The sequence below is a fragment of the Mesorhizobium sp. M0771 genome, from assembly GCF_040320155.1.
Taxonomy (GTDB): domain Bacteria; phylum Pseudomonadota; class Alphaproteobacteria; order Rhizobiales; family Rhizobiaceae; genus Mesorhizobium.
Genome location: NZ_JAMYPC010000010.1, coordinates 168604 through 226274, shown reverse-complemented (window position 1 = coordinate 226274; position 57671 = coordinate 168604). Strand labels below are relative to the sequence as shown.

General features: G+C 64.0%; 48 protein-coding genes and 1 pseudogene (2 of these 49 only partly in view). 27 read left to right on the top strand and 22 right to left on the bottom strand.

What is annotated here, in order from left to right; genetic code table 11:
* From NKI05_RS17715 to ppa, 3 genes are all read left to right on the top strand, one after another.
* Positions 1 to 437, top strand: the 3' portion of a protein-coding gene (locus NKI05_RS17715) for a TPM domain-containing protein (protein WP_023668621.1). Its footprint begins 202 nt before the window's first position; 437 of the gene's 639 nt are visible here — the last part of the coding sequence; its start codon lies off the left edge, out of view; the stop codon is at positions 435 to 437.
* Positions 438 to 605: 168 nt separating this feature from the next.
* Positions 606 to 1112 (top strand): GNAT family N-acetyltransferase, encoded by a 507-nt coding sequence (locus NKI05_RS17710; protein ID WP_023668622.1) that lies wholly within the window; start codon positions 606 to 608, stop codon positions 1110 to 1112.
* Between the two features lie 123 nt (positions 1113 to 1235).
* Positions 1236 to 1769, top strand: coding sequence for an inorganic diphosphatase (gene ppa, locus NKI05_RS17705; protein ID WP_023668623.1), 534 nt, complete (start codon positions 1236 to 1238; stop codon positions 1767 to 1769).
* A gap of 227 nt (positions 1770 to 1996) precedes the next feature.
* On the opposite strand, the gene NKI05_RS17700 is transcribed toward ppa, so the two are convergent.
* Positions 1997 to 2593 carry a hypothetical protein gene (locus NKI05_RS17700; protein WP_023815293.1) on the bottom strand — a complete coding sequence of 199 codons (597 nt, stop codon included), beginning with the start codon at positions 2591 to 2593 and terminating at the stop codon, positions 1997 to 1999.
* Between the two features lie 254 nt (positions 2594 to 2847).
* Positions 2848 to 3465 (bottom strand): TetR/AcrR family transcriptional regulator, encoded by a 618-nt coding sequence (locus NKI05_RS17695; RefSeq protein ID WP_023698744.1) that lies wholly within the window; start codon positions 3463 to 3465, stop codon positions 2848 to 2850.
* 72 nt (positions 3466 to 3537) lie between these two features.
* Between NKI05_RS17695 and NKI05_RS17690 the strand changes: the two genes are divergently transcribed.
* The gene (locus NKI05_RS17690) at positions 3538 to 4821 is read left to right on the top strand and encodes an MFS transporter (RefSeq protein ID WP_023835196.1); all 1284 of its coding nucleotides are present in this window, start codon (positions 3538 to 3540) and stop codon (positions 4819 to 4821) included.
* 100 nt (positions 4822 to 4921) lie between these two features.
* On the opposite strand, the gene NKI05_RS17685 is transcribed toward NKI05_RS17690, so the two are convergent.
* The gene (locus tag NKI05_RS17685; protein WP_023753187.1) at positions 4922 to 5200 is read right to left on the bottom strand and encodes a hypothetical protein; all 279 of its coding nucleotides are present in this window, start codon (positions 5198 to 5200) and stop codon (positions 4922 to 4924) included.
* 197 nt (positions 5201 to 5397) lie between these two features.
* Between NKI05_RS17685 and typA the strand changes: the two genes are divergently transcribed.
* The 3 genes from typA (at position 5398) to NKI05_RS17670 (ending at position 8476) form a co-directional block, all read left to right on the top strand.
* On the top strand, positions 5398 to 7227 hold the full coding sequence (typA, locus tag NKI05_RS17680) for a translational GTPase TypA (protein WP_023681424.1): 1830 nt from the start codon (positions 5398 to 5400) through the stop codon (positions 7225 to 7227).
* Positions 7228 to 7470: 243 nt separating this feature from the next.
* Positions 7471 to 8217: a M48 family metalloprotease gene (locus NKI05_RS17675; RefSeq protein ID WP_155929590.1), complete on the top strand. Its 747-nt coding sequence runs from the start codon at positions 7471 to 7473 to the stop codon at positions 8215 to 8217.
* Positions 8218 to 8269: 52 nt separating this feature from the next.
* Positions 8270 to 8476: a hypothetical protein gene (locus tag NKI05_RS17670; protein ID WP_023688850.1), complete on the top strand. Its 207-nt coding sequence runs from the start codon at positions 8270 to 8272 to the stop codon at positions 8474 to 8476.
* Between the two features lie 204 nt (positions 8477 to 8680).
* On the opposite strand, the pseudogene NKI05_RS17665 reads toward NKI05_RS17670, so the two are convergent.
* Together NKI05_RS17665 and NKI05_RS17660 are read right to left on the bottom strand one after the other, a co-directional pair.
* Positions 8681 to 9037: pseudogene (locus NKI05_RS17665) on the bottom strand (DUF1062 domain-containing protein); the annotation flags it as partial.
* A gap of 425 nt (positions 9038 to 9462) precedes the next feature.
* Positions 9463 to 10497 carry an L-idonate 5-dehydrogenase gene (locus NKI05_RS17660; RefSeq protein WP_023815290.1) on the bottom strand — a complete coding sequence of 345 codons (1035 nt, stop codon included), beginning with the start codon at positions 10495 to 10497 and terminating at the stop codon, positions 9463 to 9465.
* A 141-nt stretch (positions 10498 to 10638) separates the two neighbouring features.
* Here NKI05_RS17660 and NKI05_RS17655 point away from each other — a divergent pair, with 141 nt between their 5' ends.
* Entirely contained in the window at positions 10639 to 11253 is a 615-nt protein-coding gene (locus tag NKI05_RS17655) for a LysE family translocator (RefSeq protein WP_023815289.1), read from the top strand.
* 25 nt (positions 11254 to 11278) lie between these two features.
* On the opposite strand, the gene NKI05_RS17650 is transcribed toward NKI05_RS17655, so the two are convergent.
* A complete protein-coding gene (locus NKI05_RS17650; protein WP_023736823.1) occupies positions 11279 to 11719 on the bottom strand; it encodes a hypothetical protein in 441 nt (146 codons plus the stop codon).
* Between the two features lie 3 nt (positions 11720 to 11722).
* Positions 11723 to 12286 (bottom strand): peroxidase-related enzyme, encoded by a 564-nt coding sequence (locus NKI05_RS17645; RefSeq protein ID WP_023712042.1) that lies wholly within the window; start codon positions 12284 to 12286, stop codon positions 11723 to 11725.
* A gap of 130 nt (positions 12287 to 12416) precedes the next feature.
* Between NKI05_RS17645 and NKI05_RS17640 the strand changes: the two genes are divergently transcribed.
* Positions 12417 to 17207, top strand: coding sequence for an NAD-glutamate dehydrogenase (locus NKI05_RS17640; RefSeq protein WP_023806395.1), 4791 nt, complete (start codon positions 12417 to 12419; stop codon positions 17205 to 17207).
* 262 nt (positions 17208 to 17469) lie between these two features.
* Complete coding sequence (locus NKI05_RS17635; protein WP_023726112.1) at positions 17470 to 18849, top strand: MFS transporter; 1380 nt, start codon at positions 17470 to 17472, stop codon at positions 18847 to 18849.
* Positions 18850 to 18893: 44 nt separating this feature from the next.
* Here the strand turns inward: NKI05_RS17635 and purH are convergent, their stop codons facing one another.
* The 3 genes from purH to NKI05_RS17620 form a co-directional block, all read right to left on the bottom strand.
* Positions 18894 to 20510 carry a bifunctional phosphoribosylaminoimidazolecarboxamide formyltransferase/IMP cyclohydrolase gene (purH, locus tag NKI05_RS17630; protein WP_023815288.1) on the bottom strand — a complete coding sequence of 539 codons (1617 nt, stop codon included), beginning with the start codon at positions 20508 to 20510 and terminating at the stop codon, positions 18894 to 18896.
* Between the two features lie 101 nt (positions 20511 to 20611).
* Complete coding sequence (locus NKI05_RS17625) at positions 20612 to 22336, bottom strand: heparinase II/III family protein (RefSeq protein WP_023742197.1); 1725 nt, start codon at positions 22334 to 22336, stop codon at positions 20612 to 20614.
* A 217-nt stretch (positions 22337 to 22553) separates the two neighbouring features.
* Positions 22554 to 23411: a helix-turn-helix transcriptional regulator gene (locus NKI05_RS17620; protein ID WP_502898762.1), complete on the bottom strand. Its 858-nt coding sequence runs from the start codon at positions 23409 to 23411 to the stop codon at positions 22554 to 22556.
* A gap of 99 nt (positions 23412 to 23510) precedes the next feature.
* On the opposite strand from NKI05_RS17620, the gene NKI05_RS17615 reads away from it, so the two are divergent.
* Complete coding sequence (locus NKI05_RS17615; protein ID WP_245261834.1) at positions 23511 to 24425, top strand: phytanoyl-CoA dioxygenase family protein; 915 nt, start codon at positions 23511 to 23513, stop codon at positions 24423 to 24425.
* Positions 24426 to 24444: 19 nt separating this feature from the next.
* Here NKI05_RS17615 and NKI05_RS17610 read toward each other — a convergent pair whose 3' ends face one another.
* Together NKI05_RS17610 and htpX are read right to left on the bottom strand one after the other, a co-directional pair.
* Positions 24445 to 25830 (bottom strand): RsmB/NOP family class I SAM-dependent RNA methyltransferase, encoded by a 1386-nt coding sequence (locus tag NKI05_RS17610; RefSeq protein ID WP_023815285.1) that lies wholly within the window; start codon positions 25828 to 25830, stop codon positions 24445 to 24447.
* Positions 25821 to 26846, bottom strand: coding sequence for a zinc metalloprotease HtpX (gene htpX, locus NKI05_RS17605; RefSeq protein WP_023726115.1), 1026 nt, complete (start codon positions 26844 to 26846; stop codon positions 25821 to 25823). Before htpX ends, NKI05_RS17610 begins: the two co-directional genes overlap by 10 nt.
* 105 nt (positions 26847 to 26951) lie before the next feature.
* Between htpX and NKI05_RS17600 the strand changes: the two genes are divergently transcribed.
* The gene (locus NKI05_RS17600; protein ID WP_023688862.1) at positions 26952 to 27158 is read left to right on the top strand and encodes a DUF1674 domain-containing protein; all 207 of its coding nucleotides are present in this window, start codon (positions 26952 to 26954) and stop codon (positions 27156 to 27158) included.
* A 157-nt stretch (positions 27159 to 27315) separates the two neighbouring features.
* Here NKI05_RS17600 and NKI05_RS17595 read toward each other — a convergent pair whose 3' ends face one another.
* Positions 27316 to 27981, bottom strand: coding sequence for an HAD-IA family hydrolase (locus tag NKI05_RS17595; protein ID WP_023684076.1), 666 nt, complete (start codon positions 27979 to 27981; stop codon positions 27316 to 27318).
* A gap of 180 nt (positions 27982 to 28161) precedes the next feature.
* Between NKI05_RS17595 and NKI05_RS17590 the strand changes: the two genes are divergently transcribed.
* Entirely contained in the window at positions 28162 to 29031 is an 870-nt protein-coding gene (locus tag NKI05_RS17590) for a transglutaminase-like domain-containing protein (RefSeq protein WP_023815283.1), read from the top strand.
* Positions 29032 to 29419: 388 nt separating this feature from the next.
* Complete coding sequence (locus NKI05_RS17585; RefSeq protein ID WP_023815282.1) at positions 29420 to 30688, top strand: class I SAM-dependent methyltransferase; 1269 nt, start codon at positions 29420 to 29422, stop codon at positions 30686 to 30688.
* Positions 30689 to 30754: 66 nt separating this feature from the next.
* Here NKI05_RS17585 and NKI05_RS17580 read toward each other — a convergent pair whose 3' ends face one another.
* Both NKI05_RS17580 and acs read right to left on the bottom strand, forming a co-directional pair.
* Positions 30755 to 31492, bottom strand: coding sequence for an MOSC domain-containing protein (locus tag NKI05_RS17580; RefSeq protein WP_352792752.1), 738 nt, complete (start codon positions 31490 to 31492; stop codon positions 30755 to 30757).
* Positions 31493 to 31501: 9 nt separating this feature from the next.
* The gene (acs, locus tag NKI05_RS17575; RefSeq protein ID WP_023693191.1) at positions 31502 to 33457 is read right to left on the bottom strand and encodes an acetate--CoA ligase; all 1956 of its coding nucleotides are present in this window, start codon (positions 33455 to 33457) and stop codon (positions 31502 to 31504) included.
* A 305-nt stretch (positions 33458 to 33762) separates the two neighbouring features.
* On the opposite strand from acs, the gene NKI05_RS17570 reads away from it, so the two are divergent.
* On the top strand, positions 33763 to 34035 hold the full coding sequence (locus tag NKI05_RS17570) for an usg protein (protein ID WP_023668649.1): 273 nt from the start codon (positions 33763 to 33765) through the stop codon (positions 34033 to 34035).
* Between the two features lie 60 nt (positions 34036 to 34095).
* On the opposite strand, the gene NKI05_RS17565 is transcribed toward NKI05_RS17570, so the two are convergent.
* Entirely contained in the window at positions 34096 to 35130 is a 1035-nt protein-coding gene (locus NKI05_RS17565; RefSeq protein ID WP_352792750.1) for an aldo/keto reductase, read from the bottom strand.
* A 43-nt stretch (positions 35131 to 35173) separates the two neighbouring features.
* Positions 35174 to 36355 (bottom strand): MFS transporter, encoded by a 1182-nt coding sequence (locus NKI05_RS17560; RefSeq protein ID WP_286458483.1) that lies wholly within the window; start codon positions 36353 to 36355, stop codon positions 35174 to 35176.
* Between the two features lie 123 nt (positions 36356 to 36478).
* Between NKI05_RS17560 and NKI05_RS17555 the strand changes: the two genes are divergently transcribed.
* A complete protein-coding gene (locus NKI05_RS17555; protein ID WP_023700207.1) occupies positions 36479 to 37387 on the top strand; it encodes a LysR family transcriptional regulator in 909 nt (302 codons plus the stop codon).
* 51 nt (positions 37388 to 37438) lie between these two features.
* Here NKI05_RS17555 and NKI05_RS17550 read toward each other — a convergent pair whose 3' ends face one another.
* The 3 genes from NKI05_RS17550 to NKI05_RS17540 all read right to left on the bottom strand — a co-directional run bounded on the left by NKI05_RS17550 (position 37439) and on the right by NKI05_RS17540 (position 39635).
* Positions 37439 to 38488 (bottom strand): aldo/keto reductase, encoded by a 1050-nt coding sequence (locus NKI05_RS17550; protein WP_023668653.1) that lies wholly within the window; start codon positions 38486 to 38488, stop codon positions 37439 to 37441.
* A 141-nt stretch (positions 38489 to 38629) separates the two neighbouring features.
* Positions 38630 to 38884 carry a type II toxin-antitoxin system Phd/YefM family antitoxin gene (locus NKI05_RS17545; protein ID WP_023668654.1) on the bottom strand — a complete coding sequence of 85 codons (255 nt, stop codon included), beginning with the start codon at positions 38882 to 38884 and terminating at the stop codon, positions 38630 to 38632.
* Positions 38885 to 38972: 88 nt separating this feature from the next.
* Positions 38973 to 39635 carry a YggS family pyridoxal phosphate-dependent enzyme gene (locus NKI05_RS17540; RefSeq protein WP_023815279.1) on the bottom strand — a complete coding sequence of 221 codons (663 nt, stop codon included), beginning with the start codon at positions 39633 to 39635 and terminating at the stop codon, positions 38973 to 38975.
* Positions 39636 to 39783: 148 nt separating this feature from the next.
* Here NKI05_RS17540 and leuS point away from each other — a divergent pair, with 148 nt between their 5' ends.
* Positions 39784 to 42411: a leucine--tRNA ligase gene (gene leuS / locus NKI05_RS17535; protein ID WP_023815278.1), complete on the top strand. Its 2628-nt coding sequence runs from the start codon at positions 39784 to 39786 to the stop codon at positions 42409 to 42411.
* Positions 42398 to 42994, top strand: a complete 597-nt coding sequence (locus tag NKI05_RS17530; RefSeq protein ID WP_023815277.1) for an LPS assembly lipoprotein LptE — start codon at positions 42398 to 42400, stop codon at positions 42992 to 42994. Before leuS ends, NKI05_RS17530 begins: the two co-directional genes overlap by 14 nt.
* An 83-nt stretch (positions 42995 to 43077) precedes the next feature.
* Here the strand turns inward: NKI05_RS17530 and fsa are convergent, their stop codons facing one another.
* Positions 43078 to 43734 (bottom strand): fructose-6-phosphate aldolase, encoded by a 657-nt coding sequence (gene fsa / locus NKI05_RS17525; RefSeq protein ID WP_023688874.1) that lies wholly within the window; start codon positions 43732 to 43734, stop codon positions 43078 to 43080.
* 90 nt (positions 43735 to 43824) lie between these two features.
* Here fsa and NKI05_RS17520 point away from each other — a divergent pair, with 90 nt between their 5' ends.
* The 4 genes from NKI05_RS17520 to NKI05_RS17505 all read left to right on the top strand — a co-directional run bounded on the left by NKI05_RS17520 (position 43825) and on the right by NKI05_RS17505 (position 50166).
* The gene (locus NKI05_RS17520) at positions 43825 to 46008 is read left to right on the top strand and encodes a primosomal protein N' (protein ID WP_023815276.1); all 2184 of its coding nucleotides are present in this window, start codon (positions 43825 to 43827) and stop codon (positions 46006 to 46008) included.
* A gap of 280 nt (positions 46009 to 46288) precedes the next feature.
* Positions 46289 to 48493 carry a TonB-dependent receptor gene (locus NKI05_RS17515; protein WP_023815275.1) on the top strand — a complete coding sequence of 735 codons (2205 nt, stop codon included), beginning with the start codon at positions 46289 to 46291 and terminating at the stop codon, positions 48491 to 48493.
* A 9-nt stretch (positions 48494 to 48502) separates the two neighbouring features.
* A complete protein-coding gene (locus tag NKI05_RS17510; RefSeq protein WP_023815274.1) occupies positions 48503 to 48883 on the top strand; it encodes a hypothetical protein in 381 nt (126 codons plus the stop codon).
* Positions 48880 to 50166, top strand: a complete 1287-nt coding sequence (locus NKI05_RS17505; protein ID WP_023815273.1) for a RhtX/FptX family siderophore transporter — start codon at positions 48880 to 48882, stop codon at positions 50164 to 50166. The genes NKI05_RS17510 and NKI05_RS17505 overlap by 4 nt, the downstream gene beginning before the upstream one ends.
* A 24-nt stretch (positions 50167 to 50190) precedes the next feature.
* On the opposite strand, the gene NKI05_RS17500 is transcribed toward NKI05_RS17505, so the two are convergent.
* Positions 50191 to 51348, bottom strand: a complete 1158-nt coding sequence (locus NKI05_RS17500) for an MFS transporter (protein ID WP_352792745.1) — start codon at positions 51346 to 51348, stop codon at positions 50191 to 50193.
* Positions 51349 to 51468: 120 nt separating this feature from the next.
* Between NKI05_RS17500 and NKI05_RS17495 the strand changes: the two genes are divergently transcribed.
* From NKI05_RS17495 to NKI05_RS17475, 5 genes are all read left to right on the top strand, one after another.
* A complete protein-coding gene (locus NKI05_RS17495; protein WP_023815271.1) occupies positions 51469 to 53241 on the top strand; it encodes an IucA/IucC family protein in 1773 nt (590 codons plus the stop codon).
* On the top strand, positions 53238 to 54302 hold the full coding sequence (locus tag NKI05_RS17490) for a GNAT family N-acetyltransferase (RefSeq protein WP_031205317.1): 1065 nt from the start codon (positions 53238 to 53240) through the stop codon (positions 54300 to 54302). Before NKI05_RS17495 ends, NKI05_RS17490 begins: the two co-directional genes overlap by 4 nt.
* A complete protein-coding gene (locus tag NKI05_RS17485; protein WP_050594078.1) occupies positions 54299 to 56113 on the top strand; it encodes an IucA/IucC family protein in 1815 nt (604 codons plus the stop codon). Before NKI05_RS17490 ends, NKI05_RS17485 begins: the two co-directional genes overlap by 4 nt.
* Complete coding sequence (locus NKI05_RS17480) at positions 56110 to 57444, top strand: lysine N(6)-hydroxylase/L-ornithine N(5)-oxygenase family protein (RefSeq protein ID WP_023815268.1); 1335 nt, start codon at positions 56110 to 56112, stop codon at positions 57442 to 57444. Before NKI05_RS17485 ends, NKI05_RS17480 begins: the two co-directional genes overlap by 4 nt.
* Before the next feature lie 110 nt (positions 57445 to 57554).
* Positions 57555 to 57671: the 5' portion of an aspartate/glutamate racemase family protein gene (locus tag NKI05_RS17475; RefSeq protein ID WP_023815267.1), read on the top strand. Its footprint extends 579 nt past the window's final position; 117 of the gene's 696 nt are visible here — the first part of the coding sequence; its start codon is at positions 57555 to 57557; its stop codon lies off the right edge, out of view.

Genomic DNA, 57671 nt, shown 5'->3' with positions numbered 1-57671 from the left:
TGTCGATCCGGCTGCCGCATTTCGTCATTGTCCAACTGCTGGCACTGGCCTCGGTGTTGGTGCTTTTGTGGGCGCTGCCGGGCTTGCGCATCCATCTGGTGCCGCGCCGGCAGCGTTATCAGGCGGCACATCACAATGCGCTCAGGCAGTTCCTCGCCCGCAATGTCCACCGCACCACGGCGCGCACCGGCGTGTTGGTCTTCGTGTCGATCGCCGAGCGTTATGCCGAAGTGGTCGCCGATTCGGGCATCGACAGCAAAGTCGGCCAGCATGTCTGGGACGGCGTGGTGCGCGATCTCCTGCAGCATGCCGGTGACGACCGGCTCGCCGACGGCTTCGTCAAGGCGATCGGGCAGGTCGGCGCGGTGCTGGCCGAGCATTTCCCGGTGACGTCGGGCGACGCCAATGAACTGGACGATCATCTCGTCGAGATCTGAAAAGCCAGCACGCGCTACCCGGACGGACGCCTGACCGCGCCGGCTGGGTGCGTTTTCCAAGCAGGCTTTGCCCATTGTCAGCAGCGTCGCGATCGGCTGTGAGAAAGCGGTCGGCGGGCTGACCTCGACTCTTGCAAATGGCCGATGCGGGTTTATGGTTAACAAATCATGAATACGCTGAGCATCGACATCAGGAAAGCCGAACCGCGCGACGCTGGCGCCATTGCGGACGTGCACCAGCAGGCTTGGGAGGGCGCCTATTCCGGCATCATCCCGCATCGCTCGCTGACCTCGATGATCAACCGCCGCGGCGCCGACTGGTGGGCCAACGCCATCCGCCGCGCCGCCACCGTTCTGGTGGTCGAGATCGGCGGCACCATCGCCGGCTATGCCACGATCGGCAAGAACCGCGCCCGCGAGCTGAAGCAACAGGGCGAAATCTACGAACTTTACCTGCGTCCGGAATATCAAGGCATCGGGCTCGGCAGCCGGCTGTTCAAGGCGGCGCGGGCGCGGCTTGCCGACCACGGGCTGAAGGGAATGGTGGTGTGGGCGCTGGAAGACAACCAGAACGCACTTTCCTTCTATGCCGGCGCGGGTGGTCGTGACGTCGCCGAAGGCGTCGAGATTTTCGAGCAGAGGGCGCTCAAGAAGGTCGCCTTCGTCTGGGAATGACCGGCTTCGGTTACAAATCATCATAAACCGTGCGCTTCCGTTAGCGCTTCGCACCAATCGCCGCATTGCACCATGCTGCGCCGCCCGCTATCGATCTTGGACATCGAGAGAGGGATTTAAGCCATGCGAATCGAAGCCATTGCCATCGGAAAGAACCCGCCCGAGGACATCAACGTCATCATCGAGGTGCCGATCGGCGGCGAGCCGATCAAGTACGAGATGGACAAGGAGGCCGGCACGCTGTTCGTCGACCGTTTCCTGCACACCTCGATGCGCTACCCCGGCAATTACGGTTTCGTGCCGCACACGCTGTCGGGCGACGGCGACCCGATCGACGTGCTGGTCTGCAACACGCGCGCGCTGGTGCCGGGCTGCGTCATCAATGTGCGACCGATCGGCGTGCTGGTGATGGAAGACAATGCCGGCCAGGACGAGAAGGTCATTGCCGTGCCGTCGCCGAAGCTGACGCTGCGCTACGAAAACGTCACCGAATACACGCAGCTGCCCGAGATCACCCGCGACCAGGTCCAGCACTTCTTCGAGCACTACAAGGATCTCGAGCCCGGCAAATGGGTCAAGATCGAAGGCTGGCACGATTCGAAATACGCCAAGAAGATGATCGTCGACGCGATCGCACGGGCGAAGGCGGCGAAGTAGCGCCGAGAGAGGCCTGCGTCTCGTTCAAGTAAGCGGCAAACGCCAGCGCGAGGCACCCCCCTCTGGCCTGCCGGCCATCTCCCCCTCAAGGGGGGAGATCGGATGTCGCAACGGCTTTCGTCAATTTTCAGCGCCGAAAGAAAAGCGCCGCCAGCGAAGCTGCCAATCTCCCCCCTTGAGGGGGAGATGCCCGGCAGGGCAGAGGGGGGTGCCTTGCACCCACGTGGCTAGTTATCCACCCGACCAAACGCCGGCACGTTGCCGATGACGGTGTGCTTGTCCTTGCCACAGGCGAAACTCTTCGCCTTTTCGTCCGCCAGCTTGCGCGCCTGGTCGTTGGCCTGAGGGTTGCCGGTGGCCAGCACGAGGCCGATGGTGCAGCCGTCGCGGGCTTCCATCTGGGCGACCTTGGCGACCAGCAGCACTTCGGTCGGCTTGTTCTCATCCTCGGGATTGCTGATCGAGCGGCGGTGGATCACCGCGAAGGGAACGGCAACGTCGCCCTTGGTCTCGATGCGCCATTCGACCTTGGCGCCGGACGAGTTGAAGCCGGAAAAGCTCTCCCAGACCGAGGCCATCTCGCCGCCGGGCGGAAACCCGTAGAATAGCGATTCACGCGCATCGTCGTAGGCGATCAGCACGGGATAGCCGCGATAGCCGGAGCAGGCGAGTTCGGCCCAGTCGCCGTCACCTTCCTGCGCCTGCGCATAGGTGACGCAGTCCTTTTGCGAGTCGAGGTCGGTGTAGACGCTTGATATGCCGTCGGCATGGGCGGTTTGGGATAGGGCGGCGAGGGCGAATGGAACAAGCAGCAGGGTTCGCATGCGGACGTCTCCCGTGAAGTTCGCCCCAGCCTATCGCCAAATCTGCGGCCGGCCTAGCGTGCCAATCTCAACGTTGGCGCCGCCCACATCGCCCTGCCGGGCAATTCTCCCCTGAACGGGAGAAAGTGGCCGGCTGCGCCGCTGGCGACAACCTTGCAACGCTGGCAATTGGCGAAATCGTGATGAGAGCGTTCCTCGCCCCATTTCCGGGAAAGGATGCCGGCAGGTGAGGGGCGGCGCCAACGTTCGAAATGTTATTTCTTCAAGCTCGCCTCGATCAGCAGGTCGGCGTTGCGGGCGACCGCTGCCGCCGGGCCGCCGAGGCCGAAGAGCTGGCCGCTGATATAGGCGCCTTCGATCAACAGCAGCAGGCCGTCGCCGAGCGTGTCAGGGTCTTTAGCGCCCATCGCTGCGGCCATGGCGCGCAGGCGGTGGCGCAGCTCCTGCTTGTTGGCCTCGCTGACGACACGCGCCGGATGGCCATGTTCGGGATATTCCACCGCCGCGTTGGTCATGCCGCAGCCGCGATAGTCCGGCCTTTGCGTGCGCTTGCCGACGCGAGTCAGAAAAGCCCTGAGCTGTGCCCGCGGGTCGCCGGGATGGGCAGCCACGGCTTCGTCGAAACGCTCCCAATACTCACGGTCATATTGCCTGAGATAGGAAGCGGCGAGCTCGTCCTTGGAGGGAAAGCTGCGGTAGAGGCTGGGCTTGGTGACGCCGGCGCGCTTGACGATCTCGTCGACGCCGATCGCCCGGATGCCGCGGCGGTAGAACAGGTCGTAGGCCACGTCGAGGATTTTCTTGGCAGCCTTGGGCGGTGCGGCTGCATGACCGTCCTTGATGGTCAGTTCAATATTTTTGTCCGTTGGCATGGTATGACTCGATTGACGTGTTACCGATCGGTACGTATACATGCCTCACCCTGCAACGTACCGGTCAGTAACATGATAGCTCAATCCCGTCCCTTTGGCCAGCGCTACGCTTTCGTCGTGGTTGGCGTCATCTTCCTCTGCTTGTTGATCGCGGCCGGGCTTCGTTCCGCACCCTCGGTGATGATGCTGCCGTTGGATAAAAGCTTCGGCTGGGGGCGCGATACGGTTTCGATTGCCGCCGCGATCGGCATCTTCCTTTACGGCCTGACCGGGCCGTTTGCCGCCGCATTGATGGAGCGTATCGGCTTGCGCCGCACGCTGCTTGCCTCGCTTGTGATCATGTCGGGCTCGACCGCGCTCAGCCTACTGATGACCGAGCCCTGGCACCTGTTCCTCACCTGGGGCGTGTTTTCCGGCATCGGCTCCGGCGCGGTCGCCACCGTGCTCGGCGCCACCATCGTCAACCGCTGGTTCAAGACCAATCGCGGCTTGGTGATGGGGCTGATGTCGGCCTCCAGCGCCACCGGCCTGTTGGTGTTCCTGCCGCTGCTGGCATCGCTCGCCCAGTCGGGCGGCTGGCAGCCCGTCGCTACCGCCGTCTCGATCGCCACCGCCTGTCTTCTGCCGCTGGTCTGGCTGTTGGTTCCGGAGCGTCCCGCTTCGATCGGCATGGTGCGCTATGGCGCCGGGGCGGATGACGTGCCGCCGGTATCGCCGGCATCGCAAGGCAATTTCCTGGCGCATACGCTCAACACGCTGCGCCGCGCCGCCGGCACCCGCGTCTTCTGGTATCTGTTCGCCACCTTCTTCATCTGCGGCTTCACCACCAACGGGCTGGTCGGCACGCATCTGATCTCCTTCTGCGGCGACATGGGCATCCCCGAGGTACAGGCCGCGGGCCTGCTGTCGCTTATGGGCATTTTCGACCTGATCGGGACGACGCTCTCGGGCTGGCTCACCGACCGTTTCGACCCGCGCAAGCTGCTCGGCGTCTACTACGGCATTCGCGGCCTGGCGCTGATCTATCTGCCCTATTCCGGCTTCTCGGCGACCAGCCTGATCATCTTCGCCGTGCTCTACGGTCTCGACTGGATCGCCACCGTGCCGCCGACGCTCAGGCTCGCCAACGAGGCGTTCGGTGACCGCAGCGGCCCGATCGTGTTCGGCTGGATCGTCGCCGGCCACCAGGTCGGCGCCGCCACCGCCGCTGCCTTCGGCGGCACCATGCGCGAATTGCAGGGCAATTACGAACTGGCCTTCCTGATCGCCGGCATGACGGCGATCGTGGCTGCGTGTCTGTCGCTGCTGATCAATACGAGCAGGCCGGCTTTCGATCCGGAGCCGCAAGCGGCGTAGGGCGCGGTACTAATCTCCCGCTGGTGACGCTCGATCCGGTGCGGTCGGCGTAAGCCTTTGGGTCGGTGCGAAGGATCGCTATGCCTGGAATGGGCAGCCGTCAGTCCGGGTAGCAAACCGTCGGAATCTTCGGCCACACCGCGCTGTCGCAGCCTGCAACCTGCTGCCTCTGCTTGAAAGAGGCGCTGACCGGGCCGGTGACCACGGGGTCGACGCCATCAGGGGCGTCGGCAAACATCTGCTCGGCCGTCCGGTCGGACGACGAAGCCGGATTGGCTTCCTTCACCGTGGCGGCCGATTGAGCGGCATTGGCCGCCAGCACGGCAGCGAATGCGACCGAAGCGATGAGGGGCCAAAATCGGTTGAGTTTGTCGGTCATGAATTTCGAACTACCCGGGCCCAGAAAGGTTCCCGCCTTGGTTAACAAAACCATCTCACACCGAGATGCTTAAGATTTGATGAGTATTTGGTGGTGCGCCTCCTCTTTCGCAATTGCGAAAAACCCTGTATGAGCCGCGCAACCGAAAGAGGCGGCGCCTTTTGGCCTGCTGCCTGCAACGCTCCCGAGACCACAAAATGAAAATTCGTAATATCGCGATCATCGCGCACGTCGACCATGGAAAAACCACCCTCGTCGACCAATTGCTGCGGCAATCCGGTTCCTTCCGCGACAATCAGCGCGTCGCCGAGCGCGCCATGGATTCCAACGACCTCGAAAAGGAACGCGGCATCACCATCCTGGCCAAGGCGACCTCGGTCGACTGGAAGGACACCCGCATCAACATCGTCGACACACCCGGCCACGCCGATTTCGGCGGTGAGGTCGAGCGCATCCTGTCGATGGTGGATTCGGCGATCGTGCTGGTCGACGCCGCCGAAGGCCCCATGCCGCAGACCAAATTCGTCGTCGGCAAGGCGCTCAAGGTCGGCCTGAAGCCGATCGTCGTCATCAACAAGATCGACCGTCCGGACGCCCGCCACGTCGAAGTGGTCAACGAGGTGTTCGACCTTTTTGCAGCGCTTGACGCCACCGACGAGCAGCTCGACTTCCCGATCCTCTACGGTTCTGGCCGCGATGGCTGGGTCTCGGAAAATCCGGAAGGCCCGAAGGACCAGGGCCTGGCGCCGCTGTTCGACCTCGTCATCAAGCATGTGCCGGAGCCGACCGTTCATCCCGGCCCGTTCCGCATGATCGGCACCATCCTGGAAGCCAATCCGTTCCTCGGCCGCATCATTACCGGCCGTATCGAGAGCGGCACGCTGAAGTCCAACCAGGCGGTCAAGGTGCTCCACCATGACGGCACGCAGATCGAAACCGGGCGCATCTCCAAGATCCTCGCGTTCCGTGGCCTCGAGCGCCAGCCGATCGAAGAGGCGCAGGCGGGTGACATCGTGGCAATTGCCGGCCTGTCGAAGGGCACTGTCGCCGACACGTTCTGCGACCTGGCGGTGACCGAGGCGTTGCATGCGCAACCGATCGATCCGCCAACCGTGACCATGTCTTTCCTGGTCAATGATTCGCCGCTCGCCGGCACCGAAGGCGACAAGGTGACCAGCCGCGTCATCCGCGACCGCCTGCTGCGCGAAGCCGAAGGCAATGTCGCGCTCAAGATCGAGGAATCGCCCGACAAGGATTCGTTCTTCGTTTCCGGCCGCGGCGAATTGCAGCTGGCCGTGCTGATCGAGACGATGCGCCGCGAAGGCTTTGAAATCGCCGTGTCGCGTCCGCGCGTCGTCATGCAGAAGGGCGAGAACGGTGAATTGCTGGAGCCGGTCGAGGAAGTCGTCATCGACGTCGACGAGGAGCACGCCGGCATCGTCGTGCAGAAGATGTCGGAGCGCAAGGCCGAGATGGTCGAGCTGCGGCCTTCGGGCGGCAACCGTCAGCGCATCGTCTTCCACGCGCCGACGCGCGGACTGATCGGCTACCAGTCGGAACTGTTGACCGACACGCGCGGCACCGCCGTGATGAACCGGCTGTTCCACGCCTACCAGCCCTACAAGGGCGAACTGCCGGGCCGCACCAACGGCGTGCTGATCTCCAACGAACAGGGCGAGGCAGTGGCCTATGCCATGTGGAACCTCGAAGACCGCGGCCCGATGGTCATCGACCCGGGCGTCAAGGTCTATCAGGGCATGATCATCGGCATCCATAGCCGTGACAACGACCTCGAAGTGAACGTGCTGAAGGGCAAGAAGCTGACCAACATCCGCGCCGCCGGCAAGGACGAGGCGGTGAAGCTGACGCCGCCGATCCGCATGACGCTGGAGCGCGCGCTGGCCTGGATCCAGGACGACGAGCTGGTCGAGGTGACGCCGAAGACCATCCGCCTGCGCAAGCTCTATCTCGACCCGAACGAGCGCAAGCGCTTCGAGAAGTCGGCCAAAGTGGTCGGCGCGGCGTAACGGTTTTTGTTTTGGCGAGATGGGGACGACCCAACCCATCGTCTCGCCGAATGGGACAGGCTTCCCACTGGGAGCAGCCTGGCGCCCAGCCAGCCCAGCGGTGTCTCTTCAAAGGACCACAGCGGAAGCTCATAGTGTCATGATATTCTCGTTCCTCTCACTCCTCCGCACGGTATGCTAGCTGTGGGTGGAGGCGAGGAAACGGGTGTGCGAAATGCCGTTCGGGATTTCGTGCGGAGTCTTATGCAAGACGACACGCGGCGAAGGCTCGCAGCCCACAAAAAGCTTGTTGGATTTGGCAACGCGGCACTGCCGGCGATCGAGTATGAGCTGGCAAAGATCGATCTGGGTAAGGTTTCCCATCGCGAAGTTTCAACGGTTGTGGCGGGCCTCGCTACTGCCCTGCACGATATTAACGAAGATGCATCTCGACGATATATTTCGGATTCGCTTGCAGGACCGATAACTCCCCTTATGCGCGCTGCGCTCCGCAGCATCGTTCGCTTTGCGATGGACGACTGGCTGCGGTCTTCAGTTGGCGACATCACTGTTCTGGAGCATGGCAAGCTCGACAGTGGTTTGGAGGCGGCGCGGCACATTGGCCACTGGCTTGCAAATGTACCTGCAGCCGATCTGATTGGCATTTCGCGAATCTATATAATCCCGGAAATCCCCGAACCCGAGTTCGCCGGCACTTACCTCCAGACAGTATCGGTCATCGAGATTGTCTGGCGACGCCCATCCAAACATTGGATTGGCAACGCATTTCGCAGATTCATGATCGAGAAAACGCTCTATCACGAAATAGGCCACCATGCGCTGCAGCATGTCGAAATGGGACAAGACCCCGATCAGGAAAAGCAGGCAGACCGCTACGCATGGAAAATGATGCGCAGGGCACATCCCAATCTATGGATGCTTACTTTTCCTCTGCGGTTCCTTGGCGCGTCTGAACGACGGAAAAATGCCAAGGATTTGGAAGCCGTATAGGATGCGTTTCGAAAGGTCGGCCAAGGTGGTCGGTGCAGCTTAAGGGCGCGCAATGAGCGACAAACTGGTCACGGCTGCGGTATTCGACAATCGGCCCGAGGCCGCGGTCTGCATATCGATGCTTCAAGCCTACGGGATTTATGCATTTTCGGCGCATCTCGATACGAGCGGGCAAAGCCTGACCCATGTGCAGGTCGCCGACAGCGATCTCGAAGCGGCCAAGGGTTTGATCGCTTCGACCTCTGAAGAGAGCGATTAACCCCTGGCCGCAGCGGCTCATCCTCCGGCCGCCGAGATGATGACTTCGCGATCCGCTTCGCCGGCTAGGTCGATGCGGATGGTCGTCCCCTCGCGAGCCGGCTTGCGCAAAGCCTTGGCTCCCTCCGGAAAAGACGGTCAACACCAGCTTCTCCTCCAGTGCCTGAAGCCGCGACCGCGAGATGCCGAGTTCGCCGGCGAGCAGACGGCCGAGCCGCAGCGATGTCGGCATTTCCAGCCCAAGCCTGATTTCAAGCGCGGCTGCGGGTCGGCCTTCGCCGCCGAGCCGGTGTTTGTGAACGGCGACATCGGGAAACTCCTCGACGCGGCCGACCCGGTTTCGCAAAGCCACGACATCGAAGGCATGGCGGCGGGCGAGGGCCGGATCGTTGCTTTCGAGCGCTGCCAGCAGCGCGGGTTCGATGTCGCGGCGGTTGCAGCGTTCGAAAATGCCGAAATTCCACGAATTGTCGCAGTCGATGCAGCGATAGATCAGCCAGACATCAATGCGTTTGCCATTGGCGTTGACGCGGAATTTGTCGCTGCAGCGATAGGCTTTCACCGCGCTGCAGCGGTTGCAGTGGACCAGGGGTCGAGGCGCGATTTCGGGCGTGATTGCCCAGTGGATAGCGAGATGTTGGGACAAGCCGGAGGACCTTCCAGTGTGGAAGTTCTTCAGGTCGGCAATGGCGAGATGCCCATGCGGGCACGGCGTGGCGAGAGCTAGCTATGTCGGAAATCAGCTGTCACGGGCGGCAAAGCGCGCGACAACGGTTCAGCAGTGCCAAACCGGTCTCGAACCGCCGCCTGAGGAACACGTGAAATGGAGCAGGCACCGCTTAATGCGGCGCCCTGCCAAGTGTGATCAGGGGAGTTGGCGAGACCGGCGGTTACTGAGGCAAAATGAAGCTCGAAATGAATGTCGGGACGGTTCTTCTAGCGGCAAGATGCCGAGCGGGCAAGGTTCATGGCGGTGTCTCGCCCTGCTCAGGCGAAGGCGATCTGTACCTTCATCGATTTGTTGCGGTCGCCGGCGATCTCGAAAGCCGCAACCGCCTCGTCCATTGGATAGATGCCGGTCAGCAGCGGCTTGACGTCGACGCGACGGTTGTTGATCAGATCGACGGCCAGCGCGAACTCGTCGTGGAAACGGAAGGAGCCGCGCATTTCGATCTCCTTGGCGACGATGAGATTCTGAGGCAGCGACATGTCGCCGCCTAGGCCGAGCTGCACGAGCACCCCGCGCGGCTTCAGCACATCGAGCCCGGCTCGCACCGCGCGCTCATTGCCGGAGCATTCGAACATGACGTCGAAACTGCCCTTCTCGACATTGTAGCCAGCGAGCTTGTCGGCATCTGTGGCGACATTGATGGTGCGGTCGGCGCCGATCTCGTTGGCCTTGGCCAGAACCGCGTCCATGACATCGGTGACGACGATCTCACGCGCGCCGTGGACACGTGCGGCAAGGATGCTGAGCGCACCGATCGGCCCGCTGCCTGTGACCAAGACCCGCTTGCCGAGCAGCGAGCCGGCGCGGTTGACGGCATGCAGCGTTACCGCGAACGGCTCGGCAAAGGCGGCTTCGTTGATGGAGACATGGTCGGCTATCTTGTGGCACTGCCAGGCCTCGGCGACGAGGCACTGGCGGAAGGCGCCCTGTATATGTGGCATCGGCATGGCGCTGCCGTAGAATCGCATGTCGAGGCATTGGTTCTGCACGCCCTGCAGGCAGTAGCGGCACGCATTGCAGGGCCGGCTGGGCGAAATCGCGACGCGGTCGCCGACGGCGAGGCTGGAGACGCCGGCGCCAAGCGCCTTCACCGTGCCGGCGACCTCATGTCCGAGGATCATCGGCTCGCGCAGGCGCACCACGCCGAAGCCGCCATGATTGTAGTAGTGCAGGTCCGAGCCGCAGATGCCGCCGGCCTCGACCGATATTTCGACCTGTCCGGCGCCAGGCGCGCCCGGATCGGTCTCTTCGATGCGCAGGTCTTTTGCGGCGTGGATGACGATTGATTTCACGGCCGCGATCCTTTCTCAAACCGCTGGCACGGGCAAGTCCGATCTCCGAAATGTGTTGCGTTCGTTGGCCCATCAGGCCGAGGGGTGCCAAATCGCCACCGATCGGATATCATTTGCCATCCAACGCTCGAAGGCTCCGCCATGCACCTCACCTCGCTGCTGATCTTCGCCGCCGCTCTCTTCGTTGCCGCCGGCTCGCCCGGCCCATCGATCGCGGCACTGGTTGCCCGCGTCATCTCGAAGGGCTTTCGTGACGTGTTTCCGTTCCTGCTCGCCATGTGGATCGGCGAGGCCATCTGGCTGTCGCTGGCGGTGTTCGGGCTGGCGGTCGTGGCGCAGACCTTCCATTTCGCCTTCGTCGTCGTGAAATGGATCGGCGTCGCTTACCTCACCTACCTCGCCTTCAAGATGTGGACCGCACCTGTCGACGCAAAAGAAGGCGAGATGCCGCGCGAGGATTCGGCGACAAAGCTGTTCTTTGCGGGTACGGCGGTGACGCTCGGCAATCCCAAGATCATGATGTTCTATCTGGCGCTGCTGCCGACGATCATCGACCTCGCTTCGGTGAGTGTCATCGGCTGGGTCGAACTGACGGCGACGATGGCGGTGGTTCTGATCGCCATCGATCTCGCCTGGGTCGTCGCGGCCTCACAGGCGCGCAAACTGTTGAAGAGCAAGCGTGCGATGAAGATCGCCAACCGCATCAGCGCCACGACGATGGCCGGCGCTGCCGGGGCCATCGCGGCGCGATCCTGACCGCCTTTCTATGGGAACCTCAAAGCTAGACTTTGTCCAATAGATCCATGCTATCAGACGTGCCAACTTTCCAGCCGGCGAAGCATCCCAAAACGCCACAGGCCGCGCATCGTACGCCAACATACAGCCAGCGAACGCCGTCACGTTCCGGGTAGATGGAAAACCCGACGCCGATGTTTGCAGCTTCGGAGCCGCACTCGGTGCACGCCCATCGTTCCGGCTGGGCTTCGTCCCAAAATTCCGCACTGTCGCAGATAAGATGCTCGGATCCGCAGACCGTGCACGTTCGTCGCGCCACACCCTCGTCATCGTCGGCATCGAGGAGAAACGAGATGGAACCGCACTTGCAGCGGGCGAGCCTGAAGTCATGAACCTCGGCGTTGTCGGCGCCATAGGCTTCCAAGTATTCTCCGATGTCAGTGGGCTCGCTGCCAACCCACCACTTGCCTGACGTATCTATCGTCATTGGTCACCTCGCCATGGCGTGGTATTCGTCGTTCGGCTGCATGTCGATGGCCGCCGCCACGCGGTTCGACATGTTGAAGAAGGCGGCGGTCGAGGCGATGTCCCAGATGTCGCGGTTGGTGAAGCCGGAGTTGCGCAGTGCTTCCCTGTCCGCCTCGACGATCTTTGCCGGCTGTTCCGTCAGCTTGACGGCGAATTCGAGCATCGCCGTCTGTTTCGGTGAAAGATTGGCAGCGCGGAAGTTCATCACCATCATCTCGCCGAGAGCCGGATCGCCGGAGAGCTGGCGCACCGCCGCGCCATGCGCGGTCAGGCAATAATAGCAATGGTTGATCGAGGAGACGACGACCGCGATCATCTCCCGCTCCAGCTTCGACAGGCCGGATTCACTCAGCATCAGATCATTGTAGGTGTCGGTAAAGGCGCGCAGCTTCTTCTCGTCGAAGGCATAGGCAAGAAGCACGTTGGGAACCAGGCCGAGCTTTTCCTCGCATTTGGCGAAATAGGCTTTTGTCGCCTCGCTCAGCTCCGCGATACCGAGGTCAAGTGCGCTGATTTTGCCGGACATGGGGTCTCCTCCTGGTTCACCGCCGCCTGACCGTCGAATTCCTGTAATTCTTATCGAGCCGTCAAACCTTTGTCGCCAAACAGCGGTCATCTGCTACCATAGTCGTAAAAGCATGTGACGGGAGGACAACATGGCGAGCGTGAAATCCGCAGCTAAGCCGAAGAAAACAGCCACTGCCGGGGTGAAACCCGACGGGAAGCCGGCCAGGCTCGCCGACTATCTGCTGGCCCGCGCGCCGGCCGAAGACATTGCCGCCTATGACGCCGCCGACCTGGAGCGCGCCGCCGACCTGGCAGGACGTGCGGTCGCCGCCCACAAGAAGGGCCAAAGTGTCGTCGCCGTCGATGCCGGGTCGGGCGTCTCCCGCGAGGGCCGCCCGATGACGATCATCACCGTCGTCAACGACAACATGCCGTTCCTGTTCGATTCGATCCTCGGCGAGATCACAGAAACTGCCGGCGAACCGACTTTGGTCACCCATCCGGTCATCGTCGTGCGTCACGGCAAGGCCGGCGTCGACGAGATCCTCGGCGACGGCAGCGCCCTCAAGGACGATGGCAATCACGACCGGCTGAGCGTCGTCCATGTCCATATTCCGCGCCTGACGGCGGAGCAGGCCGACGCGCTGGCCGACCGCCTGCGCAAGATGCTCAACCAGGTGCGCGCCGCCGTCAGCGACTGGAAGCCGATGCTCGCCCGTCTCGACCAGGCGATTTCCGAATTCCGCTATTCCGCCGTGCCGCTCGACAAGAAGAGCGTTGCCGAGGCCATCGCCTTCCTTGAATGGCTGCGCGACGACAATTTCACTTTCCTTGGCATGCGCGAGTTCAAATATTCCGGTGGCGCGGAGAGCGGCAATCTAGAGCGCGCCGACAAACCCGGTCTCGGCATCCTCGCCGACCCGGATGTGCTGGTGCTCCGGCGCGGCACCGAGGCGGTGACGACGACGCCCGAAATCCGCGCCTTCCTGCATGGGCCGGAGCCGCTGATCGTCACCAAGGCCAACGCCAAGTCGCTGGTGCACCGCCGCATTTATCTCGATTATATCGGCGTCAAAACCTACACCGCCAAGGGCACGCTTGCCGGCGAGTTGCGCATGGTCGGCCTGTTCACCTCGACTGCCTACACGCGCTCGGTGATGAAAATCCCGTATCTGAGGTCAAAGGCCGAGACCATCATCGCCAAGTCCGGCTTTGACCGGCACGACCATTCCGGCAAGGCACTGATCAACGTTCTGGAGAGCTATCCGCGCGACGAACTGTTCCAGGTGCCGGTGCCGATCCTGAAGAAGCACGCCGCGGCCATTCTCGGCCTGGTCGAGCGGCCGCGGGTGCGGGCGCTGGTGCGCGCCGACCAGTTCGACCGCTTCGTCTCGATCCTCGTCTTCGTGCCGCGCGACCGCTATGACAGCGTCGTGCGCGAGAAGATCGGCACCTATCTCAAGACCGTCTTCGAGGGCCGTTTGTCGGCTTACTATCCGGCTTTCCCCGAGGGCGGGCTGGCGCGTGTGCATTTCATCATCGGCCGCTCCGGCGGCAAGACGCCGAAGGTCGAGCAGGCGGTGATCGAAGCGGCGATCCGCGACATCGTGCGAACCTGGGACGACGCGCTGGCCGAAGCCGCGGAAGCCGTCGGCGGCGATCCATCGCTGAAGGCGATCGCCGCGCGTCTGCCTGAGAGCTATCGCGATTCCTTCAGCGCGGCCGTCGCGCTGAAGGATGCGGGGCGCATCGCCGGCATCAGCACCGCCAACCCGATCGCCATCGACTATTACCGCCATGCCGAGCAGAAACCGCATCAGGCAGCGCTGAAGATCTACCACCACGGCAGCCCGGTAGCGCTGTCGCGTCGCGTGCCGGTGCTGGAAAACATCGGCTTCCGCGTCATCAGCGAGCGCACCTTCGAAGTTGGCGAGGACGGCGGCGACACCGTCTTCGTCCACGACATGGAACTGGAGAACAGCTACGGCAAGCCGATCGACCTCAGCGATGGCGGCGCGCTGTTCGAGGACGCGTTCCTGTCGGTCTGGCGCGGCGACATCGACAATGACAGCTATAACGGGCTTGCCCAGACCGCCGGCCTGTGGTCGGGCGAAGTCAGCATTCTGCGCGCCTATGGCCGCTACCTGCAGCAAGCCGGTATCCCGCAGAGCCAGGATTTCATCGCGGCCGCGCTCAACCGCTATCCCGACATTGCGCGCGGCCTGCATGCGCTGTTCGTCGCTCGTCTCGGCCCGACCGCCGAGACGGAAGGCGTGATCGCCGCCAAGCACCTCAAGGCCAAGATCAAGGACGCGCTGGAGGAAGTCCCTAACATTGATGACGACACGATCATCCGCCGCTATCTCAACCTGATCGAAGCCTCGTTGCGCACCAACCATTTCGTTGCGGGAACGAAGGCGCGGGGCCAGTCGCTGGCGATCAAGCTGGACTCGCAGGCGGTCGAAGGATTGCCAGCGCCGCGGCCGTGGCGCGAGATCTTCGTCTATGGTTCCGAGGTCGAAGGCGTGCATCTGCGCTTCGGCCCGGTTGCGCGCGGCGGCCTGCGCTGGTCGGACCGCGCCCAGGATTACCGCACCGAGGTGCTCGGCCTGGTCAAGGCGCAGCAGGTCAAGAACGCCGTCATCGTGCCGGTCGGCGCCAAGGGCGGCTTCTATCCGAAGAAGCTGCCGATGAGCGCCGGCCGCGACGCCATCTTCGAGGCCGGCACCTCGGCCTACAAGAATTTCGTTTCCAGCCTGTTGTCGATTACCGACAATATCGGGCTGGACGGTGTCATCCCGCCGGCCGGCGTTGTCAGGCGCGACCCCGACGATCCCTATTTCGTCGTCGCCGCCGACAAGGGCACGGCGACCTTTTCCGACACCGCCAACGCCATCAGCGAAAGCCACGGCTTCTGGCTCGACGACGCCTTCGCCAGCGGCGGCTCGGCCGGTTACGACCACAAGAAGATGGGCATCACCGCCAAGGGCGCCTGGGAAGCGGTCAAGCGGCATTTCCGCGAGATCAACCGCGACATCCAGACCACCCCCTTCACCGTCGTCGGCGTCGGCGACATGTCGGGCGACGTGTTCGGCAACGGCATGCTGCTGTCGCCGCAGACCAGGCTGATCGCCGCCTTCGACCATCGCGACATCTTCATCGATCCCGATCCAGACAGAGTGGCGTCGATGGCCGAGCGCGAGCGCATGTTCGCGCTGCCGCGTTCGTCCTGGCAGGACTATGACAAGACCAAGCTGTCGGAAGGCGGCGTCATCGTCTCGCGCAGCCAGAAGTCGATCACGCTGCCTGCGGCAGCGGCGGCGGCGATTGGCCTCGCCAAGACCACCGCGACACCGGCCGAGATCATGACCGCCATCCTCAAGGCGAATGTCGATCTGTTGTGGTTCGGCGGCATCGGCACGTATTTACGGGCCTCGGGCGAAACCAATGCCGAAGTCGGCGACCGCGCCAATGACGCCATCCGCATCACCGCGCTCGATGTGCGGGCCAAAGTGATCGGTGAGGGCGCCAATCTCGGCGTCACGCAGCGTGCCCGCATCGAATTCGGCATGAATGGCGGTCGCTGCAACTCCGATGCCATCGACAATTCCGGCGGCGTCAACTGCTCCGACGTCGAGGTCAACATCAAGATCGCGCTGGCGTCCGCCATGCGCAAGGGGTCGCTGACCCGGCCGGCGCGCAACAAGCTGCTGGCCGAGATGACCGACGAGGTCGCCGGCCTCGTGCTGTCCAACAATTACGAACAGACGCTGGCGCTCTCCATCGCCCGCAAGCGCGGCCTTGCCGACATCGCGCACCAGAGCCGGTTCATGGCGGCGCTGGAGGCTCGGGGCCTGCTCGACCGCGCTGTCGAGACGCTGCCGTCGCCGGCCGCCCTTGCCGAGCGCGAGGCGCGTGGCGAGCCGCTGACCCGGGCGGAGCTTGGCGTGCTGCTCGCCTATGCCAAGATCGTGCTGTTTTCCGACATCGTCGCCAGCGACGTGCCGGACGACGCGCATTTCGACCGCGACCTGATGGGCTATTTCCCCGATCGGATGGCGAAGAAATACGCGGCCGAGATCCATGGCCACCGGCTGCGCCGCGAAATCATCGCCCGCGTCGTCGCCAACGATCTCGTCAATCGCGGCGGACCGTCATTCGTCAACCGGCTGCAGGAAGCCACGGGGCGCAGCGCGGCCGACGTGGTGCGCACCTTCGCCGTGGTGCGCGACGGCTTCGCCCTGCCGGCGCTCTATCGGGAGATCGATGCGCTGGACAGCCACATCGACGGCCAGGCGCAGCTCGATCTCTACCAGTCCGTCAGCCGGCTTATCTTCGTGACCAGCGGCTGGTACCTGAAGAACGATGCCGGCACCGCAGCGCTCGGCCAGCGCATTGCCGAACTGCAAGAGGCGCGCATGGCGCTGGAGCCGAAGCTGCTCTCGCTGCTACCGGCCTTCTCGCGCGAGCGGGTCGAGGAGCGGCGGCACGGCCTCTTCAAGGCCGGCGCCCCGGAAAAGCTCGCCGGGCAGCTGGCAATGGCCGATGTGGCGGGACTGATCCCCGACATCGCACTGACGGCGCGCACGGCCAATGCCGACGTCGTCGCCTCGGCCAAGGCGTTCTTCGCCGTCAGCGATGCCTTCCGCATTCCGCGCGTCGAAGAGGCGGCGCGTTCTATCACGCCGTCGGACTATTACGACCAGCTGGCGCTGTCGCGCGCCACCGACACGATCGGCGCGGCGCGGCGCGGCATCGCGGTGGCGGCTCTCGCCAGCCATACCGGGACGGCGGATCCTGTGGCGGCCTGGCTGGAAGCCGGCGGCGAGCGCGTGGCGCGCATTCGCGAGCGGCTGCAAGCGCTGACCGAAGGCGGGGATATCACCGTGTCCAGGCTGTCGGTGGCTTCGGGGCTGATGAGCGATCTGACGGGGATGTGAGGCTCGGGACTTTACCCTCCCCCTTGTGGGGAGGGTCGCTGCGAAGCAGCGGGGTGGGGTGCGGCACCGACCCCCACCCGGACCTTCGGTCCGACCTCGCCACAAGGGGGAGGTAGGGGCGCGGCGCCTTTCTTCGCGTCTCTATGCAGGTAGACAGCGGCGACATCCAGGTGAGGGGCAGCGCGAATCTTTGGCGGTTTGCATGAGCATTCGAAACATGCAGACATGGCGTCCGACAAGCGCGGTGTCCGGGGGAATCATCATGGCGGCGGTAGATGCAGTGCAGCGGGCATCGGGACGCGGCATCTGGGGGTGGATGTTCTTCGACTGGGCGGCGCAGCCGTTTTTCACCGTCGTCACCACCTTCATCTTCGGCCCTTATTTCGTCTCGCGCATGGCGAGCGATCCGGTCTCAGGCCAGGCGGCCTGGGGCTACGGCATCGCTGTTGCGGGCCTGGTCATTGCCGTTTTGTCGCCCATCCTCGGCTCGATTGCCGACCAGACCGGGCCGCGCAAGCCGTGGATTGCGTTCTTCGCCTCGATCAAAATCATCAGCCTTTGCCTGCTATGGTTTGCCGCTCCCGGCTCGAATCTTTTCCTGGTGGTGCTGTTCTTTTCTCTCGCTTCGGTCGCGGCGGAATTCTCGACCGTGTTCAATGATTCGATGATGCCGCGCCTGGTGCCGAAGAGCGAGATCGGCCACGTCTCCAACATTGCCTGGGGCCTTGGTTATCTCGGCGGCATGATCGCGCTGATCTTTGTCGTCGCTTGTCTGGCGGCTTCGCCGGAGACCGGCAAGACGATCATCGGGGTCGACCCGCTCTTTGGGCTCGACCCGAAACTCGGCGAGGACGCGCGCGCCACCGGGCCGCTGTCGGCTGGCTGGTATTTCCTGTTCATCCTGCCGATGTTCTTCTTTACGCCGGACGCCATCAAAGGCATTCCGATCGGGCCGGCGGTGCACGAGGGGCTGTCGGAACTGAAGTCGACGCTGACTGAAGTGCGCCGGCGCAAAGGCATCTTCCGCTTCCTTGTCGCCCGCATGATTTATCAGGACGGCGTCAATGCGCTGCTCGCTTTGGGCGGCACCTTTGCGGCAGCGATGTTCCACTGGTCGATCACCGAGATCGGCATGTTCGGCATCATCCTCAACGTCGTCGCCATCGTCGGCTGCCTGGTTGCCGCATGGCTGGACACCGCGCTTGGCTCCAAGACCATCGTGATGATTTCGCTCGCCCTGCTCAGCATCGCCACCATCGGCATCGTTTCGACCGGGCCAGGCTACACGTTGTTCGGCGCCTGGATGATGCCGGGAGCCGATAGTGGCGGCCTGTTCGGCACGGCGGCGGAAAAGGCCTACGTTTTCTATGGCCTGCTGATCGGGCTGGCGTTCGGACCGGTGCAGGCGTCGTCACGCTCCTACATGGCGCGCAGCGTGACCGCAGCCGAATCCGGCCGCTATTTCGGCATCTATGCGCTGGCCGGAAGGGCGACGAGTTTCCTGGCGCCGTTCATGGTGGCGTCGATCACGCTCGCCAGCGGCTCGGCGCGGCTCGGCATGGCGGCCATCGTGCTGTTCCTGGGCGTGGGGATCGCGATATTGATCTGGACGCCGTACCCGGCGGATCAGCCGGTGGAATAGCGCCGCACTTTTCCTTCTCCCCTTGTGGGAAAAGGCAGAGGCGCTCAATGCCTGAAATGCCTCACGCCGGTAAACACCATGGCGATGCCATGCGCGTCGGCAGCGGCGATGACGTCTTCGTCGCGCATTGAACCACCGGGCTGGATGACGGCAGTGGCGCCGGCTTCGATGGCTGAGATCAGCCCGTCGGCGAAAGGGAAGAAAGCGTCGGAGGCGACCACCGAGCCCTTGGTCAACGGCTCCGCGAGGCCAGCTGCTTCCGCCGCGTCGAGCGCCTTGCGGGCGGCGATGCGCGAGGAATCGACGCGGCTCATCTGGCCGGCGCCGATGCCAACCGTGGCGCCGTCCTTGGCGTAAACGATGGCGTTCGACTTGACGTGCTTGGCGATGCGGAAAGCGAATTTGAGGTCGGCCATCTCGGCCGCCGTCGGCGCGCGCCTGGTCACCACCTTGAGCTCGAGATCGTCGACCACCGCGTTGTCGCGGCCCTGGACGAGCATGCCGCCAGCGACGGATTTCACAGTGATGCCGCCGGCGTGCGGATCGGGCAGACCGCCGGTGACCAGCAGTCGCAAATTCTTTTTGGCGGCGATGATGCGGACAGCGTCCTCCGACGCGTCCGGCGCAATGATCACCTCGGTGAAGGTTTTTACGATCTCCTGAGCCGCTTCGGTATCGAGGATGCGGTTCATGGCAACGATACCGCCAAAGGCCGAAACCGGGTCGCAGGCCAGCGCTCTCGCATAGGCAGCAGCCAGCGAAGCGTCCTCGGCGACGCCGCACGGGTTGGCGTGCTTGATGATGGCAACGGCGGCGCAGCGGTTGGGGTCGAACTCGCCGACCAGCTCGAAGGCGGCATCGGTGTCGTTGATGTTGTTGTAGGACAGCTGCTTGCCCTGCAACTGGCGAGCCGTGGCGACCCCCGGCCGCTTGTCGCCATTGACATAGAAGCCGGCGCTCTGATGCGGGTTCTCGCCATAGCGCATGACGCTTTCCAGCCTGCCGCCGAAGGCGCGCCAGGTCGGGTGCTCGATCTCAAGCGTTTCGGCGAACCAGCCGGAGATCGCCGCGTCGTAGCTGGCGGTGCGGGCAAAGGCCTTGGCCGCCAGCTTCTGGCGGAAATCCAGCGACAGCGAGCCGATGTTCATCTCCAGCGCGTTCAGCACCGAGGCATAATCGCCGGGATCGGTGACGATGGCGACATAGGCGTGGTTCTTGGCCGAGGCGCGGATCATCGCCGGGCCGCCAATGTCGATGTTCTCGACAACAGCGGCATAGTTGGCGCCGGAGCGGCGGACCTCCTCGAACGGGTAGAGATTGGAGACGAGCAGATCGATCGGCTCGATACCGTGATCGTGCATCGCCTTGGCGTGTTCGGGATCGTCGCGCACGCCGAGCAGCGCGCCGTGCACCGACGGGTGCAGCGTCTTGACGCGGCCGTCCATGATCTCGGGAAAGCCGGTCAGTTCGGAAACGTCGCGCACGGCAAGGCCAGCTTCGGCGATCGCCTTTGCCGTGCCTCCGGTCGACACCAGCTCGACGCCGGCCGCGACCAGCCCTTTGGCGAAGTCGATCAGGCCGGTCTTGTCGAAGACCGAAAGCAGGGCGCGGCGGACCGGAACGAGGTCGGGTGCCGGAATGTTCTTGGCGGCGACGGCCATGGGCTGGCGGCCTTTCAGGGCTGATTGGAGAGCGTTGCCGGGCCGTAGCACATGAGGTCAGGAAATCAAGCCGGAAGCTTGATCAAGCCCGGCAACGACGCTCAGCTGTTCTCGGGATAGCCGGCGATGCCGGTGCGTGTCAGCTGCCAATGCACCTCGGCGATCTCCGAGGCCTTGAAGGCGAGCACGATCTGGCGGCTGCGGCGCGGGCCGCCAAGGCCGGCGAAATAGATCGATTCCTCGACCTCCGGCACCACTTCGGTGCAGGTGAACACCCAGGTGTCGGCCTGGTCGGCGGTCAGCACCAGGCGGTCATGCTCGTCCTGCAAAAGGTTGATATCAGGGTGGATGTGGAAGCGCACCACGACGAAGTCGCGGCCATTGTTGCGGATCGCCGCACCGCCCGGGCGGAGGAAGCGATCCCTGCCGGCGAGCACATTGGCCTCGCTCGACAGTTTCAGCTCGCGCTCATGCAGGAAGCCAAAGCGCTGCATATAGCCGTCATGGCGGGCGATGAAGCCTTGCGTGCCCTTCTGGTCGATGCGCTTGCAAGGCACATGCTGCGGGCCGCCGAGCAAGGGTGAGCCGAGCAGGTCGTTGACGCGCAGCGAATGGGAAAACCGCGCCGACGAGGTGTCGTTGATGGTGGCGGTCGAATGCGCCGCGGTGGCACGGGCCAGCGGCCGGAACTCGGCGGCGCCATAGGTGTCGATGCCGGCATTGACGATATAATGCTGGCGACCGGACGAGAGTTCGAAGGCCAGGCACCCGGCATGCGCGGCGTTGGACACATCGACGGCCGGCGACGGGCCGGTATCGGCAATCACCGTCACGCCGCCCATCGACAGGCGCTCATAGCCGGAATGCGGCGCGTGCAGCAGCGGCGCGCCGGCGGTGTCGTCGTGGCGCAAGATGGTGGCTATACGGTCGTGGATGGTGGCGCCCATGCCGTTGAAGCGGGCGAGGCTGCCATCCTGATGGCGGAAGAAGCGCAGCGCCGGCAGCATGCGGTCGATGGCGCCCATCAGGGCGGCCGGTGGCGTTTCGGCCTGATTGGCATAGGTCTGACGCAGCGGCAGGAGATCGGCGAGCAATTCGAGCACCGCCATCGGGTTGCGCGAAATATGGCCGCCATCGGGAAGGATCTGGCGGTCGAGTTCTTCCGCCAGGCTGCGGGTGGCGCCGCGCAGTGCCGAGGCCGGCGCCGGCAGCGACAGCGCGGCGAAGGCAAGCGCGATACGAGCGCGCAGCCTGTCCTTGCCGTCCGGCATCTCGCGCGCCATCGAGCGGAGATAGCGGATCTGCACGGCGAGCGATTTCAGGAAGGCGCGATAGAACGGAAATTCGGCCCCTTGTAGGACAACCGAGGAGTGTTGCAACCAGGCAATGACTCGCTTGGCGGTGGTGCCGGGCTCCCAGGCTATGCCGGAAATCTGGTTGCCATGCATGGCGATCCAGTCGGAGACAAGCGCGCGTGCATTGGCGGCGGCCAGCTCGGTGCCGGCGGCGCGCATATGGCGCAGCCAACGGAAACCGTGCAGCGTCTTCACCCAGCCGCGGTTGGCGACGTCGATCTGGAATGGTGATTTGCCGCCGGTCTCGACCAGATGTCCCGACAGCGGATAGCGGCCATAATAAATCTCGAGCGCGATCTGCGGATCGGCGAGCCTGAGGTCGGGCGGTGCGATCAGGACGCGTTCGGGCGTGCGCCCGGAATAGCGCCAGCGATAGACTGGCCCTGCGCGAAGGCGCCGGCGCGTCTTGCGCCAAAACTCCTTAGCGACAAGCGTCCACAGACGTGTCGTGCTGCCGGCAGCCAGTGCCAAAACCCCTCCTCGTCGCCTGGAGCTAGAGCATGCTGTCGTCCGAAAACCGCGTCGCAGGTTTCGGCATCATGTTCCGGTACCCCAGCACAAGCTTATATGATTCAAGAACTTATGCGAAGTCGAATTCCGCCGACGTGAAGCGCCTCACGCTGCCGGCCACCGACCCACCCCGAAAAAAGTCAAGCGCTTCGCGGGCTTAAGCCCGGCAATCCGGCACTCACTTGCGGTTGTGGCGAGACCGAAATTCGCTGGGCGAACAGTTTTCGCGGTCGCGAAACAGACGGGAGAAATAGAAGGCGTCGTGGATGCCGACGGCGGCCGCAATGGACTCGATGGGCGAATCGGAGGCGGCCAGCATCTGTTTGGCGCGGTCGAGCCTCGTGCGCAGTTGGAAGGCCTTGGGCGACATGCCGGCTGCCCGCGCAAATCTGCGCCGCAAGGTTGCCGGCGACATCGAGAATTTCGCGGCGAAGGCATCGAGATCGACCGGGTCGCACGCGCAGCGGCGCAATTCGTCGACGATGGGCTGCATGTCGGCGGCATCCTGGAGGCTGGGGTTTCGTTGACGGTTGTTCCAATCCATTGCCTGGCGGGCAGCACGCACGACGATGCGATGCATCGTGGCGGCGGCTTCTGCCTGGCTCAGCATCGTATCGAGCGACAGCTCACTATGCAGCCTGTCGAACAGCCGCTGCATTTTGCCGAGGTCGCGCAAGGGGACGACAGGGGCGTCCTCGGCGATCAGCCGCAGCCGGGTGAAATCGCGTATCAAGGCCCCGTCGAAGAGCGCCCAGCGTTCGAGCCAGCCCGATGCGTCCGGCCCGTAGGAATGCATCCTCCCGGCAAGCAGCCAGAACAGGGCCGGCGCTTGGATCGTCTGCATGCCGGCAGTCCTGGTTTCAAGCCAGCCTTGACCGTTCTCAATCAGCACCACGGCGAATTCAGGCAATTTGCGCGCTTGGATCGCCTGCGTGACGCGATGCCGACCAATCCCTGTAACCGACAGGCCGCCGGCCGCGGCCGGTGCGGATCTGTAGAGTGCGTAAGGGAGATCGTTCATGAGCGAAAAGTCCATGGCTTCGTTCTGTCCATGGGCGAGTGTGCAAACAGTATGGCATTTCCAGCTAAGGATGGAAAATCGCAGGTGGCTGAAATGTCAAGCTCAACAGGTGGCATGCAACGACGGAGTCCTGTTGCGTCAATCGATCTGAACGCCAACGGCAAGACATTATCGATGGCGCCGAACCGGTTGGGTCATCTCGTGCCAACCGACGCCGGGATCGGCATCGATGCCATTCGAGGCCTCCTTGCCGAGCAAGGCTATGTCTGGCTGAAAGGTATGCTGCCGCGCCGCGACGTCATCGATTTTCGCGGCTGGGTGTTTTCGTATCTGGCCGACACCGGCTTGCTGCAGCCCGGGTCCGATCCCGCGCTTGGCCTGGCGGCGGCCGGCACGTTCGACCGTCAGTTCGCCGATCGCCGGTTGATGGCGCTGGTTCGCTCCACCGCCTATGAAGGGTTCTGCGCACAGCCCCTGATGGCCCGGCTGATGGATGCGTTCGTCGGCGGGCTGTCCTATTTGCACAAGCGCAAGATCATGCGTTTCACCCAACCGGGCACCACTGTGGCGACGCCGGCGCATTACGACCTCGTCTATCTGCGCGGCGGCACCAGCCGCATCGTCACTGCCTGGATCCCGATCGGCGACGTTCCCGTCGACATGGGCGGCCTGATCTATCTCGAGGGATCGCACGCCATCGGCCTCGACATGGAGGCCCGGTTCGCCAGGGACAATGCCGGGCTGAGCCCGCAGGAGCGCATCAGCGCCTACAACCGGAACATGAGCGAGGGCGGCTGGGTGTCGAAGGACCTGCCCGACATGGCGGAGCGGTTCGATACACGCTGGCTGATCGCGGATTTCGAGGCCGGCGATGTCGTCCTCCACTCGCCCTATATGATCCACGCCTCGACAACCAACCAGAGCGCGGAGGGGCGTATCCGGCTCTCCACCGATATCCGCTACCAGAATGTCGATGATGAGATCGATGCAAGGTGGGGGAAGCACTGGTCCTTGGACGACATGCTTTAGGCATGTCGTCGCGTCGGAGTCAGGCCAGACATCGCATGCGGGCGGCAAAGAAGCCGTCCAGGCCGGAAACCCCTGGCGAACCACGGTCAAGATCGGCGGGTGTGGTGCGCAGCGTGCCTTGCGGGGTCAGGAAGGCGTCGATGCCGGCGATTTCGCCGGGCTGCAGCGGATCGTCGGCGACGGTCTTGTTGCCGGCCAGAAAGGCGCGATACAGATCCTCGCCTTCGATCGGGTCCAGCGAACAGTTGGAAAAAACAATCCGGCCGCCCGGTTTGACCAAAGTGACGGCGCGGGCGAGCAGCTTTGCTTGCAGATCGGCTAGCTTTTCGACGTCGGCTGCCGTCTTGGTCCATGGCACGTCGGGGTGGCGCCGAACCGTGCCTGTGGAAGAGCAGGGCGCGTCGAGCAGGACGGCGTCGAAAAGCTCCGCCGGCTGGTATTTCAGCAGATCGGCCTGCACGATCTCGGCGGACAGCGCGAGCCGTTCGAGGTTCTGCGTCAGCCGCGCCAGCCGGTTCTTCGAGGTGTCCACGGCGGTGACTTTGGCGCCGGCAAGGATAAGCTGAGCGGTCTTGCCGCCGGGGGCGGCGCAGAGGTCGGCGACGCGTAATCCTTTGACATCGCCGAACAGCCGCGCCGGAAAACTGGCGGCGGCGTCCTGGACCCACCATGCGCCTTCGCTGAAGCCCGGCAGTTCGGTGACGGAGGCGCTGAGCTTTTCCACTCGCACCGTGCCGGTCGGCAGCACGATGCCGCCGAGCTTTTCGGCCCACAGTTCGGGATCGGCCTTGACCGTGAAATCCACCGGCGCCTCAACGCGATGCGCCGCCAGGATCTGTCTGGTCATCTCAGGGCCATAGGCAGCTTTCAGGCGATCGGAGAACCATTTTGGCGCCTCATCGGTGGCGGCAAGAGCTGCCGGCAGTTCGGTTTCCTTGGCGCGCACCAAAGTGCGCAGCACGCCGTTGACGAGGCCGGAAAAGCGCTGCGTGCGTGGGTCCGACTTGGCGTGGGTCACAGCCAAATCGACGGCGGCGCTGTCGGGGATGTCGAGGAACAGGATCTGCGCCGCCGCAACATGCAGGATTTGCGACAGCGCTGTGGCGTTGGGCGGCAGCGGCTTTTCAAGGCGGCGGGCGAGGAGCCCGGCAATGGTCATGCGGTAGCGCAGCGCGGTCACCAGTATGGCGCGCACCAGGCCGCGGTCGCGCAGGTCGAGCACCTTGTATTGCGGGTGGCCGTTCTCGTGGTCCGTCAGCCCGTCGAGCGGCGTTTTGGCGTCGATAACGGCGGCCAGCAGCCGCGCCGCGGCCTTGCGCGCGGCGAGGCCGGCGACGAATTCGTCCGAGCTGTTTTCGCGATCGCCTGAATGTGCGGGCCGGGATCTGGCGCCGCTCACGACCACGGACCTTTGGGTCCGGTCGGATTGCGGCCCCACGGATTGGCTTTCGGCTTGGCCGGTTTGGTCGGCTGCGTGGGGCGTGCTGCCTTACCCCACGGACCTTGCTCGGCATCGGCCGGCAATTCTTCGATCGGCTCTGGCGTCGGCGCCTGGCGCGGCGCCGGCTGGCGGCCTGCCATGTCGCGCGCCATCGCCTGCAGCGCGGCGATGCGGTTGTCGGTGTTCGGGTGGGTCGAAAACAGGCTGTCCATTCGCTCGCCGTGAAGAGGATTGATGATGAAGAGATGCGCGGTCGCGGGATTGCGTTCGGCATCCGGGTTGCGGATGCGTTCGGCGCCGCGGGCGATCTTGTCAAGCGCTGATGCCAGCCAAAGCGGATTTCCAACGATTTCGGCGCCGCGCCGGTCGGCCTCGTATTCGCGGGTGCGGCTGACCGCCATCTGCACGATCATGGCGGCGAAGGGCGCGACCAGCATCGCCACCAGCACGCCGACAAAGCCGAACGGGTTGTTGTTGTCGCGGCTGCCGCCGAAGAAGAAGGCGAAATTGCCGAGCATCGAGATGGCGCCGGCGAGTGTCGCGACAATGGTCATGGTCAGCGTGTCTCGATGCTGGATGTGGGCCAGCTCATGCGCCATGACTGCCGCCACCTCCTCATGCGACAGGCGCTCCAGCAGCCCGGTCGAGGCCGCGACCGCGGCGTTCTCGGGATTGCGGCCGGTGGCGAAGGCGTTCGGCTGCGGATTGTCGATCAGATAGGTCTTGGGCATCGGCAGGCCGGCCTGCTTGGCCAACGCCTCGACGATGGCGTGGAATTCGGGCGCGTTCCTGGCATCGACCTCGACGGCGTGGTTCATCGACAGCACCATCTTGTCGGCATTCCAGTAGCTGAACAGATTGGTGCCCGCGGCGACCAGGAAGGCGATCATCATGCCGCCGGTGCCGCCGATCAGAAAACCGACGCCCATGAACAGCGCCGTCATCGCGGCCAGAAGCATGGTGGTGCGTAGCGTGCTCATCATCTGCTCCCTGTGCGGCCGTGGCAAAAAAAGGTCGATCGGGGTGAACTCATGGCTATATGATGGGAAACGCCGCCCTTGGTTTCAATCCGCCCGGACTATCGCATGACCGACCAACCCAGCAAAGCTGATGCCGACCGGGAGAAGGACCTGACGCCGGCGGCCAGCCGAGCGCTGGCTGAAGCCGAGGCGCGCCGTGAAGCGTATCGCCAGAAGGAAGCTGCGTTGCCGAAGGAAATCGGCGGCCGCGGCGGCAAGGAACCCGGCCGCTACGGCGACTGGGAAGTGAAGGGACTGGCTAGCGATTTCTAGGGGTTCAGGAACGGAAGAACTGGGGAACTGGTGAACTGAAGCGTTGAAGAAAAAGGCGCACAGCCGTTCTCCAGTTCTCCAGTTCTCCAGTTCTCCAGTTCTCCAGTTCTCCAGTTCTCCAGTTCTCCAGTTCTCCAGTTCTCCAGTTCTCCAGTTCTCAGGCCGCGCTGCGCTGTGCCCCCAGCGTCATCCAGCCGCTGTCATCGATGGCGATGGAGACGGTTTCATAGCCACCAATCGAGTTGTGCTGAGTCGTCATTGGATGTTGGTGAGTGGCGCTGATCACCATCACCGACGCTCCCGCTGCTTCCGCGGCGGCGATGCCGGCCGGCGCATCCTCGAAGACCAGGCAATCGCCGATGTCGACGCCGAGCCGTTTTGCCGCCAGCAGGAAACAGTCTGGCGCCGGTTTGCCGTGAGACACATCCTCGGCCGCGACCACCAAGGCGGGAACCGGGATGCCGGCGGCCCGCATGCGCAGCAGCGCCAACGGGCGCGGCGCCGAGGTGACGATCGCCCAGCGCTCTGGCGGCAAAGCGTTGAGGAACGGCACGGCGCCGGCGATCGGCAGCACGCCTTCGACATCGTCCGACTCGGCCTGCAAAAGCACAAACGCCTCATGAACAGGGTCGACGCCGGGAAGCGCCAGCCTGGTGATGGTCTCGACCGCCCGCACGCCATGGATCGTCGGCAGGAAGGCTTCGACGTCGAGACCGTGCTTAAGCGCCCACGCCGCCCAGACGCGCTCGGCCGAGGCGATCGAATTGAGCACCGTGCCATCCATATCGAACAGGAACGCGGCGAATTTTCTGCCTGCAAACATCCGATTTTCCATGGGGTTAGGGATCGTTTCGGGAGGGTCGAAACATGTCGTGCGACCGTAACGTCGCCACGCCTGCCTGGGAAGCCGCGCGAGAGCCTTTTCGATAGTTCCAGGGAACCATGGTCCCGCCTCTGGCGTTTTGAGCATACTGTTTTCCACGGGATCGAAGGGGCAATCATTGTGCTGATCCGGCTCGGCTACGAAATCGCCATTGAATGCGTCGGCGCCACGCCGGTCATCTCGCTGCTTGATATCCACAGGGATCGTCAGGCCGACATCAAACGGCAGACGCGCGTGCTGACGTCGCCTTCAGTGCCGAGCAAGGTCTATCACGATCTGTTCGGCAATACCTGCCGCCGCTTCACCGTACCCGCCGGCAGTTTCCGCATTCTCTATGACGGAGCCGTCGAGGACAGCGGCGAGCCTGACGCGGTCAACACGCTGGCCAAGGAAGTGCCGGTGGCGGAACTGCCGGACGATGTGCTCGGCTACCTCCTCGGCAGCCGCTATTGCGAGACCGATCATCTGAGCAGTCTGGCCTGGCAGCTTTTCGGCCATGTTCCCTCTGGCTGGGCGCGGGTGCAGGCGATCGTCGACTATGTCCACAACCGGCTGTCCTTCGGCTATGGCTATGCGCGGTCGACGCGCACCGCGGCCCAGGCGCATGAGGAGCAGGTTGGCGTATGCCGCGACTTCGCCCATCTGGCGATCACGCTCTGCCGTTGCATGAACATCCCGGCCCGCTACGTGAACGGCTATCTCGGCGACATCGGCGTGCCGGCAGATCCGGCGCCGATGGATTTTTCAGCCTGGATGGAAGTGTTCCTCGAGGGCAAATGGTATACGTTCGACCCCCGTCATAATCGTCCGAGGATAGGCCGCGTCGTCATCGCGCGCGGTCGTGATGCCACGGACGTGCCGCTGCTGCACAGCTTCGGGCCGCATCAGCTCTCGCTGTTCAAGGTCTGGACCTATGAGCAGGAAGGCAATCTGTTCAACCCGCCCTATCACGGCGTCGACAAGACCGTCAGCGCGCGGATGCTGGCGTGACCGGATGTCTGATCCGCTTCGACACACAATCCGGAAATGGAAAAGGCCGCCGCTTCTTGACGAAGCCGGCGGCCTTCCGTGTTTCCGTCCGTGGCGCGGCCAATGGCGGCGACCGAGGTCACCCGCCGCGCTTATCGCGCCTTAACGGGAAGACTGCTTCCCGAAAGTGCAATCCGCTGAGGCCACGTTCTGGAAAACGAAATCACTCGACATCGGATCACCTCCTTTCGATTTGTTGAACACGTACAGATGATGGGGTGCGTTGCAGCAAAAAACAAGATGCCGATTTGAAATAGCTGGCGAGCCGACTTTTGCGCCGGGTTGCGAAGAGCCGCGAGGGCGGGCAAAATCCATGCAAGGTGGATTGTCAGGACTCGGGAGGATTGCCATGGAGGCAGCCGAGAAGGCCGCGCGCATCGTGCGAACGGTGATCGAAACGCTGAAGCCGGGTTTTGCGGTCAAGCTGTGGACCGGCGAGCGAATCGGTCCCGCCACCGGGCCCGTGCTCACCATCAACGACCAGGACATCGTCTGGCAGGTGGTGAAGCGGCCATCGTTGTCGACGCTGATCGAGATGTGGATCTCCAAGACGATAGACATCGAAAATGGGACGATTTTCGATTTCTACGCACTGCCGTCGCAAGGCAAGCTCAGGACCAAGCTCAAGTCGCTGCCGAAGCTGGCGATCCTGCGCGACCTGCCGGCGGTGCTCCTGTCACGCAAGCAGATGAGTGCACGCACCGATCTGTCGGGTCGCAACCCCTATGTCAGCGGGTCGAGCCAGGAGGCGATCCAGCATCACTACGACATTTCGAATGCCTTTTACCGGCTCTTCCTCGACGAGCGCATGGTCTACAGCTGCGGCTACTTCAAGGATTTCGCCGATGGCATCGACCAGGCGCAGGCCGACAAGCTCGACCATATCTGCCGCAAGCTCAGGCTGAAATCGGGCGAAAAGCTGCTCGACATCGGCTGCGGCTGGGGCGCCATGCTGATCCATGCGGCCAAAAATTACGGCGTCGTCGGCCATGGCGTGTCGCTGTCGCAGGCGCAGACCGATCTCGCCCGCGAGCGCATCCGCGCCGAAGGGCTGCAGGACCGCATCACCATCGAGATCAAATCCTATGCGGAACTCAAAGGCTCCTTCGACAAGATATCCTCGATCGGCATGTTCGAGCATCTCGGCCTCGCCAACCACGCCAGCTATTTCAAGACCATCCATCGCTTGCTGAAGCCCGGCGGCATCTATCTGCACCACGCCATCACCAGGCGAAGCAAGGGCGACTTGAAGAAAACCTTGCGCAAGGGGCCGGAGTTCAAGGCGCTGCTCAAATACATTTTCCCCGGCGGGGAACTCGACACGATCGGCATGACGCTGGGCAATCTGGAGGCGCATGGCTTCCTGGTCTACGACGTCGAGAATCTGCGCGAGCACTATGCGCGCACCTGCCGGCTGTGGGCCCAGCGGCTACAGGCTCGCTTCGACGAGGCGGTCGCCGAAGTCGGCGAGGCCAAGGCACGGCTGTGGCTGCTTTATCTCACCGGCTGCTCGATCACCTTCGAGCGCGCCTCGGCGCAGATTTTTCAGACCGTCGTCACCAAACGCGCACGCGGCCTGAGCGGGCTGCCGCCGACACGGGCGGATCTGTATCGGTAGAGATAGGATTCGGGGCCGAACCCCACGCTTTCCAAGGTCTGCGATTCGCTGCCTCGCGGTAGAGGCCTACACGAACCGCATCGGCGCGCCGATCTCGACGCCGGCAGGCCTGTCCACAGTGCAATAGACGCCGAGATTATGGGCGTTGTGGCGGACCAGATTGCGCAGGATGCCGGGATCGTGGTCGAAGCCGTCCTGGCTGATGATGGTGAAGCCGCAGCGGCGGCACGGCTCCGAGACGGTCACCAGCAGGTCGCCGATGGCAAGCTTGCGGCCAATCCATTCGGTCTCGGGAAACGAGCTCTCGACCGCCGCCATGTCGACGACAATGTTGGGGCGGAAGCGGCGCGGATTGGGAATGCCTTCGGGGTGCAGCGCCTTTAGCCGCGCCAGCGATGCGGTGGTCAAGAGATGGATCGGCGCTTTGCGGTAGCGCGCCGCGGTGAGCGGGCCGGTGTAGCCGGGGGCGTTGTCCTGGCTGAACGGCCGGATCGAGGCGGCGAAGCCGAGATAGGCCGAGATGGCTTGGTCGCATTCCACACCCGGCACTGCCAGCCAGTCGCCGTCGGGAACGGCGATCTCCAGCTCGCGATCGTTGGTGAGCCGGGTGCAGATGCGCGGCACCTTGTGCCACTTGGCGTCGCGGTCGGGCCGCGCGATCTCATTGTCCGAGACATCGACAAGGCCGAACAGCCGGTCGCCGTCGATGGTTTCAAGGCCGACCGAAATGGCGTCCTGGCGTTCGCCGGCAAGCGAACTTGCGGGGTAACGCCAGAGCTCCGTGACTGCGCCCAGTGCAGCCATCAAATCCCCTCAGCCCTTCTTGTTCTGGCGGTTGGCGATCAGATCATCGACCACGGCCGGATCGGCCAGTGTCGAGGTATCGCCGAGCGCGGAAAAATCGTCCTCGGCGATCTTGCGCAGGATACGGCGCATGATCTTGCCGGAGCGGGTTTTCGGCAGTCCGGGTGCGAACTGCAGCTTGTCGGGCGAGGCGATGGCGCCGATCTCCTTGCGGACATGGGCCACGAGCTCCTTGCGCAGTTCCTCGCTCGGCTCCACGCCTTTCATCAAGGTAACGTAGCTGTAGATGCCCTGGCCCTTGATGTCGTGGGGATAGCCGACGACAGCTGCTTCCGACACCTTCTCATGGCTGACGAGCGCCGATTCGACCTCGGCCGTTCCCATGCGGTGGCCGGAAACGTTGATGACGTCGTCGACGCGGCCGGTGATCCAGTAATAGCCATCGGCGTCGCGGCGACAGCCGTCACCGGTGAAGTATTTGCCCTTGTAGGTGGAGAAATAGGTCTGCACGAAGCGGTCATGATCGCCATAGACGGTGCGCATCTGGCCGGGCCAGGAATCGGCGATGCAGAGATTGCCGTCGGCCGCCCCTTCCAGCACCCTACCTTCGCCGTCGACCAGCTGCGGCCTGATGCCGAAGAAGGGCCGCGTCGCCGAACCAGCCTTGAGGTCGGTGGCGCCGGGCAGCGGCGTGATCAGGATGCCGCCGGTCTCGGTCTGCCACCATGTGTCGACGATCGGCACCTTGCCGTTGCCGACGATGTTGAAATACCACTCCCAGGCTTCCGGATTGATCGGTTCGCCGACTGAGCCCAGCACGCGCAGCGACTTGCGCGAGGTCTTCTTCACCGGTTCGTCGCCGGCGCCCATCAGCGCGCGCAGTGCCGTCGGCGCAGTGTAGAAGATGTTGACCTTGTGCTTGTCGATGACTTCCCAGAAGCGCGACTGCGAGGGGTAATTCGGCACGCCCTCGAACATCAGCGTGGTGGCGCCGTTGGCGAGCGGGCCATAGACGATGTAGCTGTGGCCGGTGACCCAACCGACATCGGCGGTGCACCAGTAGATATCGCCATCATGGTAGTCGAAGACATATTGGTGGGTCATCGAGACATAGACGAGATAGCCGGCGGTGGTGTGCAGCACGCCCTTCGGCTTGCCGGTCGAGCCTGAGGTATAGAGGATGAACAGCGGATCCTCGGCCTTCATCTTCTCCGGCTTGCAGTCGCCTTTCACCGTGGCGATCTCGTCATGGTACCAGATGTCGCGTCCCTGAACCCAGCCGGTCTTGCCGCCGGTGCGGCGCACGACGACCACCTTATCGACCTTGGTGCCGGCCTTGGCGGCGATTTCGATCGCTCTGTCGGTGTTTTCCTTCAGCGGGATCGGCTTGCCGCCGCGCAGGCCCTCGTCGGCCGTGATGACGAAGGTCGACTTGCAGTCATCGATGCGGCCGGCCAGCGCGTCCGGTGAAAAGCCGCCGAAGACGATCGAGTGGATGGCGCCGATGCGGGTGCAAGCCAGCATCGCGTAGGCCGCTTCCGGGATCATCGGCATGTAGATGGTGACGCGGTCGCCCTTCCTGACGCCGTGCTTCTTCATCACATTGGCGAGCCGGCAGACATGCTCGTAGAGCTCGTTATAGGTGATCTTCTTGTCGTCGTAGGGATTGTCGCCTTCCCAGATGATGGCTGTCTGGTTGCCGCGCTTCTTCAAATGGCGGTCGATGCAGTTGTAGGAGACGTTGGTTTCGCCGTCCTCAAACCATTTGATCGAGACCTTGCCCTCGAAGGAGGTGTTCTTGACCTTGCTGAACGGCTTGAACCAGTCGATGCGCTTGCCGTGCTTGCCCCAGAACTTGTCCGGATTCTTCACGCTGTCGGCATACCATTTGAGGTAGGTGTCGTTGTCGATCAGCGCATTCTTCTTCCACGCCGGCTGGACGCGGTGGATCTTCACCTCGGACATGTCTTCACTTTCCTCCCAAACGAGCCCGCCGGCTTGACCTCAGCCAGGATCACGGCGACGCAGCCGCGAATTCGGCGGCATTATTAACAGTTCCGCGCTGACGGCAACATTAGACGTTGGATTCGCGTGGCGGGATGCCGCAGCTCCCGTTTCGGTTGCATCAGCACTCGGCAGCGGTCGCTGCTAACTGCATGTTTTCGTGCATAAAACCCGACTGGGATCAGGAAAATCATAGACAGTTAAGGAACGGCGCGCACAATTCGGTGTTGGGAGGAATGGAGAATCAACTAGGCCAAGGGGCTGTCATGCGCGATCATTCCGAAATGGACCTGATGCTCAAGGGGTATGGCCTGACCACGGCCAAGATTCTGTACCATTTTCCCGACCACCCGCATCTGCTGCAGAGCTTCATCTGGCAGGATTACGATCTGGCGCCGAAGTTTCCGGTGCTGATCAAGTTCATCGAGTTCTGGAAGGCCAGGCTCGACGGGCCGCTGCATTCGATCAGCTACACGCACCAGAAGCTGATCGCGCCGAACGAATGGCGGAAGGTGGATGGGGAGTTCGTGCTGCACTGAGCGGCAGTATAGCTGATCTCCCCCGCAAGGGGGGAGATTGGCAGCTTCAACGTCGTGTGATCACACCGCAGGCGGGTTCAGCCGGGCGAAACCTTCCTGGCGGAGATAGGGGAAGTACGGGTAGGGCGCGGTCACTTCGCTTGCCATGTCGAGCTTTTTGACCTGCTCCGGCGTCAACGCCCAGCCGACGGCGCCGAGGTTCTGGCGCAGCTGTTCCTCGTTGCGGGCGCCGATGATGACGGAGGACACGGTCGGGCGCCGCAACAGCCAGTTGATGGCGATCTGCGGCACGGTCTTGCCGGTCTCTTCAGCCATCGCATCAAGCGCATCCATGACCCGGTAGAGATGTTCGTCCGCGACCGGCGGGCCGAAATCGGCGGTGTCGTGCAGCCGGCTCTTTTCCGGCAGGGGCTGGCCGCGGCGGATCTCGCCGGTCAGGCGGCCCCAGCCGAGCGGGCTCCACACCAGCGCGCCGATGCCCTGGTCGATACCGAGCGGCATCAGCTCCCATTCATAGTCGCGACCGACCAGCGAGTAGTAGACCTGATGCGCGGCGTAGCGCGGGTAGCCATGCTTGTCGGCTTCCGCCAGCGATTTCATCACCTGCCAGCCGGAGAAGTTGGAGACGCCGACATAGCGCAGCTTGCCGGCGCGCACGAGGTCGTCCAGCGTCGACAACACCTCCTCGATCGGCGTGCCGGCATCGAAGGCGTGCAGCTGCAACAGGTCGATGTAATCGGTGCCCATGCGCTTCAGGGCGGCGTCGACGGCTTTGATCAGCCGCGAGCGCGACGAGCCGTAGTCGGCCGGTCTGTCGCCCATCGGCAGCGAAGTCTTGGTCGAGATCAGCACCGCGTCGCGGCGGCTTTTGATGGCTTCGCCAAGCACTTCCTCGGAGGCGCCGTTCGAATAGACATCGGCGGTGTCGAACAGATTGACGCCGGCCTCGAGGCAGATGTCGATCAGCCGCCGCGCTTCCTTGGCATCGCTGTTGCCCCAGGCCCCGAACAGCGGCCCGGAGCCGCCGAAAGTGCCGGCGCCGAAAGAGAGTGCGGGCACTTTCAGGCCCGATGCGCCGAGACGTCGATAATCCATTTTATGCTCCTTGATGATGTCGAAGAAGGATTGCGCGTGATGCTCATGACTGGGCGCAGACCGGCACCCCGATTGTGGGGGCGCGATCGAGGCGCAGCGCCAGGGCAGCGACGCCAAGAGCCGCGACCGGCAGCAAAGCGGCGATCCAGGTTAGTGAGCCGAGGCCGAGGTCATGGGCAATCACCGCGCCGCCAAGCCAAGCGCCGGCGGCATTGCCGAGGTTGAAGGCGGCGATGTTGAAGGACGAGGCGAGGCTCTGGCCCGCGCCTTGCGCCTTTTCCAGCACCCACATCTGCAGCGGCGCCACGGTGGCGAAGGCGGCGGCACCAAGCAGGCCGACATAGATGACGGCCAGGATTTGGCTGTGGACGGCGAAGGTCATTGTGGCCAGCACCAACGCCAGCACCACGAGGCTGCCGAGCACCGCCGGCACCAGCCAGCGGTCGGCGACCTTGCCGCCAAGCAGATTGCCGGCGATAAGACCGCCACCGAAGACGAGCAGGATCGGCGACACGGCGGCTTCCCCAAAACCGGTGATCTCGGTGAGCAGCGGGGCGATGTAGGTGAAGACGGCGAAGACGCCGGCATAGCCGAGCACGGTGGTGGCGAGGCCGAGCAGCACCGGCGTGCGGCGCAGCACTGCGAGGTCGGCGCGCAGATTGGTCTTCTCGGGCGCTTCCTTGCTGCGCGGCACCAGAAGCAGGATGACGGCAAAGGCTGCCAAGCCGACCAGGGTTACGGCCCAGAAGGTGGCGCGCCAGCCGAAGGTCTGGCCGAGCCAAGTGCCGAAGGGCACGCCGAGGATGTTGGCGATAGTCAGGCCGGTGAACATCAGCGCGATCGCCGAGGCTTTCTTGTTGGGCGCGACCAGGCCGGTGGCGACCACCGAGCCGACGCCAAAGAAAGTGCCATGGGCAAAGGCGGTGATGATGCGGGCGCCCATCAGCGTCCAGTAGTCGGGGGCGATCGCACAGGCGAGGTTGCCGAGCGTGAAGATCGCCATAAGGGCCAGAAGGACGGTCTTGCGGGGCCAGTTGCCGGTGGCGATGGTCAAAAGCGGCGCGCCGATGACGACGCCCAACGCGTAGCCCGAAATCAACTGGCCGGCGGCCGAGATCGAGACTCCGAGATCTTTGCTGACATCGATCAGCAGCCCCATGATGACGAATTCGGTGACACCGATGCCGAAGGCGCCGGCAGCGAGGGCGTAGAGAGCAAGAGGCATGGCGGTTTCCAGTTCGAACTCGATGAACGCGACCAGACCCGCGCCCCGACCGCAGAGATCGTGTTGCCATGCCTTGTGAACCAGACTTGCCTTGGGCATATTTCCTGTGAAATAGATTCACAAATGGCCAGACCCGATATCAACCGTTCCGGCGAGATCGAAGTGTTCGTCCGCGTCGTCGAGGCGGGCAGTTTCTCGGCTGCGGCTCGTTCGCTGCGTATGACACCGTCGGCGGTGAGCAAGCTGATCGCGCGACTGGAGGCAAGGCTCGGCGCGCGGCTGGTCACGCGCTCGACGCGCAAGCTGCAGCTGACGCCGGAAGGGACGGCGTTCTATGACAGCGGGGTGCGCATCCTGGCCGATATGGCGGCGGCCGAGCGCGAGGCGGCCGTGGGTGCCGCGCCGCGCGGACGGCTGCGCGTCAACTCCTATGTGCCCTTCGGGGTGCATCGGCTGATCCCGCTGCTGCCTGATTTCCTCGAACGCTACCCCGGGATTTCGGTCGATCTGGTGCTGACCGACAGCGTCATCGATTTGATGGCTGAGCGTGCCGACGTCGCCATCCGCGCCGGGCCGCTCGGCGAGTCGCGGCTGGTGGCGCGCAAGCTCGGGCAAAGCCGGATGACAGTCGTTGCCGCACCGTCCTATCTCAAGACGCATGGCACGCCGCTGGTTCCAGCAGATCTCGACCGGCACAATCGCATGGCTTTCGGCTTTGTCCGGCATGTCGATGGCTGGTCGTTTGTCGATGCAACCGGGAACGCCGTCATGGTGCCGATCACCGGAAACACGCTGGTCGGCGATGGCGAGTCGATGCGGTTGATGGCGGTCGGCGGCGCCGGCATCGCCCGGCTGGCACACTGGCATGTGGCCGATGACATCGCGGCGGGGCGGCTGACGGCGCTGCTGGAGGATTTCAATCCGGGCGACGAGGAGCCTACCCACGCCGTCTATGTCGGCCAGGGCCGGCATTTGCCCGCACGGGTGCGGGCGTTTCTCGACTTTCTGGTCGAGAGCGTGCGGATGAGCTGAAAAGACGTTGGGGAGCCAGATGACCCCCCAAGCATCAGGCGACAGCGGTGACTATTTCTTCGGGGTGAACGGCGCCGGGCGGCGACCGGCGCCCTGACGCTCCAGCATCCAGCCGGGATATTCGGCCGGCAGCGCGCTGACCTCATCCAGCCTGGCGAGATCGTCGGCGTCGAGCTTCACCTCGGCCGCGGCAAGGTTCTGCTCGAGCTGCTCCATGCGGCTGGCGCCGATGATGACGCTCATGACGAAAGGTTTGGCCAGGACATAGCCGAGCGCCACCGTGGCGACGCTGACGCCGTGCTTCTGGGCGATCTCGCGCATCACGGCGACAGCCGCCCAGGCGCGGTCCTCATCGACCGGCGGGAAGTTGAAGGCGGCGCGGCGGCCTTCGCCATTGCCGGGAGCGCCGGGGCCGTATTTGCCCGACAGCAGGCCGCCGGCCATTGGCGACCAGACCATCAGGCCGAGCTTTTCCTCGTTGATGAGCGGCACGATCTCGCGCTCGAGGTCGCGGCCGGCGATCGAGTAATAGGACTGGATGGTCTCGAAGCGGGAAAATCCCTTGCGCTCGGCAACGCCCAGCGCCTTGGCGATGCGCCAGGCCGCCCAGTTGGAGACGCCGACATAGCGGACCTTACCGCTGGCAACGAGATCGTCGAGCGCCCGCAGCGTCTCGTCGACTGGCGTCACGGTGTCGGTGCCGTGCAGCTGGTAGAGATCGATATGGTCTAGCTGCAGCCGCTCCAGGCTGCCCTCGACCGAATCCATGATGTGGCCGCGCGAAGAGCCGCGCTCGTTCGGGCCCTGGCCCATGGCGCCATGCACCTTGGTGGCAATGACGACGTCCGAGCGTTTGACGCCAAGATCCTTGAGCGACTGGCCAAGCAGGCGTTCGGACTGGCCGAATGAATAGACGTCGGCCGTGTCGAAGAAATTGACGCCGGCGGCGATGGAACGGGCAACGATGTCGTTGACGCCCTTCTGGTCGAGGCTGGCGATCAGGCCCCATTGGGCATTCTCGCCGGCGGCGCCGAAGGTCATGGTGCCGAGGCACAGTTCGGAAACGAACATCCCCGTATTTCCGAGTTGATTGTAGCGCATGGTGGCGGCTCCAGCAGATGTGTGATGACGCCATGCAAATAGGAACGGTGCGTTTCGTTTCCAGTGGTGGCACAATCGACCTAGCGCAGTTGGCTCATAGAGCCCGTCAACCGTCGCGAGATCTTCATGCCGAAAAATCTATCAGAATTCCACGGGTCGGATCATCGTCTTTGAGCGGCGGTTGACCTCCTCGTCGAAATCGTCGTCCCACGCGGGACCGGAGAGAAGATATTCGGCAAGCGAAGGCTTTGCGCCGATCAGTTGGTCATAGTCATCAGGAGATAATACGACGGCAGCCGGCTTTCCGCGCAAGGTGATGGTTTGCGCCCCTTCTTCGTGCGCCTGTCGTACAAGCTTCGAAAGATTGTTTCTCGCGTCCCTGAGGTGCCAGTCCAAGAAGAATAGTCCTCGCTAACTCGCCGGATGTGCTCGAAACATTAGCTCGAATAGCCGGGGAACGACAGGTGTCTCACGAAGCCGAAGGCTACCGGCTTCCAAAAATCGCTGACCCGACGCGGACGCTGGTGGCGCCGAAGGCTATGGCGGTCTCGAAGTCGCCGGACATGCCCATCGACAGTTTTGCCACGCCGGCCTCCATGCCGAGCTTTTCCAGCAGGGCGAAATGCGGGCCGGGGTTTTCGTCGGCCGGCGGGATGCACATCAGGCCTTCGATGGCGAGGCCGTGGACATCGCGGCAGCGGGCGACGAAGGCGACGGCGTCGCGCGGCTCGATGCCGGCCTTTTGCGGCTCCGAGCCGGTATTGACCTGGACGTAGAGTTTCGGCGTGCGGCCCTGGCGCACGATTTCCTTGGCGAGTTCGGCGGCGATCTTTTCGCGGTCGACGGTCTCGATGACGTCGGCGAGAGCTACGGCTTCCCTCGCCTTGTTCGACTGCAGCGGGCCGATCAGATGCAGTTCGATATCAGGGAATTCCGCTTTCAAGGCCGGCCATTTGCCTTGCGCTTCCTGCACGCGGTTTTCGCCGAAGACGCGCTGGCCAGCCTCGATGACCGGGCGGATGACGTCGGCCTCAAAAGTCTTCGACACCGCAACCAGCGTCACCGAACCGGCGTCGCGGCCGGCCTCGCGCTCGGCGGCAGCGATCCTCGTCTTGACGGCGAAAAACTGTTCGACGGCGCTGGCCATGTCCATATCCTGCCTGTCTTTAATCGTCTTGGCCGGCTCGCCGCAGTTGACGGGTCCGGCAATCCATGGTGAACACCGCGACGACATTTACCTTGGCCACCGGGCCTTGTCCGGCGGTCTGCGCCTGCTTTTAAGTGAAAATCATCCGATGGCAACCGAACGATACAATCCGCGCGCGTCAGAGCCCAAATGGCAGAAGGCCTGGGCCGAAAAGAAGCTGTTCGAAGCGCATAACAACGATCCAAAGCCGAAATACTACGTGCTGGAGATGTTCCCCTATCCCTCGGGGAAGATCCATATCGGCCACACCCGCAACTACACGATGGGCGATGTGGTGGCGCGCTACAAGCGGGCCAAGGGTTTCAACGTGCTGCATCCGATGGGCTGGGACGCGTTCGGCATGCCGGCCGAGAATGCCGCGATGCAGAACAAGGTCCATCCCAAGGAATGGACCTACGCCAACATCTCTGCCATGCGCGAGCAGCTCAAGATGATGGGCCTGTCGCTGGACTGGTCGCGTGAATTCGCCACCTGCGACGTCGACTATTACCACCGCCAGCAGATGCTGTTCCTCGATTTCGTCGAGAAGGGGCTGGTGACGCGCAAATCCTCCAAGGTCAACTGGGATCCGGAGGACATGACGGTGCTCGCCAACGAGCAGGTCATCGATGGGCGCGGCTGGCGTTCGGGCGCGCTGGTCGAACAGCGCGAGCTGACGCAATGGTTCTTCAAGATCACCGACTATGCGCAGGACCTGCTGGATTCCCTGAATGGTCTCGGCGAGTGGCCGGAAAAGGTCAAGCTGATGCAGCAGAACTGGATCGGCCGCTCGGAAGGGCTGCTGATCCGCTGGCCGCTGGCTGCTCCGGTTGGGGACACGCACGAGCTGGAAGTCTACACGACCAGGCCCGACACCATTTTCGGCGCCTCCTTCATGGCTGTCGCCGCCGACCATCCGCTGGCCAGGAAGGCCGCCGAGACCAATGTCGAACTGGCCAAGTTCATTGACGAAATCAGACATATGGGCACCTCGGTGGCCGCGCTTGAGACGGCGGAGAAAAAGGGCTTCGACACCGGCATCCGCGTCGTTCATCCGTTCGACGACTCGTGGACGCTGCCGGTCTATGTCGCCAATTTCGTGCTGATGGAATACGGCACCGGCGCCATATTCGGCTGCCCGTCGGGCGATCAGCGCGACCTCGACTTCGCCAACAAATACGGCCTGCCGGTCATCCCGGTGGTGATGCCCGAAGATGGCGACGCCAAGACCTTCCAGGTCACGGAAGAGGCCTATGTCGACGATGGCGTGATGATCAATTCGCGCTTCCTCGACGGCATGAAGCCGGAGCAGGCGTTCGACGAGGTCGCAAAGCTCCTGGAGCAGAAGACCATCGGCGGCAGGCCGATGGCCGAGCGCAAGGTGAACTTCCGCCTGCGCGACTGGGGCATTTCGCGCCAGCGCTACTGGGGCTGCCCGATCCCGATGATCCATTGCGAGGATTGCGGCGTGGTGCCGGTGCCGAAGGCCGACCTGCCGGTCAAGCTGCCCGACGACATCGAGTTCGACCGTCCCGGCAATCCGCTCGATCGTCACCCGACCTGGCGGCATGTGACGTGCCCGCAATGCGGCAAGGATGCGCGGCGCGAGACAGACACGATGGACACGTTCGTCGATTCGTCCTGGTATTTCGCGCGCTTTACAGCACCCTGGGCCAATGACCCGACGGAGCCGAAGGCTGCCGATGACTGGCTGGCCGTCGACCAGTACATTGGCGGCATCGAGCACGCGATCCTGCATCTGCTCTATTCGCGCTTCTTCACCCGCGCCATGCGCGCGACCGGTCATCTCGACCTGGCCGAGCCGTTCAAGGGTCTGTTCACGCAAGGCATGGTGGTGCATGAAACCTACCGCGTCGGCGGTGCGTCGAACAATGGGCGCTGGCTGTCGCCGGTTGAGGTCAGGGTCGAGGATATCGGCGGCAAGCGCCGTGCCATCGAGATCGCCACCGGCGAAGAGGCGGCGATCGGCTCACTCGAAAAGATGTCGAAGTCGAAGAAGAATACGGTAAGCCCGGAAGACATCACCGACGGCTACGGCGCCGACACCGCACGCTGGTTCATGCTGTCGGATTCGCCGCCCGAGCGCGACGTCGAATGGACGGACGATGGCGCCGCCGGCGCACATCGCTTCATCCAGCGTGTCTGGCGCCTGGTGTCCATTGCCGCCGAGACGCTTGACGGCGCCAAGCCGCAGGCGGCGCCGGAGGGCGAGGCGGGGGCCGTTTCCAAGGCCGCGCACAAGATCCTGAAGGCTATCGGCGAGGATATCGAGAAGCTCGGCTTCAACCGGGCCATCGCCCGCATCTACGAACTGGCCAATGCCTTGACCGCGCCGCTCAACGACGTCGCCGAGGGCAAGGCCGACGCGGCGCTGAAAGGCGCCTGCCGCGAGGCGGTGGAGATCCTTGTGCATGTGGTCGCGCCGGTCATGCCGCATCTGGCTGAAGAGTGCTGGCACACGCTCGGCGGCACCGATCTGGTCGCCGAACGGCCTTGGCCGGTCTACGATCCGGCACTGGTGGTCGACAACGAGATCGTGCTGCCGGTTCAGGTCAACGGCAAGAAGCGCGGCGATTTGACAATTGCCCGCGACGCGGACCAAGGTGCGGTCGAAAAAGCGGTTCTGGCTCTCGACTTCGTGCAGAAAGCGCTGGAAGGTAAGGCGCCCCGCAAGGTGATCATCGTGCCGCAGAGGATCGTCAATGTCGTTGCTTGACTTCAGAAGGATGGGGCCCGATCTGGAAAAGACGACGCGCTTGCTGCGCCGCACCGCGCTCTGCGGGCTGGTGGCCTCGATGACGCTGATTTCGGCCTGCACGGTCAGGCCGCTCTATTCGAGCGCGCCGCTGACGGCAGGCTCGACTGTCAGCGCGTCGGCGGAGCTCGCCTCGATCGCGGTCAAGCCGGTCAAGACCCGCTATGCCCAGCAGGTCCGCAACAATCTGATCTTCGCCTTCGGCCAGGGTGCCGGCGAAACGACGGCACCGGTCTACATGCTCGATCTCGGTGTCACCGAACTGGTCGAATCGGCCGCGGTGGTGCAGATCCAGACCGACGAAGACGAACCGACGGCAGGCACGGTGACGCTGACCGCAAACTATGTGCTGACCGATGCCAGGACCGGCGTGGTGATCGCCACCGGCAAGCGGTCGATCCCATCATCCTTCGACAAGCCGACGCAGGAGTTCGCTTCCTACCGGGCGCAGCTCGACGCTGAGAACCGCGCCGCGCGTGAACTGGCTGAAATGGTGAGCCTGTCCGTCGCCCAGGACTTGGTCAGGCACGGCAAGAAAGCCTGAGCATTCCCTGGCGCTGCCAACTCGACTTTAGCAGTCCGCAATAAAAAGGCCGGTTTCCCGGCCTTTTTGTATCGAACCCGATCTCAGCCGATCTTCTGGCCGGTCTTGGCCCAGTCGGCAGCGAACTGATCCAGGCCCTTGTCGGTCAACGGGTGCTTGACCAGCGCCTTCAGCGTCGCGGCCGGCGCGGTAACGACATCGGCGCCGATCAGGGCTGCCTGCTTGACGTGGTTCACGGTGCGAACCGAAGCGACGAGGATCTCGGTGTCGAAATCGTAATTGTCGTAGATCTGCCGGATCTCCTGGATCAGTTCCATGCCGTCCGCGCCGGTATCGTCGACGCGGCCGACGAAGGGCGAGATGAACGAGGCGCCGGCCTTGGCCGCCAGCAGCGCCTGGTTGGCCGAGAAGCACAGCGTTACATTGACCATGCGGTTCATCTCGGTGCGGATCGTCTTGCAGGCGCGCAGGCCGTCGAGCGTCAGCGGCACCTTGATGCAGACATTGTCGGCGATCTTGGCCAGGATGTTGGCCTCGGCCATCATGTCCTTGTATTCGACCGCAACAACCTCGGCCGAAACCGGGCCCTTGACGATGTCGCAGATCTGCTTGGTGACCTCGGCGATCTTGCCGCCGGATTTCAGGATCAGCGAGGGATTGGTGGTCACGCCGTCGAGCAGCCCCAGGTCGTTCAGTTCCTTGATGTCCTTGATGTCAGCGGTGTCGACAAAAAATTTCATGGGGGTCTCCTGAAAGATTTCCATGTGCATGCCATGCACATTCGGGGTTGCCCTTTGATCTAGACCAAAGTCGGGGCAAGGTCACGCCCGATGATCGAAGATTCGCCCTTTGTCGCAGCCGCGCCGGTGCTGGTGCCGATGCCCGCCGAACGGCCCTATACCTACGCTGTGCCCGCCGGCATGCGCGTGGTGCCGGGCTCGATCGTGCGCGTGCCGCTCGGTCCGCGCCAGGTTGCCGGCATCGTCTGGGATGGTGCGGTCGAGAATATCGACGCCAAAAAGCTGCGCCCGATCGAACAGGTCTTCGACTGCCCGCCGATCGACCGCGGCATGCGCCGCTTTGTCGACTGGCTGGCGCAGTACACGCTGTCGCCGCCCGGCATGGTGGCGCGCATGCTGTTGCGCGCGCCGGAGGCGTTCGATCCCGAACCATGGATCGAGGGCCTGCAGCGGACCCTCGTCATGCCCGACCGGATGACGGATGCCAGGACGCGCGTGCTGGAGACGGCGGAAGGGGGGCTTGCCTGGACGCGATCCGGCCTGGCGCACGCGGCGGGCGTGTCGTCGACGGTGGTCGAGGGGCTCAAGGCGCAAGGCGTGTTCGAGACGGTGATGATCCCGCCTCGACCGGTGGTCGCCGCGCCCGATCCCTCCTACGCCATGCCGGAGCTGATGCCGGACCAGGCAGACGCGGCCGCCATGCTGCGCGCCAATGTCACGGCCGCTGCTTTCAACGTCACGCTGCTCGACGGCGTCACCGGTTCAGGCAAGACGGAAGTTTATTTCGAGGCGGTGGCGGCAGCCCTCGACCAGGGCAAGCAGGTGTTGATCCTTTTGCCGGAGATCGCGCTGACGCATGCCTTCCTCGAACGCTTCCAGCAGCGCTTCGGCGCCAAGCCGGCGGAATGGCATTCCGACCTGCCGCCCCGAATGCGCGAAAAGGTCTGGCGACAGGTGGCGGAAGGCGGCGTGCGCGTCGTCGCCGGCGCACGCTCGGCGCTGTTCCTGCCGTTCCGCGAGCTCGGGCTGATCGTCGTCGACGAGGAGCACGACCCTGCCTACAAGCAGGAGGACCGCGTCTTCTACAATGCCCGCGACATGGCGGTGGTGCGCGGCCATATCAGCGGCTTCCCGGTGGTGCTGGCATCGGCGACGCCATCGGTCGAAAGCCGGGTCAATGCGCAGCAGGGCCGCTACAGCAGGGCGGTGCTGTCGGCGCGCTTCGCCGAGGCCGCGCTTCCCGATCTCAAGACGATCGACATGCGGCGTGCGCCGCCGGCCCGCGGCGGCTTCCTGTCGCCGCTGCTGATTGGAGAGATGCAGCGCACGCTGGAGAGACAAGAGCAGTCGCTGCTGTTCCTCAACCGGCGCGGCTACGCGCCGCTGACACTGTGCCGGGTCTGCGGCCACCGCTTCGGCTGCCCGGTCTGCTCGGCCTGGCTGGTCGAGCACCGCTTTCGCGGCCAACTCGTCTGCCACCATTGCGGGCACAATGAGAAGCGGCCGGAGGCCTGTCCCGAATGCGGCACGCTCGACCATCTGGTGGCATGCGGGCCGGGCGTCGAGCGCATCGCCGAAGAGGTGGTGGCGCATTTCCCTGACGCGCGCACCATCGTCTTGTCATCCGACCTGATGGGCGGCGTGCGGCGGCTGCGGCTGGAACTCGAAGCCATTGCCAATGGCGAGGCTGACATCGTCATTGGCACCCAGCTGGTCGCCAAGGGGCATAACTTTCCCAACATGACGCTGGTCGGTGTCGTCGATGCGGATCTCGGCCTCGCCAATGGCGATCCGCGCGCCGCCGAGCGCACCTTCCAATTGCTCAGCCAGGTGACCGGGCGCGCCGGCCGTTCCGGCAAGAAGAGTTTGGGGCTGCTGCAGACTTTCCAGCCGGACCATCCGGTGATGCGGGCGATCGTTTCGGGCGATGCCGAGGCATTTTACGAGCGCGAAATCACGGAGCGCGAACGGGCCGCTCTGCCGCCCTTCGGCCGGCTCGCCGGCGTCATCGTCAGCGCGGTGACGCGGGCCGAGGCCGAAGGCCATGCGCGCGGCCTGCGCCGTGCAGCACCCCAGGCCAGCGACCTGTTCGTACTCGGCCCGGCCGAAGCGCCGCTGTCGCTGCTCGGCGGACGCCACCGCTTCCGCTTGCTGATCCAGGGTGAAAAGCGCGCCGACATCCAAGGCTTCATCCGCACCATACTCGCCGAAGGGCCGAAGCAGCGCGGCTCGGTTCGCGTCCAGGTCGACATCGATCCGCAGAGCTTCTTGTAAGCACAAAGGCTAAAGCCGCCGCCGGCGCCCCTGTGCCGTTTTGTCAAGAAAACTCAGCACCTTAGCACATGCTAAAATGCGCGCTGCTCATGTACCCAGCTCCCGTCCGTTCGCTGACTAATCCTGATTTAAAAAGTCATAAAATAAATGTTGACTCGTTTTATCATGAATTATAACTGGGCCTTTCCGCTTTGGCACTGGGGACCAGGGCATGGATGAGGGCAGCATGCGCAGATTTTGCATTTCACTTCTTTGGTCATCGGCTTTGGGTTCGTCGATTATGGCAGGCGCGGCATTTGCCCAGGAAGCCGCCCCGACAGGCACGCAGGAAGGGACCGTGCTCGACCAGATCCTGGTCACCGGCCGCAATGAAAGGTCCATTTCCAGCGTTGCCCAGTCCGTTCAGGTCGTGGAACGGGAACAGGTCGAGGAAGCCGCGCAGGAAAACATCGACGCCGCGACGCTGATCAGCCGCATCGTTCCCGGCTACGCGCCGCGCAACCAGACCATTTCGGGCGCCTCGGAAACCTTCCGCGGCCGCAGCGTGCTCATCATGGTCGACGGTGTGCCGCGCAACACGCCGCTGCGGGACGTGTCACGCATCCTGTCGATGATCGACTTGAATTCGGTCGAGCGCATCGAAGTCATCAACGGCGCGTCGAGCCTCTATGGCGCCGGCGCCACCGGCGGCACGATCAACTTCATCACCAAGCGTGGCGACAGCGACAAGCCGAAGGTGACGGTGCGCACCGGCGTCACCGCCTTCACCGAAAATCCCGGTAAGTCGGCAGGGCCCAGCACAAGCGTTTCGGTCGAGGGCAAGAAAGGCGATTTCGACTATTTCTTCTCGGCCTCCGGCGATCTGTCGCGCCGCACCTATGACGGCCACGGCAACGAGATGGCTTCGGACGCCATGCTCGGGCAAGGCGGCGGTGACCGCACCGGCACGGGCAATCTGTTCGGCGTGGCCGGCTACCAGTTCGATGCCCGCCGCTTCGAGGTCAGCGTCGACTGGACCTATGCCAAGCAGAAGCCGGACTGGTTCACCGATTACACGACCAACCCCGTCTCCCCGGATTTCGGCGATCCCTATGAAGGCAAGCCGCTGGAGGAAGATTCGAAATACCTGACCGCCAAATACACCGACAGCGACTTCGCGCTCGGAAACCTCGAGGTCAAGGCGTTCTACAACGACATCTTCAAGCAGTCGCCCTTCACCAAATTCTCGGCCGTCAACAGCCAGGTCTACCTGCCGACGAACCCGACGCGGCCGGTGATCCTGCCGCCGGGCACCGACCCGACCGCCGACTTCAACCAGACGGCGCTGCAGTCGCGGCGCAGCGGCGTCAACCTGACCGTCAACACGCCGATGGACTTTCTCACCCAGGGCAGCACGCTGACCTGGGGCGCCGACTATGTCTTCGACGCCACCGATCAGCAGTTGACCAACGGCCAGGACGCCATCTCGCCCACGACCCAGAACTCGGTTGCCTTGTTTGCGCAGGGTGAAATTCCGGTGACGGATCGCTTTCGCATCAGCGGCGGCGCGCGCTACGACCAGTTTTATCTCAACGTTGAAGACTTCACCCGGCCTGCCGCTGCCGTTCTGCTAGGCCGCAACATTATCGGCCTGCCGGCGATCCAGGTGACCGGCGGCTCGTTCGACTACGACGCCGTCACCTTCAACGCCGGCGCCGTCTACGATCTGACCGAAAGGATGCAGCTTTTCGGCAATTTCTCGCAAGGCTACAGCCTGACCGACATTGGCGGCTTCACCCGCCGCGCCGGGTTGAACTCCAACGCCGAGACCTGCGACGCCTATGGCACCGCCATCAGGCCGCTGCTGCCCTGCACCAACGCGCCGGATTATGCGATCAGCTATGCCGATATCGCGCCCGAGCCCCAGCTGGTGAACACCTGGGAAGCCGGCCTGCGCGGCGACTGGGGCAACTATCGCGGCGGCGTCAGCACCTATCTGTCGACCTCGGACAACGGCGTCAGCTACGACATCGTCAACAACCGGGTATCGCAGCAGAAGGAACGCATCTGGGGCGTCGAAGCCAATCTCGAGGCAGACCTCAGCGGCATGTTCACGCTGGGCGGATCGGTCGGCTATGTCGAAGGCAAATACGATGCGGACCGCGACGGCCACATCGAAGCCAACGAATATCTGCCCAACAACCGCATCCCTTCGACCTACAAGGGCCTGGTCTATCTCACGACCCATTTCGAGAACGAACTGACCCTGCGCAGCGAGTTGGAGCTGTTTTCCGGACGCGACCGCATCGCCACCCAGGAACTGGACGGTGCGGCTCTGGTCAATCTCGCCGTGTCGAAGAAGTTCGCCAATGAGAGCGTGCTGAACCTTGCCGTGCGCAACGTGTTCGACACCTACTACATCAACCCTTCCGCATCGGCGACGCGCGGTGCCGACGTTCCGGGTCTGGGGCGTTCGGTCGCGCTGTCCTACCAGATCACCTTCTGAGGGGCGGCGATGGCGGTATCTCTCCAACGAAATGGAGCGCTGGTCTCGCTGCTGGCAGAAGCGCCCGCCGATCCGGCGGATGGCGGGCGCTATGTCGAGGCGCTCGGCCGCATTTCGCAGGAACGGAAGCCGTTCGCGCTGCTGGTTGATATCGGCATCGAGATCGCCCTCAATGACGCCCAGCGCAAGGCGCAAAACCTCTGGTACAAGGCGCAACGCGAGCAGCTCGAAAAAGTCTGCCGCGCCTGCGCGCTGGTGCGCTCCGCCGCCGACGAAAACATGCAGCGCGTCTGGCAAAGCCTGTTCGGCTTTCCGGTGCTCGTCACCCGCAGCCGGGCGGAGGCCAACGCCTTCCTGAACGGTTACGCCCCGAAGGAATATGCCAAATGAGCGCCGACGCAGCCCAGCCGGCGCCTGCCGGGCTTTCTCGGCTGCGGCTTTTCGTCGTCCTGGCCTGCCTCTATCTGGCGCAGGCGATCCCGAGCTACCTGTTTGCCGCGGCGATCCCGCCGATCCTGCGCGAGCAGGGTGTGTCGCGCACCGCCATCGGCATGATGGCGCTGCTGATGCTGCCGCTGGTGCTGAAATTCCTGTGGGCGCCGCTGGTCGACCGCTTCCGGCCGCTGGCCCGCGCGCATCGCGCCGGCTGGGTCATCATCACCCAGGTCGGCGTCATCGCCGGCATCGCCGCCATGCTGTGGATCGAGCCGACCGATGTCACCGGCATCTTTGCCGCCGGCCTTGTCGTGAGCCTTTTGATGTCGACGCAGGACATCGCCACCGATGGTTACGCGGCCAAATATCTCGATCCGAAGGACAGGCCGATCGGCAATGCGATCCAGGGCGGCGCCGTCGCGCTCGGCGTCGTTCTCGGAGGCACACTCGGCCTGTTGGCCTATCATCATGCCGGCTGGCAAACCATGGTGGCCATGGTGGCCGCGCTATCGGTCATCCCGCTGTTTGCCGCCTTCGCCATGCGCGAGACCGATCCTGTCGCCAGCGCGCCGCAAGGAGCCATCGACCGCCCCTCCGTCCTGCGCTTCCTGCGCCGGCCCGAGGCGCGCCAGATCCTGTGGATCGCGCTCATCTACCGCGCCAGCGAAGGGCTGGTGAAGTCGATGGAAGGCTCCTATCTCGTCGATGCCGGCGTGCCGCTCGACATCATCGGTTATCTCTCTGGCGGTGCTGCGCTCACCGTCGGGCTCGGTGGCTCGGCGCTGGCGGCGTGGCTGCTGCACAAGCGCGGCGCCGCCTCGGTGCTCGGCCTGCTCGGCGCGCTGCGCACCTTATGCTTCCTGATCTTCGCGCTGCATGCTTTCGGCGCCATCGCCGGTTTCTGGCCGATCTTTGGCGCCTCGTTCCTGCAGACGCTGGTGCGCTACATGGAAATCGTGGCGCTCTACAGCCTGTTCATGGCCGTGACTTCGTCGGACCAGCCGGGCACCGATTTCACCATCCTGTCCTGCGCCCAACTCATCGTCTACCTCGTCGGCTCCATGCTTGCCGGGCGCCTCGCCGACATGCTCGGCTACGCCGCGCTGTTCACCCTGGCGACCGTGCTGTCGGGCATGGCCGTGGTGGCGACCTATCGCATGCTGAATGCCCATTTTGCCGATGCCGCAAAGGCCCAGCCGGGTACTCCGATGCAGCCGCTGCCGGAGGTCGCCGAATGAGCGCGGTCTTTTTAACGCCCGGTTTCACGAACCATGGCTGCGAGACAGGCGGCGGCCAGCGCCAGCGCAGCGCAGCCGGCCAGCGGTGCAAAGGGCCACAGTGTGAAGGCAAAGCCGCCGGCCACCGCACCGATGCTCTGCGAGCACATGGGTGCTGGTGAGCCAGCCGGCTGCGGAGCCCTGTTCGCCGGGCTCGAGGCGCTTCATCAGCCATGCGGTGTAGCCGGGTGTCGCCAGCGCAATGCCGGCCGCCGCCACCATCAGGGCTGCAGCCGAGGCGACGTGGCTTGCCGTGACGGTCAGCATCGTCATGCCGCCGCAAACCAGGAGGCATCCGACGACAACGCTGTTGCGCTCGGCCAGCCGCAGGCGCGCCACGACCAGACCCTGAACCAGAACCATGACGACCGCCATCAGCATCAGGGCCAGGCCGGTCACTGTCGTGGCCTGCGTCGGGTCAAGGCCAAAACGCTGCTGGACTATCGGGCCGAGCATCATCTGCACTTGCCCGAAGCCCAGCGTCAGGCACAAGCCCATCGCCAAGCAAGGCAGAGCGCGGCGATCGAAGGGCGATATTCCACGGCCGGCATCAGCCGCCTTGCCGTCGATCTGTCCGCCGCCTGCCTCCTTGCCCGGCGCGAGCCACAGCAACAGCGGGCTGAACAGGAACAGGATGGGTGGCAGCAGCGGCGACAACACGGCAGCCGTCGCCGGCAGCGCGCCGGCCAGGCGTCCCATGCTGACACCGGCGCCAAGCAGTCCCAGCGCGGCCTGTCGCCTGTCATCGGCAACCGAGCGGCTGGCCCAGACCTGCGCCGTCGGCATGACGCCCGATGCGGCGAAACCGTACACGGTTCGCGACAGCACCAGCAAAGCGAGGCCGAGCGCGGCTCCCATGCCTGCTATCAGCAGCATGGCGAACACCGCCTGGCCTGCCAGCATGGCGAGGCCAAGCAGGCGCAGCAGCCTGGCGTGGCCAAGCCGTTCGCCCAGGCGGCCCCACAGCGGCGAGCCGACCAGGAAGGCCGCCGCGCCAACGGCAGTCGCCGCGCCGACGGCAAACGTGTCGAGCTTCAGCCGCTCCATCACCAAGGGAACGAGCGACACGAAAGCCGATTGGCCGAAGCCGATCGCGGAGACCGCGATTGCCAAGCGGCGAAGAAGGGAAGATCGATTTTTCATACTGATCGTCATAACGCGAAGCTTATTTCTCTTTTAGAATAGATAATCAACGGAAATGTTTAATATGACAACGTATAAAATACAATACATACAGTATTGTTAAGATTTATGCGGATGCACATGGAGCAAGTAAAACCAGAATCTTCCTCTGCATTAAGCCCGTTCCTCAACGCGTTGCTGCGGGAATGGGATGGCTGGGAATTCATCGACGCCAGGCAAACCGGGCTGTTCCGGCTGCAGGCGGCTGTGCTGCGCCTGAATTTCCCTGCCTCGCGCGCGGCGGTGCTCGTCGAGGCGCGGCATCGCTCGAAGGTCGGCTACCACGATTTCGCGATGCCGCTCTGGCGCCTTGATGCCGATGGCGAGGCGTCTGAGATCGACCTTTTCAGTCTTTTGACGCTGATCCTGGCGGATCCCGACATTGCCGGCCGGGCGACACCGAAAAGCCGGCTGACCTTCCTGCGCCGCAGCCTGGCCAGCATCGCCGCGATCACTGAGGCGACTGCGGCGCGTGGATCGTCGCGGCCTTTCTCCGAAGGCGATCCGGATTTCATCGAAGCCGAAAGTGCGCTGCGTTTCGGCCACGCCGTGCACCCGGCGCCGATGAGCCGCGAAGAGTTCACGCACACGGATTCCGCGCGCTTCGGGCATGAATACGCCAATGCCTTCAAACTGCGCTGGTGGGCCGTCGATCCAGCCATCCTCACTGGGGGCAGCGTCGAGCCGCTAGATGTCACCGAGATGGCCCGCGGGCTTGCCGCCAGCGATCCGCAGCTGCTCGCTCGTGCCGGCCAGCAGCAGGGCAAAGTGCTCGTTCCGATGCATCCGTGGCAGGCCGCACGGCTGATGTTGGAAGACCGCATCGAGAGCCTGTTCCGCGCCGACCGCATTGTCGATCTTGGGCTTGGCGGGCCGGCCTGGCGCGCCACGACCTCGCTGCGCACAATTCATTCGCCTGAAGCCGAGTGGATGCTGAAATTCTCGCTCAGCCTGCGCCTGACCAATTCAAGGCGCATCGTCGAGGAGCATGAATGCCGGCGTGGCCTTTCGGTCCACCGGCTGGTCAAGGGCAGGCTTGGCGACGCCTTGCAGCGCCGCTGCCCGACCATGACGGTGCTGGGCGAGCCGGCCTGGTTTGGCCTGCGCGATGAAGACGGGCGGCTGATGACGGACACCATCGTCTCGTTTCGCGAAAATCCGTTCCGCGGCACGGGCAGCCCTCGGGCCGCCGTTCTCGGCGCGCTGTGCGAGCGCCATCCCGGCCGCACCGAGAGCCATCTGTCCGACCTGGTCCGCCGCATCGCCCGCGACGAGAAGAGACCTGTCGAGGAGACGGCACTTCTGTGGTTCGAGCGTTTCCTCGAAACCGCCATCGAGCCCTTTATCGTCGCCTTCTCGGAATTCGGCCTGCTGTTCGGCGCCCACCAGCAAAACCTCGTCGTCGGCCTCGCCGGCGGCTTGCCGAATGCGCTTTATTTTCGCGACTGCCAGGGCACCGGTTATGTCGAGGAATTCCTGCCCAGGCTGCGCGAATTCCTGCCTGAGGCCGGTCAATCGGGAGACCATGTCTTCCCGGCGGAAGCGGCCGCGAAGCTGTTCGGATACTATTTGATCGTCAACGGCGCCTTCGCCGCTGTCGCAGCCCTTGCCGCTGCTGGCCTCACCAACGAAGACGACCTGCTGGCGATATTCCGCCGCTCGCTCGAGCGGCTGGCCGCCACGCCGATGGCTGACCGGTCCTGCGTCGACTATCTGCTCAACGCGCCGACGCTTGCCGCCAAAGGCAATTTCCTGATCGCGCTGCGCGACATCAACGAGAACACAGAGGTGACCGACCCGCTGGCCGGTTACGTCGAGCTTCCCAACCCCCTGCATGTGAGAGAGTACGCATGAACATCGAGGCTGCGAAAAACTGGTCACCCGCCACCGTCGCCGGCAACGAAGGATGGCAGCATCTGGCCTCGGCCGCCGAGCCGCTCGCCATTCGTGCCGGCGATGGCCATGTCAGCCTGGTCGATGCCGACGGAACAGCGGTCGGACAGGCCCGCATCTCCGTCGCCGATGGCCGCCTGCTCATCGACGACGTCGCGTTTGCCGGGGCCCGTCTCGACCAGCCGCAGATCCTGGCGGGTCTGGTCGATGCGGCGCTGCGCCTACATCCTACCTTCGACCGCGCCTTCCTGCCGGCGGCCAAGACACTGTGGCCGGTTTCGGTGCTGGCCACCGAGACAGTTTCGGGCGAGCCGGAACGCGCCGTCATTCATCGCTCGGTCCTGCGCCAGCTGCCGCTGCTGTGGCGCAGCCAGGCCTCACATGTCACCTATCCGGCGTTGACGACCGCGATCGGTCCGGAAGACCGGCTGCCGCCTTTGCGCCAAGCGCGGCCCTGCGGCCCGATGTATGAGCGCTGGATTCCGGAGATCGGTCTCACCGTGTCGCTGCGCCCGATCGACCGCCGGACCGATCTCGATCTCTTCCATCGCTGGATGAACGATGGCCGCGTCGCCTTCTTCTGGGAGCTTGCCCAGAGCCATGAGGAGCTCGACAAATATCTCGCCGAGCAGGAGAGCGATCCGCATATTTTCGGCGTCATCGCCAGCTTCGACGGCGAGCCGACCGGCTATTTCGAGTTCTACTGGGCCAAGGAAGACCGGCTCGGGCCCTACTACGAGCCGCTCGACTGGGACCGCGGCTGGCATGGGCTGATCGGCAACACGCGCCATCTCGGCCGACCGAAGACGCTGGCTCTGTTCCGTTCCGTTAACCACTATCTGTTCCTGGATGAGCCGCGCACGCAGCGCATCGTCGGCGAGCCTCGCGCCGCGCATCAGAAGATGCTGAGCTATTGCGCCGACGTCGCCTTCGACAAGGTCAAGGAGTTCGACTTTCCGCACAAGCGTGCGGCGCTGGTCTGCTGCGAGCGGAAGCGCTTCTTCCGCGAGGTGCCGCTGTGACGGTACAGCAACCCATCGCCAAGGCGGGAGCGCGCTGGACCGCGATCAATCGCGAGGCCGTCGCCAAGGCGATCTCCGAACTGACCTTCGAGGAGTGCCTGGCGCCGCGCGAACTTTCGCCCGGCCGGTGGGAGCTGACGCCCGGCCCCGGCGTGACCTACCGCTTTGCCGCGACGCGGCGCCTGTGGGGCCAGATCGCTGTTCGCCCGGAGACGCTGACCCGCGATGCCGGCATCGAGCTGCCGGTCGACGATGCGGTCGCCTTCTTCGCCGACGCGCGCGAGACGCTCGGCATGTCGCCGGCAACGTTCTGCACCTATGCGAAGGAACTCTACAACACGCTGATGGCCGACAAGCGCATCGTCAAGACGCGCGGCAATCGACCAGCCGCCGAGCTAGCCGCGCTGCCGGATACCGAGTTGCAGGCGTTGCTCGACGGCCATCCGAAGGCGCCCGCCAACAAGGGCCGGCTCGGCTGGGGGCGGGACGACTTCGAGCGCTACGCACCTGAATCGGCCACCGCATTCCAGCTCTTCTGGCTTGCCGCCGCGCGCGACCGTTGCCAGCTGGCGCTCGATCGCGAGATTGACGAAGAGGTGCTGTTGCAGGCAGCACTCGGCGATGACGAGCGTGCAAGGCTTGAAGCGGCCATCACCGCCGCCGGGGTCTCGCGGTCGACGCACAGGCTGCTGCCGGTTCACCCCTGGCAGTGGCAGGCAATGATCGCCTCGCAATATGGTGGCGAGATTGCCGCCGGCCGGCTGGTGCCCCTTGGCCAGTTCGGCGATCCGTTCCTGCCGTTGCAGTCGCTGCGCACGCTTGCCAATGCGGCGCGGCCCGAGGCGCTGCACGTCAAGCTGCCGCTGACCGTCCTCAACACCTCGGCCTGGCGCGGCGTGCCGGGAAAATACATGGAGATCGGCGCCGATCTGTCGCGCTGGCTAGGCGCGGTGGCGGCCGCGGACCCGGTGCTCAAGGACGTCAAGGTCTTGAAGGAAGTCGCCGGCGCCTTCTACCCGCATCCGCACTATACCGGCGTGGAAGGCGCGCCCTATCAGTTTTGCGAGATGCTGGGCGCCATCTGGCGTGAAAGCCCCGAAAAGGATCTGCCAGCGGGCCAGCGGCCGATGATGATGGGCGCCCTGCCGCAGCGCGACGCGCACGGAAGGCCGATCGCCAGCGCCCTGATCGAACAATCCGGCCTTGGTCCGGAGGCATGGCTCGATCGCCTGTTCTCCACGGTCTTCGTGCCGCTCTACCACTTCATGTGCCGTTACGGCGTCGGCTTCATCGCCCATGGCCAGAACGTCACCATTATCCTCGACGGCGCAACGCCGGTCGGTGTGGCGGTCAAGGACTTTCAGGGCGACCTCGACCTCGTCGACCAGCCATTCCCGGAACTGGCCGGCCTCGACGGAAAAATCCTCTCGACGCTGAAGCGCCGGCCACCGGCACATCTTCTGCAGCATTTGCAGACCGGGCACATCGTCAGCGTCCTGCGCTTCCTGTCCGAGGCGCTGGCCACCTGGGACCGCTTCGACGAGAGGACTTTCTACGGCATCCTCGCCTGCGCCATCCGGCGCTACCAGGCGCAGAACCCTGAGCTGGCGGAACGGTTCGCGCTTTTCGATCTGTTTGCGCCGAAGATTCCGCGCATCGCCATCAACAAGGTGCGGTTCGCGATCGGCTACGGTGACAGCGGCGAACGCCCTCTGCCCGACCTCGGTACACCGCTCGACAATCCGCTTAACCCCGAGTCAGCCCGGCGATCTCCCATCAGCCCAGCCAGCTCCACAAGGAGTTCGCCATGACCCATACGCTTGACCTCGCCGGCATCGGTATCGGGCCGTTCAATCTCAGCCTCGCCGCCCATCTCGATGCGGTGGACGGCGTCGAAGCGCGCTTCTTCGACCGGGCGACGCGGCTTGAATGGCACCCCGGCATGATGCTGCCTGGCGTCGAATTGCAGACCTCTTTCCTCAAGGACCTCGTCACCGCGACGCATCCGACCAGCCCATGGTCGTTCATGTCCTATCTGGTCGCGCAGAAGCGGTTCTACGAATTCCTCAACGCGGATTTCTCCGCCATTCCGCGGCCGGAATTCGCCCGCTACCTCGCATGGGTCGGCGAGAACCTGTCATCGCTGCGCTTCGCCAGCGCCGTCGATCAGATCGACTTCGACGGAACGAATTTCAGGCTGCGTACCGGCCGTGAGGAGGTGAGCGCGCGCAATCTTGCCATTGCCGTCGGGCTGAAGCCCAACATCCCTGCCTGGGCGCGGGCGGCGGCCTCCGACCAATGCTTCCACAACGCCCAGGCCGCCAACCGTCTCGATCGCCTGAGCGGACAGCGCATCGCCGTGATCGGCGGCGGCCAGAGCGGCGCCGAGGTGCTGCTGCATCTGATCTCCTCCGACCGCTTCGCCGGCCGAGAGATCGAGTGGATCTCGATGCGGCCGAATTTCCTGCCGCTCGACGACTCGCCGTTCACCGACGAGCTCTTCACGCCGGGCTATGTCGAAAACTTCCATCGGCTGCCGCAAGGACGTCGCGAGACGATCCTGGAACAGCAGCTGCTTGCCGGTGACGGCGCATCGACGAGCACGCTGAAGGCGATCTACCGCCAGCTTTACACGCTGCGGCACCTCTCGGAGGAAACGACGGCGGTCAACATGACGCCGCATCGCGAAGTGCTGAACGTGACGCGGGAAGGCAGCGAATACCGGCTGATCATGCGCAACGGCTTCGACGGCGCCATCGAGACGCGCACCGTCGATGCGGTGGTGCTGGCCACCGGCTATGCCTTTGCCATTCCCGATTGCATGGCGCCGCTGATGGACAGGATCGCGCTGGACGAGCGCGGCCACTACCGGCTCAACGGCAGCTTCGAGGTCGAATGGGACGGGCCCGACGACCGGCGCATCTACGCGCTCAATGCCGGCCGGCTCAGCCATGGCATAGCCGAGCCGCAGCTCAGCCTGATGGCCTGGCGCAGCGCCAAGATCGTCAATTCGCTGCTCGGGCGGGCACAGTTCGATCTCAATCTGCCCGATCCGCCGGTTGCCTGGAGTTCAAGGCACACGACACAAAGCCTGCATCATCTCGGCGCCAATGCGAGGATGACCGAATCGGGCGCGCGGTGATGTTTGTGGAGGCGGGCCGAAGAGCGTGGTACGGCGCGCGTTAAGATTGACATCGACCCGTAAAGCTTTTCTGTGAGAGAGATCGTTCGGTCCTGCTGGAGGCTCAGCGCATGAAAACCCTTGGCCTCATCGGCGGCATGAGCTGGGAATCGACGGCGATCTATTATCGCCTGCTCAACGAGATCGTGCGCGAGCGGCTGAGCGGGCTGCATTCGGCAAAGCTGTTG

Coding starts and splice junctions, on each gene's coding strand:
- NKI05_RS17710 (WP_023668622.1), top strand. CDS start 606: ATGAATACGCTGAGCATCGACATCAGGAAAGCCGAACCGCGCGACGCT.
- ppa (WP_023668623.1), top strand. CDS start 1,236: ATGCGAATCGAAGCCATTGCCATCGGAAAGAACCCGCCCGAGGACATC.
- NKI05_RS17700 (WP_023815293.1), bottom strand. CDS start 2,593: ATGCGAACCCTGCTGCTTGTTCCATTCGCCCTCGCCGCCCTATCCCAA.
- NKI05_RS17695 (WP_023698744.1), bottom strand. CDS start 3,465: ATGCCAACGGACAAAAATATTGAACTGACCATCAAGGACGGTCATGCA.
- NKI05_RS17690 (WP_023835196.1), top strand. CDS start 3,538: ATGATAGCTCAATCCCGTCCCTTTGGCCAGCGCTACGCTTTCGTCGTG.
- NKI05_RS17685 (WP_023753187.1), bottom strand. CDS start 5,200: ATGACCGACAAACTCAACCGATTTTGGCCCCTCATCGCTTCGGTCGCA.
- typA (WP_023681424.1), top strand. CDS start 5,398: ATGAAAATTCGTAATATCGCGATCATCGCGCACGTCGACCATGGAAAA.
- NKI05_RS17675 (WP_155929590.1), top strand. CDS start 7,471: ATGCAAGACGACACGCGGCGAAGGCTCGCAGCCCACAAAAAGCTTGTT.
- NKI05_RS17670 (WP_023688850.1), top strand. CDS start 8,270: ATGAGCGACAAACTGGTCACGGCTGCGGTATTCGACAATCGGCCCGAG.
- NKI05_RS17655 (WP_023815289.1), top strand. CDS start 10,639: ATGCACCTCACCTCGCTGCTGATCTTCGCCGCCGCTCTCTTCGTTGCC.
- NKI05_RS17650 (WP_023736823.1), bottom strand. CDS start 11,719: ATGACGATAGATACGTCAGGCAAGTGGTGGGTTGGCAGCGAGCCCACT.
- NKI05_RS17645 (WP_023712042.1), bottom strand. CDS start 12,286: ATGTCCGGCAAAATCAGCGCACTTGACCTCGGTATCGCGGAGCTGAGC.
- NKI05_RS17640 (WP_023806395.1), top strand. CDS start 12,417: ATGGCGAGCGTGAAATCCGCAGCTAAGCCGAAGAAAACAGCCACTGCC.
- NKI05_RS17635 (WP_023726112.1), top strand. CDS start 17,470: ATGGCGGCGGTAGATGCAGTGCAGCGGGCATCGGGACGCGGCATCTGG.
- purH (WP_023815288.1), bottom strand. CDS start 20,510: ATGGCCGTCGCCGCCAAGAACATTCCGGCACCCGACCTCGTTCCGGTC.
- NKI05_RS17620 (WP_502898762.1), bottom strand. CDS start 23,411: ATGGACTTTTCGCTCATGAACGATCTCCCTTACGCACTCTACAGATCC.
- NKI05_RS17615 (WP_245261834.1), top strand. CDS start 23,511: ATGCAACGACGGAGTCCTGTTGCGTCAATCGATCTGAACGCCAACGGC.
- htpX (WP_023726115.1), bottom strand. CDS start 26,846: ATGAGCACGCTACGCACCACCATGCTTCTGGCCGCGATGACGGCGCTG.
- NKI05_RS17600 (WP_023688862.1), top strand. CDS start 26,952: ATGACCGACCAACCCAGCAAAGCTGATGCCGACCGGGAGAAGGACCTG.
- NKI05_RS17595 (WP_023684076.1), bottom strand. CDS start 27,981: ATGTTTGCAGGCAGAAAATTCGCCGCGTTCCTGTTCGATATGGATGGC.
- NKI05_RS17585 (WP_023815282.1), top strand. CDS start 29,420: ATGGAGGCAGCCGAGAAGGCCGCGCGCATCGTGCGAACGGTGATCGAA.
- NKI05_RS17580 (WP_352792752.1), bottom strand. CDS start 31,492: ATGGCTGCACTGGGCGCAGTCACGGAGCTCTGGCGTTACCCCGCAAGT.
- acs (WP_023693191.1), bottom strand. CDS start 33,457: ATGTCCGAGGTGAAGATCCACCGCGTCCAGCCGGCGTGGAAGAAGAAT.
- NKI05_RS17570 (WP_023668649.1), top strand. CDS start 33,763: ATGCGCGATCATTCCGAAATGGACCTGATGCTCAAGGGGTATGGCCTG.
- NKI05_RS17565 (WP_352792750.1), bottom strand. CDS start 35,130: ATGGATTATCGACGTCTCGGCGCATCGGGCCTGAAAGTGCCCGCACTC.
- NKI05_RS17560 (WP_286458483.1), bottom strand. CDS start 36,355: ATGCCTCTTGCTCTCTACGCCCTCGCTGCCGGCGCCTTCGGCATCGGT.
- NKI05_RS17555 (WP_023700207.1), top strand. CDS start 36,479: ATGGCCAGACCCGATATCAACCGTTCCGGCGAGATCGAAGTGTTCGTC.
- NKI05_RS17550 (WP_023668653.1), bottom strand. CDS start 38,488: ATGCGCTACAATCAACTCGGAAATACGGGGATGTTCGTTTCCGAACTG.
- NKI05_RS17540 (WP_023815279.1), bottom strand. CDS start 39,635: ATGGCCAGCGCCGTCGAACAGTTTTTCGCCGTCAAGACGAGGATCGCT.
- leuS (WP_023815278.1), top strand. CDS start 39,784: ATGGCAACCGAACGATACAATCCGCGCGCGTCAGAGCCCAAATGGCAG.
- NKI05_RS17530 (WP_023815277.1), top strand. CDS start 42,398: ATGTCGTTGCTTGACTTCAGAAGGATGGGGCCCGATCTGGAAAAGACG.
- fsa (WP_023688874.1), bottom strand. CDS start 43,734: ATGAAATTTTTTGTCGACACCGCTGACATCAAGGACATCAAGGAACTG.
- NKI05_RS17520 (WP_023815276.1), top strand. CDS start 43,825: ATGATCGAAGATTCGCCCTTTGTCGCAGCCGCGCCGGTGCTGGTGCCG.
- NKI05_RS17515 (WP_023815275.1), top strand. CDS start 46,289: ATGGCAGGCGCGGCATTTGCCCAGGAAGCCGCCCCGACAGGCACGCAG.
- NKI05_RS17510 (WP_023815274.1), top strand. CDS start 48,503: ATGGCGGTATCTCTCCAACGAAATGGAGCGCTGGTCTCGCTGCTGGCA.
- NKI05_RS17505 (WP_023815273.1), top strand. CDS start 48,880: ATGAGCGCCGACGCAGCCCAGCCGGCGCCTGCCGGGCTTTCTCGGCTG.
- NKI05_RS17500 (WP_352792745.1), bottom strand. CDS start 51,348: ATGAAAAATCGATCTTCCCTTCTTCGCCGCTTGGCAATCGCGGTCTCC.
- NKI05_RS17495 (WP_023815271.1), top strand. CDS start 51,469: ATGGAGCAAGTAAAACCAGAATCTTCCTCTGCATTAAGCCCGTTCCTC.
- NKI05_RS17490 (WP_031205317.1), top strand. CDS start 53,238: ATGAACATCGAGGCTGCGAAAAACTGGTCACCCGCCACCGTCGCCGGC.
- NKI05_RS17480 (WP_023815268.1), top strand. CDS start 56,110: ATGACCCATACGCTTGACCTCGCCGGCATCGGTATCGGGCCGTTCAAT.